Annotated in this window: 54 protein-coding genes and 1 pseudogene (1 of these 55 cut by a window edge); 34 read left to right on the top strand and 21 right to left on the bottom strand. The window is 67.7% G+C overall.

All coding sequences use genetic code 11. The annotated features are described in order from the left end of the window. Positions 1-34 carry the 5' portion of an efflux RND transporter periplasmic adaptor subunit gene (locus tag AC5JLE_RS01245; RefSeq protein WP_134966240.1) on the bottom strand. The gene continues 1,211 nt to the left of window position 1, outside the view, so 34 of the gene's 1,245 nt are visible here — the first part of the coding sequence; its start codon is at positions 32-34; its stop codon lies off the left edge, out of view. 186 nt (positions 35-220) lie between these two features. Between AC5JLE_RS01245 and AC5JLE_RS01240 the strand changes: the two genes are divergently transcribed. The 9 genes from AC5JLE_RS01240 to AC5JLE_RS01200 all read left to right on the top strand — a co-directional run bounded on the left by AC5JLE_RS01240 (position 221) and on the right by AC5JLE_RS01200 (position 9,896). Continuing rightward, a complete protein-coding gene (locus AC5JLE_RS01240) occupies positions 221-1,540 on the top strand; it encodes a M20 family metallopeptidase (RefSeq protein WP_032957881.1) in 1,320 nt (439 codons plus the stop codon). A gap of 616 nt (positions 1,541-2,156) precedes the next feature. Then, a complete protein-coding gene (queF, locus tag AC5JLE_RS01235; RefSeq protein ID WP_100450700.1) occupies positions 2,157-2,975 on the top strand; it encodes an NADPH-dependent 7-cyano-7-deazaguanine reductase QueF in 819 nt (272 codons plus the stop codon). A 285-nt stretch (positions 2,976-3,260) separates the two neighbouring features. Beyond that, positions 3,261-3,554, top strand: a complete 294-nt coding sequence (locus AC5JLE_RS01230; RefSeq protein ID WP_005419771.1) for a LysM peptidoglycan-binding domain-containing protein — start codon at positions 3,261-3,263, stop codon at positions 3,552-3,554. 45 nt (positions 3,555-3,599) lie between these two features. Then, positions 3,600-4,112, top strand: a complete 513-nt coding sequence (locus AC5JLE_RS01225) for a hypothetical protein (protein ID WP_496064936.1) — start codon at positions 3,600-3,602, stop codon at positions 4,110-4,112. A gap of 916 nt (positions 4,113-5,028) precedes the next feature. After that, positions 5,029-7,251, top strand: a complete 2,223-nt coding sequence (locus AC5JLE_RS01220; protein ID WP_496064935.1) for an NADP-dependent isocitrate dehydrogenase — start codon at positions 5,029-5,031, stop codon at positions 7,249-7,251. 316 nt (positions 7,252-7,567) lie between these two features. After that, positions 7,568-8,533 (top strand): hypothetical protein, encoded by a 966-nt coding sequence (locus AC5JLE_RS01215; protein WP_014648642.1) that lies wholly within the window; start codon positions 7,568-7,570, stop codon positions 8,531-8,533. Further along, the gene (locus tag AC5JLE_RS01210; RefSeq protein WP_014648641.1) at positions 8,526-9,074 is read left to right on the top strand and encodes a GTP-binding protein; all 549 of its coding nucleotides are present in this window, start codon (positions 8,526-8,528) and stop codon (positions 9,072-9,074) included. Before AC5JLE_RS01215 ends, AC5JLE_RS01210 begins: the two co-directional genes overlap by 8 nt. Next, complete coding sequence (locus AC5JLE_RS01205; protein ID WP_014648640.1) at positions 9,067-9,483, top strand: roadblock/LC7 domain-containing protein; 417 nt, start codon at positions 9,067-9,069, stop codon at positions 9,481-9,483. Before AC5JLE_RS01210 ends, AC5JLE_RS01205 begins: the two co-directional genes overlap by 8 nt. Before the next feature lie 53 nt (positions 9,484-9,536). After that, positions 9,537-9,896: a hypothetical protein gene (locus AC5JLE_RS01200; protein ID WP_014648639.1), complete on the top strand. Its 360-nt coding sequence runs from the start codon at positions 9,537-9,539 to the stop codon at positions 9,894-9,896. Positions 9,897-9,970: 74 nt separating this feature from the next. Here AC5JLE_RS01200 and AC5JLE_RS01195 read toward each other — a convergent pair whose 3' ends face one another. Continuing rightward, a complete protein-coding gene (locus tag AC5JLE_RS01195) occupies positions 9,971-10,708 on the bottom strand; it encodes a KilA-N domain-containing protein (protein WP_496064934.1) in 738 nt (245 codons plus the stop codon). Positions 10,709-10,872: 164 nt separating this feature from the next. Between AC5JLE_RS01195 and aceK the strand changes: the two genes are divergently transcribed. After that, complete coding sequence (gene aceK / locus AC5JLE_RS01190) at positions 10,873-12,603, top strand: bifunctional isocitrate dehydrogenase kinase/phosphatase (protein ID WP_197557403.1); 1,731 nt, start codon at positions 10,873-10,875, stop codon at positions 12,601-12,603. Between the two features lie 80 nt (positions 12,604-12,683). After that, a complete protein-coding gene (locus tag AC5JLE_RS01185; protein ID WP_496064933.1) occupies positions 12,684-13,574 on the top strand; it encodes an energy transducer TonB in 891 nt (296 codons plus the stop codon). Positions 13,575-13,613: 39 nt separating this feature from the next. Here the strand turns inward: AC5JLE_RS01185 and AC5JLE_RS01180 are convergent, their stop codons facing one another. The 3 genes from AC5JLE_RS01180 to trxA form a co-directional block, all read right to left on the bottom strand. Beyond that, positions 13,614-15,188: a sensor domain-containing diguanylate cyclase gene (locus AC5JLE_RS01180; RefSeq protein WP_495233473.1), complete on the bottom strand. Its 1,575-nt coding sequence runs from the start codon at positions 15,186-15,188 to the stop codon at positions 13,614-13,616. A gap of 208 nt (positions 15,189-15,396) precedes the next feature. Further along, positions 15,397-17,142: a transcription termination factor Rho gene (rho, locus tag AC5JLE_RS01175; RefSeq protein ID WP_046429862.1), complete on the bottom strand. Its 1,746-nt coding sequence runs from the start codon at positions 17,140-17,142 to the stop codon at positions 15,397-15,399. Positions 17,143-17,369: 227 nt separating this feature from the next. Beyond that, a complete protein-coding gene (gene trxA / locus AC5JLE_RS01170; protein ID WP_005411275.1) occupies positions 17,370-17,699 on the bottom strand; it encodes a thioredoxin in 330 nt (109 codons plus the stop codon). A gap of 508 nt (positions 17,700-18,207) precedes the next feature. On the opposite strand from trxA, the gene rhlB reads away from it, so the two are divergent. The 8 genes from rhlB (at position 18,208) to AC5JLE_RS01130 (ending at position 25,318) form a co-directional block, all read left to right on the top strand. Continuing rightward, the gene (rhlB, locus tag AC5JLE_RS01165) at positions 18,208-19,929 is read left to right on the top strand and encodes an ATP-dependent RNA helicase RhlB (RefSeq protein ID WP_049439326.1); all 1,722 of its coding nucleotides are present in this window, start codon (positions 18,208-18,210) and stop codon (positions 19,927-19,929) included. A gap of 164 nt (positions 19,930-20,093) precedes the next feature. Beyond that, a complete protein-coding gene (ftsE, locus tag AC5JLE_RS01160) occupies positions 20,094-20,780 on the top strand; it encodes a cell division ATP-binding protein FtsE (RefSeq protein ID WP_014648630.1) in 687 nt (228 codons plus the stop codon). Positions 20,781-20,783: 3 nt separating this feature from the next. After that, on the top strand, positions 20,784-21,731 hold the full coding sequence (ftsX, locus tag AC5JLE_RS01155; RefSeq protein ID WP_032961674.1) for a permease-like cell division protein FtsX: 948 nt from the start codon (positions 20,784-20,786) through the stop codon (positions 21,729-21,731). 7 nt (positions 21,732-21,738) lie between these two features. Then, positions 21,739-22,581: a response regulator gene (locus AC5JLE_RS01150; protein WP_019660837.1), complete on the top strand. Its 843-nt coding sequence runs from the start codon at positions 21,739-21,741 to the stop codon at positions 22,579-22,581. Then, entirely contained in the window at positions 22,578-23,291 is a 714-nt protein-coding gene (gene ung, locus AC5JLE_RS01145) for a uracil-DNA glycosylase (RefSeq protein ID WP_005419723.1), read from the top strand. The genes AC5JLE_RS01150 and ung overlap by 4 nt, the downstream gene beginning before the upstream one ends. A 278-nt stretch (positions 23,292-23,569) precedes the next feature. Then, positions 23,570-24,445, top strand: a complete 876-nt coding sequence (rpoH, locus tag AC5JLE_RS01140; RefSeq protein ID WP_005411269.1) for an RNA polymerase sigma factor RpoH — start codon at positions 23,570-23,572, stop codon at positions 24,443-24,445. A 169-nt stretch (positions 24,446-24,614) separates the two neighbouring features. Further along, positions 24,615-24,881: a type II toxin-antitoxin system RelE/ParE family toxin gene (locus AC5JLE_RS01135; RefSeq protein WP_496064932.1), complete on the top strand. Its 267-nt coding sequence runs from the start codon at positions 24,615-24,617 to the stop codon at positions 24,879-24,881. 104 nt (positions 24,882-24,985) lie between these two features. Further along, positions 24,986-25,318 (top strand): helix-turn-helix domain-containing protein, encoded by a 333-nt coding sequence (locus AC5JLE_RS01130; RefSeq protein WP_169411602.1) that lies wholly within the window; start codon positions 24,986-24,988, stop codon positions 25,316-25,318. A 78-nt stretch (positions 25,319-25,396) separates the two neighbouring features. On the opposite strand, the gene purD is transcribed toward AC5JLE_RS01130, so the two are convergent. Further along, on the bottom strand, positions 25,397-26,680 hold the full coding sequence (gene purD / locus AC5JLE_RS01125) for a phosphoribosylamine--glycine ligase (protein ID WP_496064931.1): 1,284 nt from the start codon (positions 26,678-26,680) through the stop codon (positions 25,397-25,399). 61 nt (positions 26,681-26,741) lie between these two features. Then, positions 26,742-28,325, bottom strand: a complete 1,584-nt coding sequence (gene purH / locus AC5JLE_RS01120) for a bifunctional phosphoribosylaminoimidazolecarboxamide formyltransferase/IMP cyclohydrolase (protein WP_005411265.1) — start codon at positions 28,323-28,325, stop codon at positions 26,742-26,744. A 223-nt stretch (positions 28,326-28,548) separates the two neighbouring features. Here purH and AC5JLE_RS01115 point away from each other — a divergent pair, with 223 nt between their 5' ends. The 6 genes from AC5JLE_RS01115 to AC5JLE_RS01090 are packed head-to-tail and all read left to right on the top strand — an operon-like array spanning position 28,549 to position 34,349. Next, positions 28,549-29,166: a CDP-alcohol phosphatidyltransferase family protein gene (locus tag AC5JLE_RS01115; protein ID WP_241884810.1), complete on the top strand. Its 618-nt coding sequence runs from the start codon at positions 28,549-28,551 to the stop codon at positions 29,164-29,166. A 34-nt stretch (positions 29,167-29,200) separates the two neighbouring features. Continuing rightward, a complete protein-coding gene (locus AC5JLE_RS01110) occupies positions 29,201-30,952 on the top strand; it encodes a bifunctional alpha/beta hydrolase/class I SAM-dependent methyltransferase (RefSeq protein ID WP_241884809.1) in 1,752 nt (583 codons plus the stop codon). Further along, on the top strand, positions 30,952-32,280 hold the full coding sequence (locus AC5JLE_RS01105; RefSeq protein ID WP_496064930.1) for a phosphatase PAP2/dual specificity phosphatase family protein: 1,329 nt from the start codon (positions 30,952-30,954) through the stop codon (positions 32,278-32,280). The genes AC5JLE_RS01110 and AC5JLE_RS01105 overlap by 1 nt, the downstream gene beginning before the upstream one ends. Next, positions 32,277-32,714: a hypothetical protein gene (locus AC5JLE_RS01100; RefSeq protein ID WP_197561445.1), complete on the top strand. Its 438-nt coding sequence runs from the start codon at positions 32,277-32,279 to the stop codon at positions 32,712-32,714. The genes AC5JLE_RS01105 and AC5JLE_RS01100 overlap by 4 nt, the downstream gene beginning before the upstream one ends. Positions 32,715-32,727: 13 nt before the next feature. Continuing rightward, a complete protein-coding gene (locus AC5JLE_RS01095; protein ID WP_014648619.1) occupies positions 32,728-33,357 on the top strand; it encodes a lysophospholipid acyltransferase family protein in 630 nt (209 codons plus the stop codon). Further along, the gene (locus tag AC5JLE_RS01090; protein WP_496064929.1) at positions 33,354-34,349 is read left to right on the top strand and encodes a phosphatidate cytidylyltransferase; all 996 of its coding nucleotides are present in this window, start codon (positions 33,354-33,356) and stop codon (positions 34,347-34,349) included. The genes AC5JLE_RS01095 and AC5JLE_RS01090 overlap by 4 nt, the downstream gene beginning before the upstream one ends. Before the next feature lie 126 nt (positions 34,350-34,475). On the opposite strand, the gene fis is transcribed toward AC5JLE_RS01090, so the two are convergent. The 3 genes from fis to prmA all read right to left on the bottom strand — a co-directional run bounded on the left by fis (position 34,476) and on the right by prmA (position 36,598). Next, positions 34,476-34,751: a DNA-binding transcriptional regulator Fis gene (gene fis / locus AC5JLE_RS01085; RefSeq protein WP_005419706.1), complete on the bottom strand. Its 276-nt coding sequence runs from the start codon at positions 34,749-34,751 to the stop codon at positions 34,476-34,478. Between the two features lie 116 nt (positions 34,752-34,867). Then, a complete protein-coding gene (locus AC5JLE_RS01080; RefSeq protein ID WP_496064928.1) occupies positions 34,868-35,635 on the bottom strand; it encodes a DUF3426 domain-containing protein in 768 nt (255 codons plus the stop codon). A 42-nt stretch (positions 35,636-35,677) separates the two neighbouring features. Next, positions 35,678-36,598, bottom strand: a complete 921-nt coding sequence (gene prmA, locus AC5JLE_RS01075; RefSeq protein ID WP_014648616.1) for a 50S ribosomal protein L11 methyltransferase — start codon at positions 36,596-36,598, stop codon at positions 35,678-35,680. Between the two features lie 164 nt (positions 36,599-36,762). On the opposite strand from prmA, the gene AC5JLE_RS01070 reads away from it, so the two are divergent. Both AC5JLE_RS01070 and AC5JLE_RS01065 read left to right on the top strand, forming a co-directional pair. Continuing rightward, the gene (locus AC5JLE_RS01070) at positions 36,763-37,734 is read left to right on the top strand and encodes a hypothetical protein (RefSeq protein WP_142235109.1); all 972 of its coding nucleotides are present in this window, start codon (positions 36,763-36,765) and stop codon (positions 37,732-37,734) included. Further along, positions 37,731-38,105 (top strand): hypothetical protein, encoded by a 375-nt coding sequence (locus AC5JLE_RS01065; protein WP_032959077.1) that lies wholly within the window; start codon positions 37,731-37,733, stop codon positions 38,103-38,105. The genes AC5JLE_RS01070 and AC5JLE_RS01065 overlap by 4 nt, the downstream gene beginning before the upstream one ends. A 129-nt stretch (positions 38,106-38,234) precedes the next feature. Here the strand turns inward: AC5JLE_RS01065 and accC are convergent, their stop codons facing one another. The 5 genes from accC to AC5JLE_RS01040 all read right to left on the bottom strand — a co-directional run bounded on the left by accC (position 38,235) and on the right by AC5JLE_RS01040 (position 42,021). Then, on the bottom strand, positions 38,235-39,602 hold the full coding sequence (accC, locus tag AC5JLE_RS01060) for an acetyl-CoA carboxylase biotin carboxylase subunit (protein WP_014648613.1): 1,368 nt from the start codon (positions 39,600-39,602) through the stop codon (positions 38,235-38,237). 10 nt (positions 39,603-39,612) lie between these two features. Next, the gene (gene accB, locus AC5JLE_RS01055; RefSeq protein ID WP_005419696.1) at positions 39,613-40,092 is read right to left on the bottom strand and encodes an acetyl-CoA carboxylase biotin carboxyl carrier protein; all 480 of its coding nucleotides are present in this window, start codon (positions 40,090-40,092) and stop codon (positions 39,613-39,615) included. 54 nt (positions 40,093-40,146) lie between these two features. Then, entirely contained in the window at positions 40,147-40,572 is a 426-nt protein-coding gene (locus AC5JLE_RS01050) for a lysozyme inhibitor LprI family protein (protein ID WP_496064927.1), read from the bottom strand. Continuing rightward, entirely contained in the window at positions 40,569-41,018 is a 450-nt protein-coding gene (gene aroQ, locus AC5JLE_RS01045) for a type II 3-dehydroquinate dehydratase (protein ID WP_032959080.1), read from the bottom strand. The genes AC5JLE_RS01050 and aroQ overlap by 4 nt, the downstream gene beginning before the upstream one ends. Before the next feature lie 274 nt (positions 41,019-41,292). After that, complete coding sequence (locus AC5JLE_RS01040; protein WP_014648610.1) at positions 41,293-42,021, bottom strand: DOPA 4,5-dioxygenase family protein; 729 nt, start codon at positions 42,019-42,021, stop codon at positions 41,293-41,295. A gap of 164 nt (positions 42,022-42,185) precedes the next feature. On the opposite strand from AC5JLE_RS01040, the gene AC5JLE_RS01035 reads away from it, so the two are divergent. Next, a complete protein-coding gene (locus AC5JLE_RS01035) occupies positions 42,186-43,013 on the top strand; it encodes an isocitrate lyase/PEP mutase family protein (RefSeq protein ID WP_134966121.1) in 828 nt (275 codons plus the stop codon). 56 nt (positions 43,014-43,069) lie between these two features. On the opposite strand, the gene AC5JLE_RS01030 is transcribed toward AC5JLE_RS01035, so the two are convergent. Then, complete coding sequence (locus AC5JLE_RS01030; RefSeq protein WP_032959082.1) at positions 43,070-43,603, bottom strand: hypothetical protein; 534 nt, start codon at positions 43,601-43,603, stop codon at positions 43,070-43,072. A gap of 126 nt (positions 43,604-43,729) precedes the next feature. Between AC5JLE_RS01030 and AC5JLE_RS01025 the strand changes: the two genes are divergently transcribed. Together AC5JLE_RS01025 and AC5JLE_RS01020 are read left to right on the top strand one after the other, a co-directional pair. Beyond that, the gene (locus AC5JLE_RS01025) at positions 43,730-44,326 is read left to right on the top strand and encodes an NAD(P)H-dependent oxidoreductase (protein ID WP_049407909.1); all 597 of its coding nucleotides are present in this window, start codon (positions 43,730-43,732) and stop codon (positions 44,324-44,326) included. A gap of 16 nt (positions 44,327-44,342) precedes the next feature. Continuing rightward, positions 44,343-44,936 (top strand): TetR/AcrR family transcriptional regulator, encoded by a 594-nt coding sequence (locus AC5JLE_RS01020; protein WP_496064926.1) that lies wholly within the window; start codon positions 44,343-44,345, stop codon positions 44,934-44,936. A gap of 5 nt (positions 44,937-44,941) precedes the next feature. Here AC5JLE_RS01020 and AC5JLE_RS01015 read toward each other — a convergent pair whose 3' ends face one another. Then, positions 44,942-45,736 carry a D-alanyl-D-alanine carboxypeptidase family protein gene (locus AC5JLE_RS01015; RefSeq protein ID WP_046432803.1) on the bottom strand — a complete coding sequence of 265 codons (795 nt, stop codon included), beginning with the start codon at positions 45,734-45,736 and terminating at the stop codon, positions 44,942-44,944. A 132-nt stretch (positions 45,737-45,868) separates the two neighbouring features. Between AC5JLE_RS01015 and AC5JLE_RS01010 the strand changes: the two genes are divergently transcribed. After that, on the top strand, positions 45,869-46,435 hold the full coding sequence (locus AC5JLE_RS01010; RefSeq protein ID WP_164110806.1) for a GIY-YIG nuclease family protein: 567 nt from the start codon (positions 45,869-45,871) through the stop codon (positions 46,433-46,435). Positions 46,436-46,442: 7 nt separating this feature from the next. On the opposite strand, the gene AC5JLE_RS01005 is transcribed toward AC5JLE_RS01010, so the two are convergent. Further along, positions 46,443-46,586: a hypothetical protein gene (locus AC5JLE_RS01005; protein WP_169411611.1), complete on the bottom strand. Its 144-nt coding sequence runs from the start codon at positions 46,584-46,586 to the stop codon at positions 46,443-46,445. A gap of 98 nt (positions 46,587-46,684) precedes the next feature. Between AC5JLE_RS01005 and AC5JLE_RS01000 the strand changes: the two genes are divergently transcribed. Further along, a complete protein-coding gene (locus AC5JLE_RS01000; protein ID WP_032959086.1) occupies positions 46,685-47,584 on the top strand; it encodes a LysR substrate-binding domain-containing protein in 900 nt (299 codons plus the stop codon). 34 nt (positions 47,585-47,618) lie between these two features. Here the strand turns inward: AC5JLE_RS01000 and AC5JLE_RS00995 are convergent, their stop codons facing one another. Continuing rightward, positions 47,619-48,335 (bottom strand): transporter substrate-binding domain-containing protein, encoded by a 717-nt coding sequence (locus tag AC5JLE_RS00995; protein ID WP_197557227.1) that lies wholly within the window; start codon positions 48,333-48,335, stop codon positions 47,619-47,621. 82 nt (positions 48,336-48,417) lie between these two features. Between AC5JLE_RS00995 and AC5JLE_RS00990 the strand changes: the two genes are divergently transcribed. After that, a complete protein-coding gene (locus AC5JLE_RS00990) occupies positions 48,418-48,645 on the top strand; it encodes a VOC family protein (protein WP_496064925.1) in 228 nt (75 codons plus the stop codon). Positions 48,646-48,858: 213 nt separating this feature from the next. On the opposite strand, the pseudogene AC5JLE_RS00985 reads toward AC5JLE_RS00990, so the two are convergent. After that, positions 48,859-49,695 (bottom strand): annotated as a pseudogene (locus tag AC5JLE_RS00985) (arylamine N-acetyltransferase family protein); the annotation flags it as partial. Positions 49,696-49,898: 203 nt separating this feature from the next. Here AC5JLE_RS00985 and AC5JLE_RS00980 point away from each other — a divergent pair. Next, positions 49,899-52,436 carry a methyl-accepting chemotaxis protein gene (locus AC5JLE_RS00980; protein WP_496064924.1) on the top strand — a complete coding sequence of 846 codons (2,538 nt, stop codon included), beginning with the start codon at positions 49,899-49,901 and terminating at the stop codon, positions 52,434-52,436. A gap of 92 nt (positions 52,437-52,528) precedes the next feature. On the opposite strand, the gene AC5JLE_RS00975 is transcribed toward AC5JLE_RS00980, so the two are convergent. Next, positions 52,529-55,051, bottom strand: a complete 2,523-nt coding sequence (locus AC5JLE_RS00975; RefSeq protein WP_496064923.1) for a PepSY domain-containing protein — start codon at positions 55,049-55,051, stop codon at positions 52,529-52,531. Positions 55,052-55,297 lie beyond the last annotated feature (246 nt).

The following is a 55,297-nucleotide window of genomic DNA, read 5'->3' as shown; positions in this document are numbered from 1 at the left end:
CGACCAGCAGCACGATCTTCCAAACACGTGACATTACGAGGACTCCGAGAGGGCTGGACCAGGCGGGACGCCGGGGCAATGCGCAAAGCATACCTGTGCCACATCACGTTTCCTGCATGACGGATGGGACGGGCGCTAAGACCGGATCGAGCGCCGGAGGTTCCCGTGGCGGCGGTGTTGCCCTACATTCAGCTGGAACCCTTCTGCTGTGGAGATTGCGATGCGCCGTTCGCTGCTGCTGTCCGCCCTGCTGCTGGCCCTGCCGGCCCTTGCCCACGCCCAGGACGGGCAGCGCCCGGAAGTGACCGCCGCCGCGCAGCGGCTGCAGGCCAAGGTGGTCGAATGGCGTCGCGATTTCCACCAGCATCCGGAGTTGTCCAACCGCGAGGCGCGCACCTCGGCCGAGGTCGCCAAGCGCCTGCGTGCGATGGGCCTGAAGCCGAAGACCGGCATCGCCCACCACGGCGTGGTGGCGATCATCGAGGGCGGCAAGCCGGGGCCGAAGATCGCCCTGCGCGCCGACATGGACGCGCTGCCGGTGACCGAGCAGACCGGCCTGCCGTTCGCCTCCAAGGCCACTGACCAGTACCGCGGGCAGACCGTGGGCGTGATGCATGCCTGTGGCCATGACGCCCACACCGCGACCCTGCTCGGCGTGGCCGAAGCACTGGTGTCGATGAAGAAGGACCTGCCGGGCCAGGTGATGCTGATCTTCCAGCCGGCCGAGGAGGGCGCACCGCCGCCGGAAGAGGGTGGTGCGGCACTCATGCTGAAGGAAGGCCTGTTCGCCGATTTCAAGCCGGAAGCGGTGTTCGGCCTGCATGTGTTCTCCAGCGTGCAGGTGGGTCAGATCGCGGTGCGCGGTGGCCCGTTGATGGCGGCCTCGGACCGGTTCGGGATCAAGGTGATCGGCCGCCAGACGCATGGCTCGGCGCCGTGGAACGGGGTTGATCCGATCGTCGCCACCGCCGACCTGGTGGGCACCGCGCAGACCATCGTCAGCCGCCGCGCCAACCTGTCCAAGCAGCCGGCAGTGCTGACCTTCGGCGCGATCAACGGCGGCATCCGCTACAACATCATTCCCGATGAAGTGGAGATGGTCGGCACCATCCGCACCTTCGACGAAGGCATGCGCCAGCAGATCTTCGCCGACCTGCGCAACGTGGCCGAGCACACCGCCGCCGCGCATGGTGCCAAGGCGGTGACCGAGATCTACGAAGCCGATGGCAACCCGGCCACGGTGAACAACCCGGCACTGACCGCGAAGATGCTGCCGAGCCTGCAGGCGGTGGTGGGCAAGGACAACGTATACGAGCCACCGCTGCAGATGGGTGCGGAAGATTTCTCGCTGTACGCCAAGGAAGTGCCGGGCATGTTCTTCTTCGTCGGCTCCACCAGCGCGGGCATCGACCCGGCAACGGCGCCGGCCAACCATTCGCCGAAGTTCCTGCTGGATGAGAAGGCGCTGGATGTCGGGTTCCGCGCGCTGCTGCAGGTGAGCCTGGATTACCTGCACGGTGCCGGCACCCCGGCGGGGTGAGGGTTTCCGCAGGGCTTGCAGCCCTGCACCCGCCGAGACCAAAGCCACGTCAACGGCAAAAGCTGGTTTCCTGAGGGATGGCGGGGTGGGTCCGGTGGCAGGGGACGCTGCAAGTACGTCCATGTAAGCTCGGTCGCCGCATCCATGCGGCTCACGCCCCTGCCACCGGACCCGCCCCGCCTTCGACGGTTTCCCGCGAGCTGTCGGAACGACATCCTGCTTTGGTGGGTGTCGACCTTGGTCGACACGGCAGGCGTCGTGAACGTCTGAAGAATCGGCTTTTGATCTTGATTTTCTGATCTTTCCCGTGGTGATGGCCGCGCGCAAGGAACTGTCAGGGGCCGGGTGGGCAGGCGGGGCGGGGGTGTCCGCGGCATGGGCCCGAGGCATGCCTCGGGCGGGTTGGGCAGGACGCCCAACCCAGGCCTTGCCGTGTGCGCAAGACAGCGCACACGAGCAAGCCGCGGCCAAGCCCCCATGGACGGGTTTACGGCGTCCCCCGGCCAACCCACCCTCCCGGCCAGCTCCTGTATCCGGCAACACAACCACCACGGAGGGGCTCCGCCGTTGGCCAGCCCGGCCGAAGGCCCGCCGTCCGCGCGATACAATGGCGCCCATGAACACCCCACAGGATTCCAGCCTCGGTCGCGAGGTCAGTTACCCGTCGCAGTACGATCCCGGCCTGCTGTTTCCCATCCCCCGCAGCGGCGCCCGCGCCGAGATCGGCCTCGATGACGCCGCGCTGCCGTTCGTTGGCCACGACCGCTGGCATGCCTTCGAGCTGAGCTGGCTCGACGCGCGTGGCAAGCCGCAGGTCGCCGTCGCCACCGTGCAGGTGCCGTGCACCTCGCCGCGGTTGATCGAATCGAAGTCGTTCAAGCTGTACCTGAACTCCCTCAACAGCACCCGTATCGACAGCGCCGAGGCACTGCGCGCGCGCATCGTGGCGGATCTGTCGGCCTGCGCCGGTGCGCCGGTGGAGGTCGAATTCGGCCTGCCGGGCCTGCGTGAGACGCCGCTCGGCGAATCCATCGATGGGCTGGACCTGGAGATCGACTGCTACGGCCCGCCGCAGGCAGACTTCCTCGCCGCTGATGCCGGCGAGGTGGTGGAGGAAAGCCTGGTCTCGGCGCTGCTGAAGTCCAACTGCCCGGTTACCGGCCAGCCGGACTGGGCCACGGTCAGCCTGCGCTACCGCGGGCCGAAGATCGACCGCGCCGGCCTGCTGCGTTACCTGGTCAGCTACCGCGAGCACGCCGAGTTCCACGAGCAGTGTGTTGAACGGATCTTCAGCGAGGTGTCTGCGCGCTGCCAGCCGCAGTGGCTGGAAGTGGAGGCCCGCTACACCCGTCGTGGCGGTCTGGACATCAACCCCTGGCGTGCCAGCCCGGGCATCGCCGCCCCGGCCGCGACCTACCGCGAACTGCGGCAGTAACCGCCACAGGCGGTTGCCCGTTGCGCCGGGCCATGCCCGGCGAGCGCCGGCCAGCGGCCGGCATTACCATGATTCGCAGGCGGTTACGGGTGGAGCCGGCCGCTGGCCGGCAATCGGCCAAGGCCGGATCCCCCTGGCACAGCCGGCCAGCGGCCGGCACTACCGGGCGTCCATTCCCCCGATTGTTCAGCCGCCCCGGGGGGCGGCTTCACATCTGCACCATCCCCATTTAACAACCTCCATGGCACCGTGCGAATCACGTAGTCATGCAGACGGGAGTTGTGGATGAGTACCGAGAAGAAAGCCGATTTCTCCGGCGTCAGTGGCAGTGTCGACAGTACCGCCGAGCAGGTGCCGAAGGCGGACTTCTCCGGCGTCAGCGCTTCGGTGGACAGCACCGCAGACGTTGTCAGCGGCGGCACCTATACCGTGCAGAAGGGTGACTCGCTGTCGAAGATCGCCAAGCAGCATCTGGGCGACGCCAATGCCTGGAAAAAGATCTTCGAAGCCAACCGCGATGTGCTTGATGACCCGGACAAGATCTTCCCGGGCCAGACCCTGAAACTGCCGCCGAAGTAAGCCGGCCATCGAACGCCGTCCGACAATCCCTGGGAGGAACCCCGAATGATCAAGACCACCCCGCTACAGACCGCCCTGATCGCCGCCCTGCTGGGCAGCGTTGCCCTGGTCGGTTGCAAGAAGAAGGAAGAGTCGACCGACAGCAGCGCCGCTCCGGCAGCGACCGCCCCGGCCGAACCCGCAGCTCCCGCGCCGATGACCGGCGCACCGCCGCCGATGGCCGAAGCCGCTGCGGTCAACGTCTCGTCGGTCACCGTCGGCAAGACCGCCGCCGCCGACAAGTCGGTTGCGACGACGGCTTTGTTCGCACCGAAGGATGACATCATCGTCTCGGTCAAGACCGACGGCGCTGCAAACAACGTCACCGTTGGCGCCAAGCTGACCTATCAGGACGGCCAGGTAGCCGGCGAACAGAACGCTACCCTGAACACCAGTGGTGCGGAAACCACCAACGTCACGTTCAAGAATGCAAAGGGCTGGCCGGCCGGCAAGTACCGCGCCGAGGTCACCGTCGATGGCAAGGCGGCCGGAACGCCGCAGGAGTTCGAGGTCAAGTAAGTCCTGCCGACTCTCTCCCGGCAGGGCTCACGATGGACGCAGCCGCGAGGCTGCGTCCTTTTTTATTGGGCGACGCCCGCTTTAGGGAGGCTAGCGGGGTACGCTGAACGGAACACGGACAGGTCGGGGGACAGCATGCTCAGCTGGATTGCGCTCACACTCGCAATGGGCCCCGCGAATCTCTGGAGCTACGGCTGCGACCACTTTCTGTACGGTGCCTGCCTGCGCGTGCCGACAGGCATGTCCGTGACCTACGAGGCTCCTGTTGACTTTGGTCTGCACCGCATCAGGCATGACGGTAGGGAAGTCGCCTTGATCTACGAGGGCGATGCCCCCGAAAAGCCTGCGTCAGGAAGCACGCCGGATCTGCGCTTCACGGACGGCGGATATGTCGTGTCGGGGTATGCAAGGGCGGAAGGAGGTTCCACCCGGTACGACGTCTACGTTCGACCCGGATCGTCTGGCGCCGGTTCGCTGCACATCCGAGGCTCTGCAGCGACGGCTGATGAACTCGCCAGCCTGGCCGCCGTCGTTGGGGGATTCCGCATCTGCAACTTCCAGCAAAGCAAGCGCTCGCAGACATTGACCTGTCCAAGGCGTGCCGAGTGGGGGCCGCGATTGTCGGAGTGGGTCACGCGTGCCTCAATGAGCGGGAAGTCGAACTAGCCATCAAGCCTCAGCTTCCAGACCGGAAGCGAGCCAACGACGAAACACAGCGGTCCAGTACCGCCGCGTATGGCGCGGCTTTGCCCCGCGCGGCTGAAAACGCGACAATGCAGGGGTTTCCCCGCCGCGCGCCCACCCTGACGGCGACGGGGGAAAGCGTGGGGCCCGGCCCCGCGCGCGACACGGTTGCACGTGGCCCGGCGCTGGCGCCGGCCTTCCCCTGAGCACTGCTACAGAGTCCAAGTCCCCCATGTCCAAGATCCTCTACACGCTGACCGACGAAGCACCGTTCCTGGCCACCCAGTCGCTGCTGCCGATCGTCGGCGCCTACACCGCCACCGCCGGCATCGTGGTGGAAACCCGTGACATCTCGCTGTCCGGCCGCATCCTGTCGCTGTTCCCTGAACTGCTCAGCGACGCGCAGAAGGTCAGCGACGACCTGGCCGAGCTGGGCCAGCTGGCGACCACCCCGGACGCCAACATCATCAAGCTGCCGAACATCTCCGCCTCGGTGCCGCAGCTGAAGGCGGCCATCAAGGAACTGCAGGACCAGGGCTATCCGCTGCCGGATTACCCGGAAACCCCGGCCGACGACCAGCAGCGCGACTACAAGGCGCGCTACGACAAGGTCAAGGGCAGTGCGGTGAACCCGGTGCTGCGCGAAGGCAACTCCGACCGCCGTGCACCGCTGTCGGTGAAGAACTACGCGCGCAAGCATCCGCACCGCATGGGCGCCTGGGCGTCGGATTCGAAGTCGCACGTCGCGCACATGGCCGCCGGTGACTTCTACGGCAGCGAGAAGTCGGCCACCCTGGCCAACGCCGGTTCGCTGAAGATCACCTTCCACGGCAAGGACGGCAGCGCCGTCGTGCTGAAGGAAAAGACCGCAGTGAAGGCGGGCGAGATCGTCGATGCCGCCGTCATGAGCCGCAAGGCACTGGCCGCGTTCATCGGCGAGCAGATTGCCGATGCCAAGGCCCAGGGCGTGCTGTTCTCGCTGCACCTGAAGGCGACCATGATGAAGGTCTCCGACCCGATCATGTTCGGCGTGGCGGTGAACGAGTTCTACAAGGACGTACTGACCAAGCACGCCGACGTGCTCAAGCAGGCCGGTTTCGATGCCAACAACGGCATTGGTGACCTGGCTGCGCGCCTGCCGTCGCTGCCTGAAGCCACCCGCGCCGCGATCGAGGCCGACCTGGCCGCCGAGTACGCGCAGCGCCCGGGCGTGGCCATGGTCAATTCGGACAAGGGCATCACCAACCTGCACGTGCCGAGCGACGTGATCGTCGACGCCTCGATGCCGGCGATGATCCGCGACTCGGGCAAGATGTGGAATGCCGAAGGCAAGCTGCAGGACACCAAGGCGGTCATTCCGGACCGCTGCTACGCCGGCGTGTACCAGGCCGTCATCGACGACTGCAAGGCGCACGGTGCCTTCGACCCGGCCACCATGGGTTCGGTGCCGAACGTCGGCCTGATGGCGCAGAAGGCCGAGGAGTACGGCTCGCACGACAAGACCTTCCAGATCGCCGCCGATGGCGTGGTCAAGGTCACCGATGATGCCGGCGCCGTGGTGTTCGAGCACGCCGTGGAAGCCGGTGACATCTGGCGCATGTGCCAGACCAAGGACGCGCCGATCCAGGACTGGGTCAAGCTGGCCGTCGAGCGCGCCCGCCTGAGCAGCACCCCGGCCGTGTTCTGGCTGGACGCCGCCCGCGCCCACGACGCGCAGGTCATCGCCAAGGTCGAGCAGTACCTGAAGGACCACGACACCACCGGCCTGGACATCCGCATCCTGCCGCCGGTGGAAGCCACCGCGTTCTCGCTGGACCGCATCCGCAAGGGCGAGGACACCATCTCGGTGACCGGCAACGTGCTGCGTGACTACCTGACCGACCTGTTCCCGATCATGGAACTGGGCACCAGCGCCAAGATGCTGTCGATCGTGCCGCTGATGGCCGGTGGCGGCCTGTTCGAGACCGGTGCCGGTGGTTCGGCCCCGAAGCACGTGCAGCAGTTCGTTGAAGAGGACTACCTGCGTTGGGATTCGCTGGGTGAGTTCCTGGCCTTGGCCGCGTCGCTGGAACACCTGGGCAACCGCTACGACAACGCCGCTGCCCGTGTGCTGGCCAATGCGCTGGACGAAGCCAACGGCCAGTTCCTGGACAACGACAAGTCGCCATCGCGCAAGCTGGGTGGCATCGACAACCGTGGCAGCCACTTCTACATCGCGCTGTACTGGGCCCAGGCCCTGGCCGCGCAGGACGAGGACGCCGCCCTGAAGGCGCGCTTCGCCCCGCTGGCCAAGACGCTGACCGACAACGAGCAGAAGATCGTCGAAGAGCTGATCGCAGTGCAGGGCAAGGCCGTGGACATCGGCGGCTACTACCGCCCGGACGTGGCCAAGGCCAGCAAGGCGATGCGCCCGAGCGCGACCTTCAACGCCGCGCTGGAACAGCTGCGCGGCTGATCCACTGCCGTTCGGCCGTGACACCGGAACCCGCGCTTCGGCGCGGGTTTCTTTTTATGGCGCTGGGGTCAGATTCCTTTTGCAAGCAAAAGGGATCTGACCCCATTCGACCCGTGTCCAGAGCCGTGACATCCGTCGGCCGTCGGAATGCCGTCAACGGGGCATGAAACTTGCCCGCGATGGCGGTCGCAGAATGGATCGGCGCCGTTTCGCAGTCGCCTTGAATCTGAGCAATCGATCACGACGGCCGCCGCTGGCGATGCCCTAGCCTTGGCGACGCGAGGCCACCGGGGAGGTGGCCGCACGGGGAACACGGATGGCACGCGTGCTGGTAGTGGGAACCGATATCCAGGGCGAGCAGGCCCTGCTGCAAAGGCTGCGCCTGGCCTCGGCGCTGCCGGATGGCCAGGTCCGCCGCAGCCAGGATCTGGACGATTGTGATCTGCTGGTCATCCGCGATACCCCGGCGCTGCGCAACGCCGCCCAGCGCATGCGACAGCAACGTCCGCGCCTGCAGTGCTGGATCGAGGACATCGGCGGCCAGCTGCGTGATGGCGACGGGCATCAGGACGTGCTTGATGACGGTGCCATCGGTCGCGCGTTGCGTCGCATGCAGTTGGCACCGGAGCCCCTGGTCATGCAGACACCCGCGCCGATCCGCCTGGCAGATGGCGCGCACGCCATCACCCGCCTGCTGCGCGAGCGGCTGCCGCTGCGACAGGGCCAGGCACTGCTGGGTGATGCGGGCGAGCCTCTGCTGCTGATGGATCTGGAGCACGATCAGGCCGTGCTGTTGCAGGAGCCGGCTGCGGCGCTGGTGGAGCGGCTGGCCGATGCCTTTGAGCGCCTGCAGCTGGACGCGCTGACACCGGCGCGCCTGCAGGCCCTGGCCGGCGAGCGGCCACGCCAGCCGCTGCGGCCACTGCTGTGGCAATGGGCGCAACGCAGCCGCCATTGGCAGGCGCTGGACGAGCGCCTGCGCGGCGCCTCGGTGAAGCTGCTGCGCTGGCCGGACTTCCGCGTACTGGGCCATGACCACGATGGCTTCCGCCTGTGCTCGCTGCTGCTCAAGCGTGCGTGCACGGTTGAGGAATGCACGATGCTGCTCGAACTGCCGGCGGCGGCCGTTCGCGATTTCATCCATGCCGCCTATCTGTGTGGCTACGCGCAGCTGCAGGCCGCCCCGGCGACGCTGATGATGGCGGCAGGTGGCACCCGCACCGACAACGGACTGCTCGCCCGCCTGTGGCGGCACCTGCGCGGGAGCGAGCGCAATGCGTGAGCACAAGGTGGTCGTGCTGGGCGGCATGGGCAGCGGCAAGTCGACACTGGTACGCAGCATCGCGGCTGGCGCGGTGGTCGACACGGACGTGGCCAACAGTGATCGCCTCGGCGCCGACAAGGCCTCCACCACCGTGGCGCTGGACTACGCAGACATCGACCTGCCCAACGGCGAACGCCTGCGTCTCTACGGTACACCCGGCCAGCAGCGTTTCGATTTCCTGTGGCCGATCCTGCTGCAGGGCGCGCGTGGCGCGGTGCTGCTGCTGGATGCGCGCCGCGCCGGCCTGGCCAGCGAGCTGGAAGGCTATCTGCAGGTGCTGCAGCCGTTCGCATCATCCTTGGCACTGGTCGTGGCGGTCACCCACCTGGACCAGGCACCGCAGGCCGCACTGGATGACTGGGCCATCCGTGCCTGCCTTGACGACCAGCCGCTGCCGCTGCTGGCCGTGGATGCCCGTGACCGAGGACAGGGACTGCTGCTGATGGATGTACTGATGAGCGAAATGGAAGCGCACGCACTGGTGGCTGCACATGGCTGACGGGCAGCTGGCGGTACTGCCCGACGCCGGTCAGCGTGAGCGCCTGCAGCCCCTGCTGCAGGACCTGCAGCAGCGGGTCGAAGGCGTGCGCACGGTCGTGCTGGCCAGCGTCGATGGCTTTGCCCTGGTCAGCGCCGGCGCCGAAGGGCGCGGCGAACGGCTGGCGGCGATGACCAGCGCGATGCTGGCGCTGGCTGCGGCGGTCGGGCGCGAACTGGTGCTGGGCGATCTGCAGACACTGATGCTGGAAGCGGCGGGCGGAAAGGTGCTGATGCTGGCGATCCAGGCTGAAGGGCGCGCACCGTTGCTGCTGATGGCGGCCTGCGACCAGCGCAGCGTGATCGGCCAGGTGCTGTGGCAGAGCAGGGAATGTGGCCAGGCGATCCTGGCCGAACTCGGCGGATCGTGAGCCCGGCCGCAGGGGAACAAGGGGCTCGGACCAACATCGACAAGGGGTGCGACGTGGCTGGATTGAATGATTCGTTGAACGCACTGATGGGCATCGACGGCGCGCAGGCAGTGGCGCTGGTCGATTACGAAAGCGGCATGCTGCTGGGCGAAGCCGGTGCCGGCATGGACATGGAAGTGGCCGCCGCCGGCAATACCGAAGTGATCCGCGCCAAGATGAAGACCGCCGCATCGCTGAACCTCAACGACAGCATCGAGGACATCCTGATCTCGCTGGGCAAGGCGTACCACATCATGCGCCCGGTGGCGAAGAAGAAGGGCCTGTTCTTCTACATCGTGCTGGACCGTACCAAGTCCAACCTGGCATTGGCCCGGCGCAAGGTGCAGGACGTGGAGGCCGAACTGGCGATCTGAGTGGCCGCCTCCGTAGCGCCGGACCATGCTCGGCTGCTTCCAGCCGAAGCAGCCGAGCACGTTCGGCGCTGCTTTCAGGCTGCTGGAAGCAGCAGTGCAGAGACCAACGAGAGAGCCTTGCTGTCGCGTGCGGCGAAGTACCTGGGCGCATGATCTGGCAGCCACACTTCGTTGAAGTGGCGGCGGAAGTCCTCGTAGAACTCGTTGGGATACAGCTTGGCCTGCACCGTGCGGCCGTCCGGGTAGGCGTGGTCATACGTGGGCAGCGCATCGGTGTCGACGCCGCGATGATCCCTCAGCCATTTGCAGAACAGTCGGCCTTCGGAGATGTCCGGCACCAGCGCCTGCGGGAGCGTATAGCCCGCCTGCTCCAGCGGTGCGATCAGGTTCAACGTCAGCTCGTTGAGCATCGAGAAATGGGTGTACGGCACCTTGGCACGGTTCTGCATGTAGCGGTCGATGTGCACGGGCAGCAACGCATTGGCGCGACCCTGCTGCCATTCCACCACCCACTGCGAGACCTTCACTGCGAACCTGCGCGACAGCCACTGGCCGAGGTGGATGGCGAGGTACGGGTGGATCCAGGTGCCCTGCATGGCCGGGTTCCCACCGGATACCACGTGGATCAGCTCATTCTCGGACAGCTTCGTCTGCGCCATGAGCTCCTGCAGGAACTCCTCCGTCGATTTCAGTGCCCGGTAGTCGGACCAGCGCTTGCCGACGGACTGGCACAGGGCGGTCGCGCTGATGTAGCCGTCGCGGGCGCGCTGCGGGATGACGTTGCCTTCCTCCACGCGCGGGATAAAGGTCATTTGCTGCATGCGTCACCTCGTGCCGTTGTTGGGCCTGAAAGGGTAGGCAGCAGGGAGGCATCAGGTCTGTAGGAATCGTTGCGTTTGTCGCGGCATGCAGTGGCCCTACACAAGCCACCCCACGCCAGCGTATGGTGAGGCAGGTCCTCCCGGGTGAGCCCTGCATGTCCGAGCCTGACACCGTTGCCGACTTGGCGTCGCGCATCGCCGGCGCCATTCACGCCGGCTTCGAGCAGTATCACGCCCGCTTTGCGGCGATCACCGCCCGTGCGCGGCAGCGTTTCGAGCAGCGCGACTGGGTGGGCGCGCGCCGGGATGCAGTCGAGCGCATCGCGTTGTACGACCTGTGCATTGCCGAACAGATGGATGCGCTGCGGCGTCTCGCCGGCGAAGCGATCGGGGAACGCGCGCTGTGGCTGCAGGTGCATGCGCGCTATAGCGCACTGCTGCGGGGGCTGATCGACGCCGAGCTGTACAAGACCTTCTACAACACGCTGTCGCGGCGCTTGTTCTCCACCCGTGGCGTGGACCCGGCGCTGGAGTTCATCGCCTTCGATGTCGAGCCGTCCGATGCGATCACCCACCCGGTCGCACGGCATACCTATGCGGTCTCGCCGACGCGGCCGGTGGAGGCTCTCCAGCGCGTGCTGGCCGATTACCGCTTCGACATTCCGTATGCGCACCAGCTGCGCTGCGCGGCGGCCATCGCTGTGCGCCTGCAGGATGATCTGGCCCACTGGGGTGATACGCCGGTGCGCAGCATCGAGCTGCTCGACACCGTGTTCTACCGGGAGCGCCGCGCCTACCTGGTGGGTCGCGTGTTCGGCGAACACCGCTTCTCACCGTGCGTGATCGCCCTGGTCAACGATGGGCAGGGCCTGCGTGCAGATGCGGTGCTGACCCGGCGTCGCGATGTCGCCCATCTGTTCGGCGTGTCGCGCAGCTATTTCCAGGCCGACCTTGCCACGGTGGGCGATGCGGTGGTGTTCCTGCGCAGCCTGTTGCCGGGCAAGCCCATCGATGAGATCTACACCGTGCTGGGTCGCGCCAAGCAGGGCAAGACCGAGCGCTACCGGACCTTCTTCCGCCACTTCAACGAACATCCGCAGGAGCGGCTGGTGCCCGCCGAAGGCACGCCGGGCATGGTCATGGCGGTGTTCACCCTGCCCAGCTATCCGCTGGTGTTCAAGCTGATCCGCGACCGCTTCGCCTGGCCCAAGGCGATGTCGCGGCAGCAGGTGGAAGAGAAATACGCGCTGGTGTTCAATCTCGACCGCGTCGGCCGCCTGCTCGATGCGCAGCCGTATCGCCACCTGCGTTTCCCGCGCGACCGCTTCGCCCCGGCCTTGCTGGAAGAGTTGCTGCAGCAATGCGCGCAGAGCGTTCGCGTCGATGGCGACCAGGTGGAAGTCGCACTGTGCTATGTGCAGCGTCGCTTCCGTCCATTGAACCTGTACCTGCGCGAGCAGGGCGGCGAGGCGGTGCGCGCGGCGGTACTCGACTACGCGCAGGCGATCACCGACATGGCGCGCAACAACATCTTCCCCGGCGACATGCTGCCGAAGAACTTCGGCGTATCGCGGCATGGCCGGGCAGTCTTCTACGACTATGACGAGCTGTGCCTGGTCAGCGACTGCGTGTTCCGCGCCTGGCCGCAGCCGCGCACGCCGGAGGAAGCCATGGCCGACGAACCCTGGTTCCATGTCGGGCCACGCGACGTGTTTCCCGAGCGCTTCGGCCCGTTCATGGGCCTGCCGGCGGGCGAGCTGGCGGCGGTGCGCGAACATTACCGGCACCTGTTTGATCCCGCGTGGTGGCAGGGCCTGCAGGCGCGCTTCGCCAGCGGTGATTATCCGGATACCCCGCCCTATGCGGCGGTCCATCGCCTGGCCTGAACGGCGTGGCGTGTACTGCCTGCCGGTCCCGCTCGGACTGCGGTACGCTCGGGGTTCACCTCATCACCATGGATCCGGCAATGATGCGTTCCCCCCTGTTCCTTGCGCTGGCCCTGGCGTTCGCCGCCGGTGCTCCCCTGCTGCCGGCCGATGCCGTGGCCCAGAACGCGCGCGCCGTGCGCGCCACTGCCGAGATGAGCATGGTGCTGTCGGGCAGTATCGACGTGGCGGCCGATGGTTCGGTCAGCACGCTGGTCCTGGACCAGCGTGCCATGCTCGCACCCGGCATCGTGTCGTTCGTGGAAGGCGCCATCCGCGGCTGGCAGTTCGAACCGACGTTGCGCGATGGCACGCCGGTGGCCGTCCACGCGCCGCTGCGCGTACGCCTGCGTGGCAAGCAGCAGGAAGACGGCAACTACCAGATCAGCATGACCAGCGTCGACTTCAGTGAATATGATCCGAAGGCTACCGATTCGATCACCCAGAAGCGCATGCCGCCGCCGCGCTACCCCGAAGAGGCCTTCCGCAATGGCGGGCAGGGTGACGTACTGCTGCTGGTCAAGGTCGCACGCGACGGCACCGTGGCCGATGTCATTGCCGAGCAGGTGAACATGACCGTGGTCGCACCGGAACGGACCATGGCCAGGATGCGCGACATCTTCGCCAAGGCCAGTATCAGTGCGGCCCGCAAGTGGACCTTCTCGCCGCCGACCACCGGCGAGGACAGCACGCGGGATTCATGGACCGTGCGCGTGCCGGTCACTTTCGCCCTGAACAACAGCGACAACGGCCAGCCGGAACGCTACGGCCGCTGGCGTGCCTTCATCCCCGGCCCGCGCCAGGCCGCACCCTGGCGCACGCCGGATGGCGCCGGACAGGCGGGAAGTGATCTGCTGCCGACCGGCGGCGTGTACATGGTCGATGGCACCCAGCGCGGCCTGCGCCTGCTGACGCCGCTGGCGCAGCGCTGAGCCCGGTGCGATGGAGCGGTCGGCCAGGCCGGCCGCTTTTCAGTCCGCGTACGGGTAGACCACCACGCGGTTGCGGCCCTGTTCCTTGGCCATGTACAGGGCCTTGTCGGCCAGCCGCAGCGCCTGCTCGGCATCGACATGGAAGCTGGGGAAGTGGGCCACGCCCATCGACACAGTGATGGTGCCGACCGGCTCGAACGGATGATCGGCGATGTGCTGGCGCAGGCGCTCGCCGGCCTGGCGCGCCGAGTCGGTACTGATGCCCGGCAGCAGCAGCAGGAATTCCTCGCCACCGGCACGGCAGAGGATGTCGCTGTCGCGCGAGTAGCGGCGCATCTGGTCGGCGATATGGACGATGGCGGCGTCACCGACGTCATGGCCGTGGCTGTCGTTGATCGATTTGAAGCGATCGATGTCCAGCGCCAGGATCGCGAACGGAATGCCCTGCACCTGCAGCGCATCCAGCGCCTGCTGCAGGCCGCGGCGATTGAGCAGGCCGGTCAGCGGATCGGTACGGTTGGCGCGGTTGAGTGTGCCAATGCGGTCCTGCAGGGCGTTGAAGCTGTGCAGGACCGCCTGCTTGAGCTGGGCAACCTCGAAGTACCATGCGCGGATGCCGCTGACGTGGTTGATCGCGCTGCCGGTGTCCTCGCCACCCTGCACGTTGCGCGCAAGCTGCCACAGCGGCATCGAGATGCGCCGGGCGAACCACCAGGTGATCAGCAGTGACAGCAGGCCGAGCGGGATCGCGTTCCAGATCACCGCGGTCATCAACCGTGACAACGGCTGCAATGTGGCCTCGGTCGGCCGCTGGGCGATGATGCCCCAGCCGGTGGCCGGTACCGGCGCGTAACCGGCCAGCATCGACACGCCCAGGTTGTTACGGACCTGCTGCGCGCCGCGCTCACCGCGCACCACCGCCTTCACCGCCGGGTTGCCGACCACGTAGTCGCCGACCCGCTTGCCGTCGGCGTGGTACAGCAGGCGGCCATGGCGGTCGACCACGTACAGGTAGGAGCCGTCGCGGTAGTAGTGCTTGCCCAGCAGCGTATGCAGCGCGCTGCGCTGGCGCAGGTACAGGGTGCCGCTGACGTAGCCGCGATAGTGGCCCTGGCGGTCGAAGATCGGGTGCGACAGCGAGACCAGCAGCTTGCCTGTGGTCGACTGGTACGGGTCGCTGATCATCGGCTGGCGTGCAGCCAATGCGGCATTGTTGCCGACGCTGTGCAGGACCTCGCCCTGCAGCTGCAGGGTCTGCGGCGAGGTGGCGATCACCAGGCCGTCGGCGTCCACCACCAGCGAGGAATTGAAGCTGTTGGTCTGCAGCTGCAGGCGGCTGGCCTCGTCCTGCGCCTGTGCCGGATCGAGGTCACTCTGGCCGAGCCGGGTGGCGGCGTAGGCCAGCTCCTGCTGCGCGGCCAACAGGAAGTTCTGGGTGGTCTCGGCCAGCTTGGTGGCATAGACGCGGTTGGCTTCCAGGGTATTGCCGACCAGCTGGTCGCGCTGCACGCGGTAGCTGGCCAGCAGGGTATTGGCCAGGGCGATGATGGCGCTGAGCAGGGCCAGGGCGAGGATCAGCTTGCCCAGGTTGAGGCGGGGAGACAGCGTTCGCATGCGTCGACGGATCCGGCAGGAGGCTGGACCCGACCGGTTCTCCGGAAGGGGCGACAGCGGAATCGGTGGCCACGCCCGCAGGGCCGGGCAGGGTATCGGGCGGATTATCGCCAAAAGTCGGCGGCGGCAAAGTGAAGTGGGTCGCCCTGCCGGCAAAAAAAAACCTGCCGCAGCGAGCGGCAGGTTCCTTTCGATGCAATGCCGTGGATCAGCGCTTCATCGAGCCGAAGAACTCGTCGTTGGACTTGGTGTTCTTCATCTTGTCCAGCAGGAACTCCATCGCGGCCATTTCATCCATCGGATGCAGCAGCTTGCGCAGGATCCAGATCTTCTGCAGCAGTTCCGGCTCGATCAGCAGGTCCTCGCGGCGGGTGCCGGAACGGTTGATGTCGATGGCCGGGAACACGCGCTTTTCAGCGATACGGCGGCTCAGGTGCACTTCGCTGTTGCCGGTGCCCTTGAACTCTTCGTAGATCACCTCGTCCATCTTCGAGCCGGTGTCGACCAGCGCGGTGGCGATGATGGTCAGGCTGCCGCCTTCCTCCACGTTGCGCGCGGCACCGAAGAAGCGCTTCGGGCGGTGCAGGGCATTGGCGTCCACGCCACCGGTCAGCACCTTGCCCGAGCTCGGCACCACGTTGTTGTAGGCGCGGGCCAGGCGGGTGATCGAGTCGAGCAGGATCACCACGTCCTTCTTGTGCTCGACCAGGCGCTTGGCGCGCTCGATGACCATTTCGGCCACCTGCACGTGGCGCGCGGCCGGCTCGTCGAAGGTCGAGCTGATGACCTCGCCGCGCACGGTGCGCTGCATTTCGGTCACTTCTTCCGGGCGTTCGTCGATCAGCAGCACGATCAGGTGCACGTCCGGATGGTTGGTGGTGATGGCAGTGGCGACCTGCTGCATCATCATCGTCTTGCCGGCCTTCGGCTGGGACACGATGAGCGAGCGCTGGCCCTTGCCCTGCGGCGCCATCAGGTCGAGGATGCGGCCGGTAATGTCTTCCGACGAACCGTTGCCACGCTCCAGGGTGAAGCGGCGGCGCGGGAACAGCGCGGTCAGGTTCTCGAACAGCACCTTGTTCTTCGACGCTTCGATCGGCTCACCGTTGATGGTGTCGACGATGTTCAGCGCGAAGTAGCGCTCGCCGTCCTTCGGGAAGCGGATGCGGCCGGAGATGTGGTCGCCGGTGCGCAGGTTGAAGCGGCGGATCTGGCTGGGCGAGATGTAGGTGTCGTCCGGGCCGGCCAGGTAGCTGGCTTCGGCCGCGCGCAGGAAGCCGAAGCCGTCCGGCAGGATTTCCAGCACGCCATCGGCGGCAACGCCGTCGCCGTGGCGGGTCAGCACCTTCAGCAGGGCGAAGATCACGTCCTGCTTGCGGGCACGGGCCACGCCTTCGGAGATCTGCAGCTGCTCGGCGATCTCCAGCAGCTTCTGTGCCGGCATGCGCTTGAGGTCGCTCAGCGAGTAGACCGGGAAGCCCTCGGGCACGTTGGCGTGCGGGCGCGGCACGAAGGGCTGCTGCTCGCCGCCGTCCTGCGGCATGCCGTCATCGCGGCCACCGCGGTTGCGGTCGCGGTCGCGACGGTTGCGGAAACGGTCGCGGCGATTGCCCTGGCCCTGCTGGCCGTTCTGGTTGTAGGGGTTGTTGTTCTGACCCTGGCCCTGGTGCTGCCCACCGCCCTGGTGGTTCTGCTGGCGCTGTCCGGATTCGCGGCCTTCGCCACCCTCACCGCCGCCGGAGGCGGGGGCTTCAGTGGCAGGCGCGCTCGGCGCGGGGGCGGCTGCAGCCGGTGCCGGCGCTTCGGGCGCGGCTGCCAGCGGCAGGGTCGGTTGCGCCGGAGCGGCGCTGGTTTCGGCGGCTGCCGGGGCGGCGGCCTTGCTCACGCGGGGCTTGCGCACGCGCTTTTCGGCGGGCGCATCGGCGCTGCCGGTTTCGGAAGTGTTATCGGACAAGAGCGTTATTCCTCGCTTGAAGGTGCGAGCGCCCGGCTGGGGCGGCGAACGTTGGGAATGGGTCTGGAAGAAACTGCGTCCAGAGGGTGCGGCACGCGAGCGCGGCCGGATATGCCGACACTATCATCGGCCTGCGGCGGCATGCAAGGGTCGCCGGGAACAGCATTCATGATGGACGCGGGGCGCCCGCCGGCAGCCGCGGGCGGCGGCTGCCGGGAACAGCAGGATCAGGCCAGGGCCTTGTCCAGCAGGCCGGCCAGCTGGGCCTTGCCCACCGCACCGATCTGCTCGCCGACCTTCTCGCCGTCCTTGAACACGACCAGGTACGGAATCGAACGCACGTGGTACTTGGCGGCCAGTGCGCGGTTGTGGTCGACGTTGACCTTGGCGATCTTGGCGCGGCCCTGGTAGGCATCGGCCAGTTCGTCCAGCGCCGGGGCGATCATCTTGCAGGGGCCACACCACTCGGCCCAGAAATCGACCAGCACCGGTTCCTTGGAATTCAGCACTGCGCTATCGAAGTCGGCGTCGCCGACATGTACAACCTTGTCGCTCATCTTGGTTTCTCGTCTTGGATTGCACCCGGCCATGCCGGAGGTGGGTGAACTGGGCCATGCCCGGTGGCGCGACCCTCGTCGTTGCCTCGCGGCGCACTGCCGCGGTGCGTTCGGCGGGATGCCTGGACGCTCACGGCCGGCAGTGTACCCCTATCGCAGGGCAGGGACAGGCGCCGGTTGGAACCCAGCGTATCGTGATCGCTTCGATGGCCGGTATGTGTCGGATTTCACTGTCTTCCTGTACATGGGGCTGGCAGTGGGCGACACCAGCGAACCCGGGCAGGCCGTTCAAGTCCGGTGTAACTGGGTGAAGGTGGCGTCTCTGGATGCCATGAGACGCTGCATTCCGGTTTGCCTGCCCGAGTGCGGTAAACTGGGGCATTGTGCGGCGCGCGGACCGGTGGTCCCAGCCTGCCAACCCGCCGCAGGGGCCGCAGTTTGCGACGGTGCCCCTAGACGATGAAGTGCCAGCCGCCCCACGGGCCGGCGGCCATACCAAGACGGACTCATGAGCGACAAACCGCTGACCGATTTGACCTTCTCCTCCTTCGAGCTGCATCCGGCCCTGCAGGCCGGCCTTGAAGGAGCCGGATTCACCCGCTGCACCCCGATCCAGGCGCTGACCCTGCCGGTCGCGCTGCCCGGCGGTGATGTTGCCGGCCAGGCCCAGACCGGCACCGGCAAGACCCTGGCCTTCCTGGTCGCTGTCGTGAACCGCCTGCTGACCCGCCCGGCGCTGGCCGACCGCAAGCCGGAGGATCCGCGTGCGCTGATCCTTGCCCCGACCCGCGAACTGGCCATCCAGATCCACAAGGATGCGGTGAAGTTCGGTTCCGACCTGGGCCTGCGTTTCGCGCTGGTCTACGGTGGCGTGGATTACGACAAGCAGCGTGAGCTGCTGCAGCAGGGCGTGGACGTGATCATCGCCACCCCGGGCCGCCTGATCGACTACGTCAAGCAGCACAAGGTGGTTTCGCTGCACGCCTGCGAGATCTGCGTGCTGGACGAAGCCGATCGCATGTTCGATCTGGGCTTCATCAAGGACATCCGCTTCCTGCTGCGCCGCATGCCGGAACGCACCATCCGCCAGACCCTGCTGTTCAGTGCCACCCTCAGCCATCGCGTGCTGGAGCTGGCCTACGAGCACATGAACGAGCCGCAGAAGCTGGTGGTCGAAGCCGAGACCATCACCGCTGCGCGCGTGCGCCAGCGCATCTATTTCCCGGCCGACGACGAGAAGATCCCGCTGCTGCTGGGCCTGCTGTCGCGCAGTGAAGGCGCGCGCACCATGGTGTTCGTCAATACCAAGGTGTTCGTCGAGCGCGTCGCCCGCTCGCTGGAAAAGGCCGGCTACCGCGTCGGCGTGCTGTCCGGCGACGTGCCGCAGAAGAAGCGTGAGAGCCTGCTCAACCGCTTCCAGAAGGGCCAGCTGGAAATCCTGGTGGCCACCGACGTGGCCGCGCGTGGCCTGCACATCGACGGCATCAAGTACGTCTACAACTACGACCTGCCGTTCGACGCCGAAGACTACGTGCACCGCATCGGTCGTACCGCGCGCCTGGGCGAAGAGGGTGATGCGATCAGCTTCGCCTGCGAACGCTACGCGATGGGCCTGCCGGACATCGAGGCCTACATCGAGCAGAAGATCCCGTCCGAGCCGGTCACCAAGGAACTGTTGACGCCGCTGCCGCGCCCGGAACGCCCGGCCCCGGCTGCTGGCGAGGAAGGTGAGGAGAACGAGAGCGTCGGCCAGATCTTCCGTGAAGCGCGCGAAGCCCGCGCCGCTGAAGAAGAGCGCCGTGGTGGTGGTCGCAGTGGGGGCCGCTCCGGCGGTGGCCGTGGCGAGCGTCGCGACGGTGAGCGCAGCGGCGAGCGCCGTTCGCGTGGCCCGCGCAAGCCGCGCGTGGAAGGCGAGCAGGTTGCAGCTGCCCCGGCCGAAGGTGCTGAAGCCGCTGTCGCCCAGGCTCCGCGTCCGCCGCGCCCGCCGCGCGCCGAGGGCGCGCCGGAAGGTGCCGTGGATGGCGAACGCAAGCCGCGCAAGCGCCGTCGTCGTCGCCACGGCCGTCCGGTCGAGGGTGGCGAGGGTGTGCAGGCCAACGCCGGCAACGGCGCCAGCCCGGTGACCCCGGTGCAGGTGGTGGCCAAGCCGGTGCGCACGGCGGCCGACAGCGGCGATTCGTTCCTGACCCGCATCGGCCGCAAGATCCGCCGGATGCTGTCGGGCAGCTGATCGGCGCTTCCGATCAGCGGGTAGCCCCCGACCGTTGGTCGGGTGGCTTTGAACGGTAGTGCTGGCCGCTGGCCGGCAACCCACATGGCTGCCGGCCAGCGGCCGGCACTACCGATCGGCGCGACCGTCTCCACGAGGTCGCGCCGCTCCTGCATAATCGGGGCATGAGTGTCCTGCGCTTCGACAATGTCAGCAAACAGTACGCCGGTGGCCACGAGGCGCTGATCGATGTCAGCTTCGAGGTCGCGCCGGGCGAGATGCTGTTCGTCACCGGCCATTCCGGTGCGGGCAAGAGCACTTTGCTCAAGTTGATCCACCTCGACGAGCGACCCAGCCGCGGCGCGGTGGTGTTCGACGAGCGCAACCTGCTGAAGGTGCGCGGCGGCGACGTGCCCCGCCACCGACGCGCGGTGGGCGCGGTCTACCAGGACCACCGGCTGCTGATGGACCGCTCGATCGCCGAGAACGTGGCGCTGCCGCTGATCCTGCGCGGCACCCGCCGTGGCGACATCAGCAAGCGCGTGCGCTCGGTGCTGGAGCGGATGGGCCTGGGCCATCGCGAGAAGGCGCTGCCCTCGCAGCTGTCGGCCGGCGAGCAGCAGCGCGTGGGCATCGCCCGCGCCATCGTCGGCGAGCCCAAGCTGCTGGTGGCCGATGAGCCGACCGGCAACCTCGACCCGACCCTGGCGGCGGAGATCATGGCCCTGTTCGCCGAGCTGCCCTCGCGCGGCACCAGCGTGCTGGTGGTCAGCCACGACCTGCCGCTGCTGCGCCGCATGCGCAAGCGCGTGCTGATCCTCGACCATGGCCGGCTGGTGGATGACATCTCGCCGCAGGACCTGGCGGAGTAACCGATGGCGAAGAACGAAAACAGCGAAGCCGCCGCCCCCTCGCGCGTGGGCGTCTGGTTCCAGCACCACGTGCACAGCGTGGTGTTCAGCCTGGGCCGCGCCTGCCGCAAGCCATGGGCGACCCTGCTGACGGTGATGGTCATGGCGCTGGCGCTGGCGCTGCCGCTGGGCCTGTCGATCGCGCTGGACAACCTCAAGCAGTTCGCCGGCAGCGTGCAGCAGTCGCGCGACATCAACGTGTTCCTGAAGGGCAACGTCGATGCACCCGGCGCGCTGCGCCTGGCCGGCCAGCTGCGCGACCGCGACGACGTGGCCGAAGTGAACGTGCGCACGCCCGAGCAGGGCCTGCAGGAACTGCGCGATGCCGGCCTGGGTGAGGCGATCGACGCACTCAACGACAATCCGCTGCCTTCGCTGCTGGTGATCACTCCCGGCCAGGGCAAGGACGACGCACGCCTGGCGCGCGCGCTGGAAAGCCTGCCCGAGGCCGATCTGGTGCAGCACGATGCGCTGTGGCGCCAGCGACTGGATGCCTGGCTTGCCTTCGGTGCGCGGCTGGTGCAGGTGCTGTCGGTCCTGCTCGGCGCAGGTGCCGCGCTGGTGGTCGGCAACACGGTGCGCCTGGACATCCAGGCCCGCCGCGAAGAGATCGGCGTGTTGCAGCTGCTCGGCGCCAGCGATGGCTTCATCCGCCGCCCGTTCCTGTACCTGGGCGCGTGGTACGGCCTGGGCGCCGGCGCGGTGGCGCTGGCCCTGATCGGCGCTGCGGGTGCCGCCCTGCGCATGCCGCTGGCCGAACTCTCGCGCAGCTACGGCAGCCCGTTCGTACTGCACGGCCTGGACCTGCTGCACGGCGGCCTGGTCCTGCTCGGCACGCTGCTGCTGGGTTGGCTGGGCGCCTGGCTGGTCACCGGCCACTTCCTCCGCCAGACCCGCCCGACCGACACCTGAGACCGGCATGCAACCGCAAGCGCTGAAACACCTTGAAGGGCCCGCGACGCGGGTGATGGTGGTCGATGGCTCGAAGCTGGTGCGCAAGCTGATCGCCGACGTCCTGCAGCGTGACCTGCCGGGCGTGGAGGTGATCGGCTGCGACAGCATCGAGGACGCACAGCAGGCGCTGGCACAGGGGCCGGTGGACCTGGTGACGACCTCGCTGACCCTGCGCGATGGCGACGGCCTGGCGCTGGCGCGGATGGTGCGCGAAGCGGCCGGCCAGGCCTATGTGCCGGTGATCGTGGTCTCCGGCGATGCCCAGCAGCACCTGGAGCAGCGCCGCTTCACCGAGTACGTCACCGACTATTTCGACAAATCGCTCGGCCATGAAGCACTGGCGACCTTCATCCGCGGCTACGTGCAGCCGCAGACCATCCCCGGCGCCACCATCCTCTATATCGAGGACAGCCGCGTGGTGGCCGAGGCCACCAAGCGCATGCTGGAACGCCAGCAGTTGAACGTGCTGCACGTGGTCAGCGCCGAAGAAGCGTTCACCCTGCTCACCGCCGAGTCGCTGGGCCGCAGTCGCCACCGCATCGACCTGGTGCTGACCGACGTCACCCTGAAGGGCGAACTGAGCGGTCGCGACGTGGTGCAGCGCGTGCGCGTGGATTTCGGCTACGGCAAGCGCCGCCTGCCGGTGCTGGTGATGACCGGCGATGGCAACCCGCACAACCAGACCGGGCTGCTGCAGTCCGGTGCCAACGACCTGGTGCTCAAGCCGATCGAAGAACGGCTGCTGGTCACCAAGGTGCTGTTCCAGCTGAGGCTGGCCCGATTGAACGATGGACCTCTGTTGCGATGATGGATGAAGTAGCCGACACCCCGACGATCCAGCTGGAACCGAGCTGGAAGCAGCATGTCGGCGATTACCTGTTGCAGCCGCAGATGCGCGAGCTGTCCAGCTTCCTGCGCCAGCGCAAGGCCAGTGGCGCGGCGGTGTTCCCGCCCGGCCCGCAGATCTTCGCCGCGTTCGACGCCACGCCGTTCGAGCAGGTGAAGGTGGTGATCCTCGGGCAGGACCCGTACCACGGTCGCGGCCAGGCACATGGCCTGAGTTTCTCGGTGCCGCCGGGCGTGCCGGTGCCGCCGTCGCTGCTGAACATCTACAAGGAGATCGAGAGCGATCTCGGTATCCCGCGTCCGGACCACGGCTGCCTGATTCCGTGGGCGCAGCGTGGCGTGCTGCTGCTCAATGCGGTGCTGACGGTGGAAGAGGGCAAGGCCGGTGCGCACCAGGGTCGTGGCTGGGAAGGCTTCACCGACCACGTGGTGGATGTGCTCAACCGCGAGCGCGAAGGGCTGGTGTTCATGCTCTGGGGCGCCTATGCGCAGCAGAAGGGCAAGGTGATCGACACCCGCCGCCATCGCGTGCTGAAGTCGCCGCATCCGTCGCCGCTTTCGGCCCATCGGGGCTTCCTCGGCTGTCGTCATTTCTCGATGGCCAACGAGTACCTGCAGCGCCGCGGCCAGGCCCCGATCGACTGGTCGCTGCCGCCGCGCTCGGCACTCTGAGGGCCGGCGGGCCGCTGGGCCTGAACAGCGGGCAACGTTCCCGGGCCTGAATGGGCCTTCAGAACGGCCCGTTCAGCTCCGCTTGACCGGAATCGGCCGCTTTACGGCAGGTAATTGCTTGAATTCCAAGGGATTGTGAATCCCGAAAAGCGTGCTCGCCACTGTCATCAAATCGCGCTACGGTAGGGCTCTGTTTGGGACCAGTGTTGCATCAATGGGACGCTGGAACTTTTTCCTCCTTTAGCAGTCCAATTGCCGGACTGCTAAGATGGGTGCCTATGAGCCAGAACACCTCTACTGCCCTTGTGGCAAACAATCTCCCGATTCCGAGTGCGCTCGGTTCGCTGGACGCCTACATCGGTGCCGTGCACCAGATCCCGGTGCTGTCGGTCGATGACGAACAGGACCTGGCCCGTCGCTTCCGCGACGGCAACGATCTGGACGCTGCCCGCGAGCTGGTGCATTCGCACCTGCGCTTTGTGGTGCACGTGGCCCGCGGCTACAACGGCTACGGCCTTGCCCTGGGCGACCTGATCCAGGAAGGCAACATCGGCCTGATGAAGGCGGTCAAGCGCTTCGACCCGGACATGGGCGTGCGCCTGGTCTCCTTCGCGGTGCACTGGATCCGTGCCGAGATGCACGAGTTCATCCTGAAGAACTGGCGCATCGTGAAGGTCGCTACCACCAAGGCGCAGCGCAAGCTGTTCTTCAACCTGCGCAAGTCGAAGACGCGCCTGGGCTGGATGAACGCGGCTGAGGTGAGCGCGGTGGCCAAGGACCTGAACGTTTCCGAGCGCGAGGTCATGGAAATGGAGTCGCGCCTGTCGGGTCGCGATATCGGGTTCGATGCGCCGACCGACGAGGACAACGAGCACGCGCCGCCGTCGCCGGCTGCGTTCCTGGTTGCCGATGACGAAGACCCGTCGATGGCCTACGAGCGCGAGGACAGCGAAGACAACCAGATGCAGCTGCTGCGCGAAGGCCTGGCGGAACTGGATGCTCGCTCGCGCGACATCATCCGCCGCCGCTGGCTGGACGCGGACAGCAAGGTGACGCTGCAGGAACTGGCCGACGAGTACGGCGTGTCGGCCGAGCGCATCCGCCAGGTTGAGGCGAACGCGCTGAAGAAGATGAAGGCGCTGTTCACCGCGTAAGCGGGAAGGCGTTGGAATGAAGAAAGGCCCGGCGGAGATGCCGGGCCTTTTTGTTTCTGGAGCGCATCCACGCATGGCGTGGATCAATCCTGGCGCCAGGGCGGCAGCTGCGCCGACCGGAGCATGCGCTGGACGCTGATTTTCACGCCGTACCACTCGGTGGCACGGTATGATCATGTCACGTGTCTTCCGCACTCGAAGCTTCAACCGCAGTACACGACGTTCTTCACTGACCGATAGAGCCTTGTGCCGCGCGGCGGTGGAAATGCGTCAAGGACGGATTGATGCAGATATAGGGGGCGGCCTTCTCAAAAAGCGGGTTGCGCTGCCGGGCCGCGGAAAGCGCGGTAGCGCCCGCGTTATTGTCGCAACTAAGGTGGGGCGCTACTGGTTCTTTCTCTTCTGCTACGAGAAGAACGCGCGCGACCATCAGTAGTGCGGAACGGGACGCCCTTCAGCTGTATGTGTCTGAGTTCTCGAGAATGAGCCCTGAACAGTTGGACAGGGCAGTTATCTGCGGAGAACTGCAGGAGATTTGCCATGACAAAGACGGTTGAACATGGACGTGCAAAGAGTGCGATCCTCGATGCGGTGCATGAAGGCGCGGCGGGCCTTTACGCCAGCGGCTTCATCGACAAGCGGCGCATGAGCATGTACGAGGCGCTTTGTCTGGGGCCTGTGCCCGAATACAGCAGCGCCCAGATCCGTGCACTTCGCACGTCGTTGGAACTTAGCCAGCCGGTGTTCGCAGGTGTGCTCAACACCAGCGTTTCGACGGTCCGTAGCTGGGAACAGGGCGGGAAGAAGCCGAGCGGGCCGTCGCTGAAGCTTTTGAACCTGATTGATCGGAAGGGTCTCGAAGCAGTCCTGTAAAGCAAAGGCCCGGCAATGCCGGGCCTTTGCTTTACCGTGGTATTCAATCCGCGCCATGCATGGAAGCGGGGGTGTGCCTCACCCCTCGCGTGCGATCGCGCGCCAACCAATGTCGTTGCGGTGGAACGCGTTGGCCCAGCTCACCTTGGCCACGCCGGCATAGGCATTGGCCTGCGCGTCGCGCACGCTGTCGCCCAGTGCGGCCACGCACAGCACGCGACCGCCGGCACTGACCACCTGGCCCTGCGCATCCAATGCCGTACCGGCATGGAACACCTTGGCACTGGCCGGCACGTCGTCCAGGCCGGAAATCACGTCACCGGTGATCGGCGCTTCCGGGTACGGCCTGGCCGCCAGCACCACGCCCAGCGACGGGCGCGCGTCCCACTGCGCTTCGACCTCATCCAGGCGGCCATCGATAGCCGCTTCCACCAGCTCGACCAGGTCCGACTGCAGGCGCAGCATCACTGGCTGGGTTTCCGGGTCGCCAAAGCGCACGTTGAATTCGATCACCTTCGGTGCGCCGCTGGCATCGATCATCAGGCCGGCGTAGAGGAAACCGGTGAACGGGATGCCGTCGGCGATCATGCCCTGCACGGTGGGGTTCACCACCTCGCGCATCACCCGTGCATGCACCTCCGGCGTCACCACCGGGGCCGGCGAATAGGCGCCCATGCCGCCGGTGTTCGGGCCGGTATCGCCGTCGCCGACGCGCTTGTGGTCCTGCGAGGTGGCCATCGGCAGCGCATGCACGCCGTCCACCATCGAAATGAAGCTGGCTTCCTCGCCGTCAAGGAATTCCTCGATGACCACGCGCGCACCGGCATCGCCGAACGCGTTGCCCGAGAGCATGTCACGCACCGCGTCCTCGGCTTCGGCCAGGGTCATCGCCACGATCACGCCCTTGCCGGCGGCCAGGCCATCGGCCTTGACCACGATCGGCGCGCCCTTCTCGCGGATGTAGGCCAGCGCGGCGTCCACGTCGGTGTGCACGGCGTAGAACGCGGTGGGGATGTTGTGGCGGGCCAGGAAGTCCTTGGCGTAGGCCTTGCTGCCTTCCAGCTGCGCAGCGGCGGCGGTCGGCCCGAAGATGCGCAGGCCGGCGGCGCGGAAGTGGTCTACCACGCCAGCCACCAGCGGTACTTCAGGGCCGACCACGGTCAGTGCCACGCCTTCAGCCTGGGCCAGCGCCAGCAGACCGTCGATATCGGTGACTTTCACCGCCACGTTGCGGCACGTGTCTTCGCTGGCGGTGCCGGCGTTGCCGGGTGCCACGATCACTTCGGTGACACGGGAGGACTGGGCCAGCTTCCATGCCAGGGCGTGTTCGCGGCCGCCAGAGCCGATGACGAGGATCTTCATGGGACAGGGTTCTCGGGTACGGAAGAGAAAAGCCGGGCAGGGCCCGGCTTCGTGATGCGGATCAGTGGCGGAAGTGGCGCACGCCGGTGAACACCATCGCCAGGCCATGTTCGTCGGCGGCGGCGATCACTTCGGCATCGCGCATCGAACCGCCCGGCTGGATGACCGCCTTGATGCCGGCAGCAGCAGCGGCGTCGATGCCATCGCGGAACGGGAAGAACGCATCGGAAGCCATCACCGAACCCTCGACCACCAGGTTCGCATCGGCGGCCTTGATGCCGGCGATGCGGGCCGAGTACACGCGGCTCATCTGGCCGGCGCCCACGCCAATCGTGCGGTTGTCCTTGGCGTACACAATCGCGTTGGACTTCACGAACTTGGCCACCTTCCAGGCGAACAGCAGGTCGGTGAACTGCTTGTCGGTCGGCGCCAGCTTGCTGACCACCTTCAGTTCGTCGCGGGTCATGCCGCGGTTGTCCGAGGACTGCAGCAGCAGGCCCGAGCCGACGCGCTTGCTGTCGAAGTTGTTCAGGCCATCACCGTGCGGGATGCGCAGCACGCGCACGTTGGCCTTCTTCTGTGCGTATTCCAGCGCGGCCGGCTCGTAATCCGGGGCAATCAGCACCTCAACGAACTGGCGGTCGAGGATGACCTTTGCAGTGGCCGCATCCAGCGGCTTGTTGAAGGCAATGATGCCGCCGAAGGCGCTGGTCGGGTCGGTGGCGTAGGCCAGCTCGTAGGCATCGCCGTTGCCGGCGCCAACCGCCACGCCGCACGGATTGGCGTGCTTGACGATGACGCAGGCCGGCGCATCGAACTGGCGCACGCATTCCCACGCCGCATCGGCGTCGGCCAGGTTGTTGTAGCTCAGCTCCTTGCCCTGCAGCTGCTGGAAGGTCGCCAGCGTGCCCGGCACCGGGTACAGGTCGCGGTAGAACGCGCCGCTCTGGTGCGGGTTCTCGCCGTAGCGCAGGTCCATCACCTTCACGAAGGTGGAGTTCATCTGCGCCGGGTACTCGGCACGTGCCGGTACGGCGGCGTCGGTGGCGGTGACCGCCGACAGGTAGTTGCTGATCGCCGCGTCGTACTGGGCGACGCGGTTGAACGCGGCCACCGAGAACGCGAAGCGGGTGGCGGCCGACAGCTGGCCGTCGTTGGCCGCCAGCGAGGCCAGCAGTTCGGCGTACTGCGACGGGTCGGTGGCCACCGCCACGCGGGCGAAGTTCTTGGCCGCCGAACGCAGCATGGCCGGGCCGCCGATGTCGATGTTCTCCACCGCGTCGGCCAGGGTGCAGTCGGCCTTGGCGGTGACCGATTCGAACGGGTACAGGTTCAGCACCAGCAGGTCGATGGCACCGATGCCGTGCTCAGCCATCACCGCATCATCCAGGCCGGAACGGCCCAGCAGGCCGCCGTGCACCATCGGGTGCAGGGTCTTGACCCGGCCGTCCATCATTTCCGGGAAACCGGTGACGTCGGCCACGTCCTTCACGGCCAGGCCCGCATCGCGGATCGCCTTGGCGGTGCCGCCGGTGGACAGCAGCTCCACGCCGCGTGCCGCCAGCGCAGTGGCCAGCTCGACCAGACCGGTCTTGTCGGAAACGGAGAGGAGGGCCCGGCGGACGGGCAACAGATCAGCAGTCATGGGACAGAATCGGCAGCGGAGCGGGGCCGATATTGTAGGCGGTGGGGGCCGGTGGCGGGCGCTGGAAGGGGGAATTTGCCGTGGCGATCGACGCAAGGCCGGGTCGGGCACACCGATCCGGCCCGATCCGGGGGCTGGCCTGCGGACCAGAGCAGGGTTGTCGGAATCTGCCAACGATGGGGTAGGCTGTGCCCGCACTGCCAAGGATCAGCGGGTACGGATCATGTCGATCTATGCATTGAAAGGACGTTTCCAGGACCTGTTGCGTCCAGCCGTACGCGGTCTGTACCGCATGGGGATCACTGCCAATACGGTGACCGTGGCCGCTGCCGTGTTCTCGCTGCTGGTGGCCGCCGCCGTCTGGTGCTGCGCGCCGGCCCAGCCCCTGCTGTACCTGCTGCTGCCACTGTGGATGCTGCTGCGCATGGCGCTCAACGCCGTGGACGGCATGCTGGCCCGCGAGTTCGGCCAGCAGTCGCGGCTGGGCGCCTATCTGAATGAGCTGTGCGATGTGATCGCCGATGCGGCGCTGTACCTGAGCCTGCTCAGCGTGCCGGGCGTGCGCCCCGAGATGCTGTGGCTGCTGGCCTGGACCGCGGCCCTGAGCGAGTACGCCGGGGTGCTGGGGCTGATGGTCGGTGCCAGCCGCCGCTATGACGGCCCGATGGGCAAGAGCGATCGCGCGTTCGTGATCGGTGCGCTGGGCCTGCTGCTGGCGTTCGAGTGGGTTGGCGCGATGACGGTCACTGGCGTGGCCGCGGTCATGGCGGTGCTGTGCGTGCTGACGATGGTCAACCGCGTCCGTCGGGGACTGCGGGAAGCAGCGGTTTCGCCGAATTAATCAAGCAGATACAAGAAGACAATCAGGAGATTGCATGCGTCAGGCGCAGGAACGGGAATTCCACAGCTTCGACCAGGTACCGCTGTTCTACCGGTACTGGGCGGGCACCACCGCAACGCCGGCCACCAAGGCCATCGTGCTGCTGCACCGCGGCCATGAGCACTCCGGCCGGGTCACCCACCTGGTCGATGAGCTGGACCTGCCCGACACCGCCTTCTTCGCCTGGGACGCGCGCGGCAATGGCCGTTCGCCGGGCGCACGGGGCGATGCACCGGGCTTCCCGGCGCTGGTGCGTGATCTGGACAGTTTCATCGCCCACATCGGCGCCGAGCACGGCATTGCGGTGGAAGACATCGTGGTGATCGCGCAGAGCGTAGGGGCGGTGGTCGCCGCGACCTGGGTGCACGATTACGCGCCACGCCTGCGCGCGCTGGTCATGGCCTCGCCGGCGTTCAAGGTGAAGCTGTACGTGCCGTTCGCGCGGCCGGGCCTGGCCTTGATGCAGAAGCTGCGTGGCAACTTCTTCGTCAACAGCTACGTCAAGCCGCAGTGGCTGACCCACGATCCGGCGCGGGTGGAAAGCTATCGCACCGACCCGCTGATCACCCGGCCGATTTCGGTGCGCGTGCTGCTGGGCCTGTACGAGGCGGCCGACCGCATCGTGGCCGATGCGCAGGCAATCAGCGTACCGGTGCAGCTGCTGGTGTCCGGCTCGGATTTCGTCGTGCACCGTGGCCCGCAGGACCGCTTCTACGAGCGTCTGTCCAGCCCGATCAAGGAGCGTGTGCATCTGCCGGGCTTCTTCCACGACACGCTGGGCGAGCGCGATCGTGCACCAGCACTGGCGCGCATCCGCAGCTTCATCCAGGCGCGTTTTGCCGAACCGTTGCGCGAGCTGTCACGGCGCGACGCGCACCGCCATGGGCCGACCTTCGAGGAATCGGAGATCCTGGCTTGGCCACCGGAACGCAACAGCCTGGCCGACCTGCGCTGGCGCATGGTACGTGGCGGCCTGCGCTTCGGCGGCACGCTGTCCGAAGGCATCGCGCTGGGCCTGCAGACCGGTTTCGATTCCGGTAGCACGCTGGACTACATCTACCGGAATGAGGCGCGCGGCAAGGGCCCATTGGGGCGGATGGTCGACCGCAACTACCTGGATGCAATCGGCTGGCGTGGCATCCGCGTGCGCGGCCAGCACCTGCAGGAACTGCTGCGCGACGCTGCCCAGCGCCTGCGCGGGCAGGGCACGCCGGTGCGTGTGCTGGACGTGGCCGCCGGCCATGGCCGGTATGTGCTGGAAGCGCTGGGCCAGGGCGAACAGCGCGCCGACCGTATCGTGCTGCGTGATTTCAGCGATCTGAACGTGACCCAGGGCCAAGCGTTGATCGAGCGCCTCGGTGCGGCCGACATCGCCCGCTTCGAGCAGGGCGATGCGTTCGATCCGGCGCAACTGGCCAAGGTCGATCCAGCACCGACACTGGCGGTGGTCTCGGGCCTGTACGAACTGTTCCCCGACAACGACGCCGTGCTGCGCTCGCTGCAGGGCATTGCCGCAGCGGTGCCGGTGGGTGGCTACCTGGCCTATACCGGCCAGCCCTGGCACCCGCAGCTGGAATTCATTGCCCGTGCCTTGACCAGCCACCGCGGTGGCGCAGCGTGGGTGATGCGCCGCCGTACCCAGCAGGAGATGGACGAACTGGTGCGCCTGGCCGGGTTCGAGAAGGTGGCGCAGCGTATCGACGACTTCGGCATCTTCACCGTATCGCTGGCGCGCCGGACCGCGTGATGGCGACGCTCGCCGCATCCCCACTGGCCGCAGAGGGGCGCCCCTGGCGGCGCGCCCTGTTGTGGCTGGCCCTGCTGGGTCCGTTCTTCTTCGCCAGTTATGGCTTCGCCAACTGGATGGCCGGCCGCCACGCCACTCTGCCGGTGATGGCGTTCGGCTGGGAGACCCGCATCCCGTTCGTGCCATGGACGATCGTGCCGTACTGGTCGATCGACCTGTTCTACGCGGTCTCGTTCTTCCTGTGCCGGCAACGGCTGGAGCTGGACCGGCACGCATTGCGGCTGTTCAGCGCACAGCTGATCGCCGTGAGCTGCTTCCTGCTGTGGCCGCTGCGCTTCAGCTTCGAGCGTCCGCAGATCGGCGGTGTGTTCGGCTGGCTGTTCGATGTGCTGCTGGGCTTCGACAAGCCGTTCAACCAGGCACCGTCGCTGCACATCGTGTTGCTGATCGTGCTGTGGGTGAAGTTCGCACAGTACCTGCACGGGGTGTGGCGCTGGGTGCTGCACGCGTGGGCGCTGTTGATCGGCGTCTCGGTGCTGACCACGTTCCAGCATCACTTCATCGATATCCCGACCGGCCTGCTGGCCGGCTGGTTGTGCGTGTGGCTGTGGCCGGAGCAGGGCACGCCACCGCTGCGTGCATGGCGCACGGCACGTGATGCCAAGCGCTGGCGCCTGGCGGGGGTGTACCTGCTGGGGGCCGCTGTGCTGCTGGTGCCGGTGGTGCTTCTGCGTGGCGCCGCGTTGTGGCTGCTGTGGCCGGTGGTGTCGTTGCTGCTGGTGGCGCTGGCCTATGCCGGGCTGGGTACCGCGGTGTTCCAGAAGCGCGCCGATGGTCGCCTGACCATGGCGGCACGCTGGCTGCTGGCGCCGTACCTGGGCGCAGCCTGGGTCAATTCGCGGCTGTGGACGCGGCGTGCGCCGCATCCGGTGCCGGTGATGGATGACGTGTGGCTGGCACGCATTCCCTGTGCTGCGTTGCCAACACCGCTGGTCGGCGTGGTCGATACCTGTGCTGAACTGTCCTGCCGCGCGCCGGGCGCGGCGTATGCCAGCGTGCCGATGCTGGACCTGGTGGTGCCCACGCCGGAACAGCTGCGCGAGGCGGCCGATGCCATCGAGCGGCTGCATGCGCACGGACCATTGCTGGTGTGCTGCGCGCTGGGCTATTCGCGCAGCGCCGCCAGCGTCGCCACCTGGCTGCTGCGCAGTGGTCGTGCCGCCGATGCGAACGCGGCAGTGGCGATCGTGCGGGCTGCACGCCCCGGCATCGTGCTGCACGCGGCGCATCTGCATGCCATCACTGCTGCGGCAGGAGCGCGCGCATGAGCACGGTTCCCGATCTGGTGACCATGCAGCTGCTGCTGCGCCAGGGGCGTTGGCCGGCGCTGCTGTCGCTGGGCCTGTTGCTGGTAGCACTGCTGCTGCTCGGCACCGAGCCGGGGCTGGCGATGATCGCTGCCGGCCTGTTGCTGCTCAGTGTTGCCGCGGGCACCGCACAGGCCTACCACGCGTGGCGGGTGGGGCTGGATGCCAGCCTGCTGCAGCTGCTGCGCGATGAAGGACTGGAGGGCGAAGCCGCCGCGCGCCGCATCGATCAGCTGCTGCACGACAGTGGCCTGCGCCGCGCGTCGCCCGATGCGCCACTGCGTGGCTGGGATGCGCGCTGGTCCGGCATGCGCCGCCTGCTGCTGCGCCAGTACCTGCTGACCGCAGTGCAGTTCGCACTGCTGGTGCTGGCCGTGGTGTGGCCGCAGACGTGAATGGGAGTGACCGATGTTTGCCGAACTGATTGCCCGCGCCTGCAGTGGCGCGATCCATGTGGTGACCGGCGCACGCGCGCTGTGGATCGGTTGCGCGCCGTCCAGCGAGCGCCGCGTGTACTACGGCAACCACGCCAGCCATGGTGACTTCGTGCTGATCTGGTCATCGATGCCACCGGCACTGCGGCGCCAGGTGCGCCCGGTGGCCGCGGCCGAGTACTGGCAGCGTGATGGCCTGCGTCGCTACCTGATCGATGCGGTGTTCAACGGTGTTCTGGTCGAGCGCGAGGCCGGCCATCGCCAGCAGGACCCGTTGCAGGTACTGCGCGATGCGGTGGACGAAGACTGCTCGCTGATCCTGTTCCCGGAAGGCACGCGCAATATCGGCGATGAACCGCTGTTGCCGTTCAAGAGCGGCATCTACCACCTGGCGCGGCAACGGCCGGAGCTGGAGTTCGTGCCGGTATGGATCGACAACCTGAAGCGGGTGATGCCGAAGGGGCGGTTCCTGCCGTTGCCGCTGCTGTGCACGGCCACCTTCGGCACGCCGCTGCGGCTGCAGGCCGACGAGGACAAGGCCGCATTCCTGGCCCGCAGCCGGCAGGCGCTGCTGGACCTGGCGCCGAATGGAGGTCGTGCATGAGTTTCGTGCTGGATGTATCTGGCGATCTGGCAACGCAGAGTGTCGGCCAGCAGACCGGCCTGCTGTTTGCCGGCGTCGGCGCGGTGCTGGTGCTGGCCACGCTGGTGGCCGAGACCCTGCGCTGGCGCCAGCGCGGTCAGCCCAGCGTGGTGATCGCCAACCTGGTGTCGCGTATCCGTGCATGGTGGGTGATGGCGATCGTGGTCGGGCTGGCGCTGTTCTTCGGCCGCGCCGGGGTGATCGTGCTGTTCGCGATCATTTCGTTGTTCGCGCTGCGCGAGTTCATCACCCTGGCGCCGACCCGTTCAGGCGACTACTACGCGCTGCTGGCTGCGTTCTACATCGTGCTGCCGTGGCAGTACTACCTGGTGTGGATCGACTGGTACGGCATGTACACGCTGCTGATCCCGGTCTATGCGTTCCTGTTCCTGCCGATCCTGTCGACCATCGGTGGCGATACCACGCACTACCTGGAGCGCACCGCGAAGGTGCAGTGGGGGTTGATGATCTGCGTGTTCTGCATCTCGCACGTGCCGCTGCTGCTGAACCTGCACGTGCCCGGTCACGACCCCTCGCGCAACGTGCTGCTGTTCGCCTTCCTGGTGATCGTGGTGCAGTCCTCGGACGTGTTGCAGTACATCTGGGGCAAGCTGCTGGGCCGGCACCTGATCGCGCCGAAGCTGTCGCCATCGAAGACGGTGGAGGGCTTCGTGGGTGGCGTGCTGAGTGCCAGCGCGCTTGGGGCCGCGCTGTGGTGGATCACCCCGTTCACGCCGCTGCAGGCGTTCGGCCTGTCGCTGCTGATCAACCTGATGGGATTCTGGGGCGGCCTGGTGATGTCGGCGATCAAGCGCGACCGTGGCATCAAGGACTGGGGCCACATGATCGAGGGCCATGGCGGCATGCTCGACCGGCTCGATTCGGTGTGCTTCGCCGCGCCGGTGTTCTTCCATGTGGTGCGGTACTACTGGAAGGCGGGCGGCGGCGGGTGATCCTGCCGGGGCTGCATCCACGCATGGCGTGGATCTACCGGTAGTGCCGGCCGCTGGCCGGCAACTGCGACATCCTGCCATCGTTCATGGGGTTGCCGGCGAGCGGCCGGCACTACCCGCGCGCGCTCAGGCGCTGATGCCGTATTCCTTCAGTTTCTTGCGCAGGGTGGCGCGGTGGATGCCCAGCATCGCGGCGGCGCGGCTCTGGTTGCCTTCGCAGTGGTTGAGCACTTCCACGAACAGCGGGATTTCCATCTCGCGCAGCACGATCTCGTAGACATCGTCCGCGTCGCAGCCATCAAGATCACGCAGGTAGCGGCGCACGGACTGGGCGACGTGTTCACGCAGCGGTGGCCGGGGAGCGCCACGACTGTTGTCAGGACGAGAGAGGACAGCGTTCAAGGGGGTTCCCGATTCGGTTGGCCCGTGCGCGCGGAGCGCGCGGCCGGACGAGGTGGTGGCGGCCAGTCTAGCGCGAGCGTGCCCGACCTGCCACGGCTGGTCGCCTCTAACCCTGGTCAGAGGAAGTCGAAGGTGAATGCGACGGTGGACGCGGCGGGCTCCTGCACGCGGAACGCGATGCGCGCACTCTGGCCCGGTTCCAGCACGGTCGTGGCCGGGCTTTCGCCGAGGTATTGCGCGGGCGTGAACACGCCGCTGCCGATCACCCGGCCATCGGCATCGGACAGTGACAGGCGCAGGTCCGGCCAGGCCTGTGCCCAGCGCGCATCGTTGCGGATGCTGGCCTGCACCTGCAGCACACCGGCCTGGCCGGACAGGGGGCGGATCTCGCGGCTGGTCATGGTGAACGCGGTCGGCTCGTGCCAGGCCGGCAGGCTGCAGCGCAGCACGCCGCACAGTGCGCCCAGCCAGGTGCGGTTGCCGGCGTCGGCGGCCAGTCGCGCACGATCGGCCAGCACGCTCTGCAGTACCAGCAGCAGTACCAGCCCGGCGACCAGTACCCAGTGCCAGCGCGGCGTCGGCAGCGCGCGCGGCCGCGAAGTGCCCAGGAAGCTCGGCGCATCGCCGGCCACCGCCTGCGCGGCCGGGACGGCAAGGACGGGTTCGATCACGGTCGCTTCGTCGAGGATGACGGTGTCATCGAGCTGTCGCGTCTCCGCCATCGGCGGCAGCGCCGCGTCGACCGGGTCGCCGGACTTCGCGGCAGGGATGTCATGCGCCGACGGGTCGGGCGTGCGCGCGTCGGTCGCAGGTGCGGCCTCGCCTTCCGACGCGGGGCGCAGGAAGGTGGCCAAAGGGCGGCGCGGCGGGTTCGGCTCGGACATGCTCAGGGCGCGGGCTCGGATCCAGCGGTCATTCAATCACGATCAGGCGCGGCGCGTGCCGGTGATGCGCATCCAGTCGCCATCCTGGGTGGCCTGCAGATCGTCGAACCACGCGGCATAACGCTGCAGCAGTTCGCCTTCCTGGCCCTGCAGGATGCCCGACAGGGCGATGCGACCGCCGGCGGCGACGCGTGCGGCCAGCAGCTCGGCCAGCGCATCCAGCGCCGAGGCAAGGATGTTGGCGACCACGATCGGGTAGGTGGCGACCGGTTCGTCCTGCGGCAGGTACACCTGCATGCGGGCCTGCTCGCCATTGCGCTCGGCATTGTCGGCGGTGGCGACCAGCGCCTGCGGGTCGTTGTCCACGCCGATCGCTTCGGCGGCGCCCAGCTTCAGCGCGGCCAGCGCGAGGATGCCCGAGCCGCAGCCGAAGTCGAGCACGCGCTGGCCCTGCAGCTGGCCGTCCACGGCCAGCTGGTCCAGCCAGCGCAGGCACAGGGCGGTGGTCGGGTGGGTGCCCGAGCCGAAGGCCAGGCCCGGGTCCAGCCGCACCACGGCGGCATCGGCGGCCTGTGCAGCGTCCGGCAGTTCATGGTTCCACGGCACGATCCAGGTGCGGCTGCCGAAATCCATCGGCTGGAACTGGTCCAGCCATGCGCGCTCCCAGTCTTCGTCTTCGACCGCGCGGAAGCTGCCATTGCTCCAGTCCAGTTCCGGGTCGAAGGATTCCAGGGCGGCCAGCAGCAGCAGCGCATTGCTGTCGGCGGGGAACAGCGCGCTCAGCACCAGGGTGTCCCAGAGCGGCGTTTCACCCACGCCGGGTTCGAGGATGGCCTGTTCGTTGCTGGTGTCGGCTTCGGCATCAAGCAGGGTCACGGCCAGTGCGCCGACGTCCTCCAGCGCATTTTCATAGCGGGGCTGGGTGGCTTCGGTGCAGCGCAGGGTCAGTTCCAGGAACGGCATGGCGGTGGGGACAGTCGCGGGAAAGGGGGCAATGCTAGACCATCGGGGCGTCTCCGTATTGCCTGAGATGCCGCTTTGAGATGAATGGGGGCAGTTCAGACAGGCCTGCCGGGCCTTGCTAAACTCGGCGCTTTCCTGTGTGCCGTGAACGCTCACCACCGCCGATGGCCTTCGCTCCGACCCTGAAAACCTGGTTGCTCGTGCTGCCGGCGGTGGCCGTGCTGGGCGTGGCCGGGTATCGGGCCAGCGGCCATGCTGCTGGCGTGGCGTCGACGTCGGCGCCGCCGGACCTGCCGCTGGCCATGGCCAGCCGTGACGGCGGAGCGCCGCTGCCGGTGGTGCCGGAAGCCCTGGCGCGGCGGCTGGCGGCTTTCGAGCGCGGCAACACGCTGCCGTCGGGCCTGCCGCTGGACCTGCGCGCCGACATCGAAGACGCCAGCGACCTGTATGCCTACGCCCAGCGCCTGCGCGCACAGGCCGACAACGGCAATCACGAGGCGCGCTGGATGCTCAGCCGCGTCTATGACTATTGCGCGCAGTACGCACTCGATCCGGGTGGCTACCGCCTGGACAACAACGTACTGAGCGGGTTGGGCCTGACTGCGGCGCCGGCGATGATCGAGGCACGCGAGCGCGTGGCACAGCGGTGTGGCGGTTTCGTGCCGGGCGACAAGCTGGGCGCGGCGCTGGTGCTGGCCGAACGCCGCAAGGCGGCCGCGCAGGGCAACCTGGCCGCGGAAGCGTCGCTGTTCGCCGAGGGCGAGCCCTTGCATGACAGTGCCGAGTACCGCCGCGACCTGGTCGAGCGCGTGCGCACCTCGCGCGACCCCGAGGCCTACATGGCCATCGCGCCAGGCATGGGCGTGCGTGCGGCCGGTGACCGCGCGCTTGACGGGCTGGTGGCGGGCGAGCAGCTCAGTGAACTTGCATGGCGGCTTGCGGCCTGTGAACTCGGCCTGGCCTGTGGAGCGGACAGCGTGCTGGTCAACAATTTTTGTGCGAACGGAGGGATCTGTTCGCAGGATGGAGCGCAGGATTTCCGGGATTTCGTGTATGACGCTGCGGTATCGCGGCAAGGTGCTGGGAAAATGAAGGAATGGATCAAGCGATTGGTTGGAAAGAGGGACGGGCGATGAATTACCGTCGATTCCTGCATGGGGCCAAGTTCTGGTTCTGGGTGGCGCTGTTCGTGGCCTACTCGGCTGGGGCGGTTGGCCTGCTGATGATCGATACCTACGAGGACCGCTACCGGCATCTGTCGAAGGTGGAGCTGACCACGGTGAAGGCGCAGGAAGACGTGCGCCGCGCCGGTGCCAGCCAGGTCGCTGCGGTCTACCGCGCGCAGAGTGGCATGCCATTCGCTTCACTGCCGGCCGGCAGCACCTTCCAGGTGGTGTGGCCCGATGGTTCGACCGAAACCATGGTGATCGTCGATCCGACCTCGCCCAATGGCGTGCGGCCGCTGGCCCATTCGCAGATTCCGGCCGACGTGGCCGACAAGCGCTGACGTGCTCGCTGTGGAGCCGAGCCCATGCTCGGCTGTGCTTGGCGGCAAGCCGAGCATGGGCCCGGCTCTACAGGAACAGAAAAGGGCGGGGATATCCCCGCCCTTTTCATGTCCAGCACCTGGCGCCGATCAGGTCAATGCGATCGGCTTGTTCTTGCGCTCGGCCAGGCGCTTTTCCAGGTAGTGGATGTTCTGGCCACCGGCCTGGAAGCCCTTGTCACGCATGATCCGCTGCTGCAGGGCGATGTTGGTCTTGATGCCATCGACCACCATTTCGCTCAGTGCCACCCGCATGCGGGCAATGGCGGTTTCGCGGTCCGGGCCGTGCACGATCAGCTTGCCGATCATCGAGTCGTAGTTCGACGGCACGCGGTAGCCACTGTAGATGTGGGTGTCCACGCGCACGCCGGGGCCACCCGGCGGATGGAAGCCGGTGATGGTGCCCGGGCTCGGCACGAAGGTTTCGGCATCTTCAGCGTTGATGCGGCACTCGATGGCATGGCCGGTCAGCACCACGTCGCTCTGCTTGATCGACAGCTTCTGGCCGGCGGCGATCTTCAGCTGCTCGGCCACCAGGTCGATGCCGGTGACCATTTCGGTGACCGGATGCTCCACCTGGATGCGGGTGTTCATCTCGATGAAGTAGAAGCGGCCGTCCTCGTACAGGAACTCGAACGTGCCCGCGCCGCGGTAGCCGATGCGGATGCAGGCTTCCACGCAGACCTTGCCGATCTGCTCGCGCTGCTCGGCGGTGATGCCCGGCGCCGGTGCCTCTTCCACCACCTTCTGGTGGCGGCGCTGCATCGAGCAGTCGCGCTCACCGAGGTGGATGGCATTGCCCTGTCCATCGGCCAGCACCTGGATTTCCACGTGGCGCGGATTCTCCAGGAACTTCTCCATGTAGACCTCGCCATTGCCGAACGCGGCCTTGGCCTCGCTCTTGGTGGTTTCGATCGAGGTCTTCAGCGACGCTTCGGCGTGCACCACGCGCATGCCGCGACCACCGCCACCGCCGGCCGCCTTGATGATGACCGGGTAACCGATCTCGCGGGCGATCTTGGTGTTGGCGACGATGTCCTCGCCGAGCGGGCCGCCCGAGCCGGGCACGCACGGTACGCCCGCGGCCTTCATCGCGCGGATGGCTTCGACCTTGTCACCCATCATGCGGATGGTGTCGGCCTTGGGGCCGATGAAGATGAAGCCGGATTCTTCCACGCGTTCGGCGAAGTCGGCGTTCTCCGACAGGAAGCCGTAGCCCGGGTGGATGGCCTGGGCATCGGTGACTTCCGCCGCCGCGATCAGGGCCGGGATGTTGAGGTAGCTCTGCGGCGACGGCGCCGGACCGATGCAGACCGACTCGTCGGCCATGGCCACGTGCTTGAGGTTGCGGTCGACCGTGGAGTGCACGGCCACCGTGCGGATGCCGAGGGTATGGCACGCGCGCAGGATGCGCAGCGCGATCTCCCCTCGGTTGGCGATGACGACTTTGTCGAGCATGGCGCGCCCCTCAGCCGATCACGAACAGCGGCTGGTCGAATTCCACCGGCTGGCCGTTCTCGCCGAGGATGGCAACGATGGTGCCGGAGGTGTCGGCTTCGATCGGGTTGAACATCTTCATCGCTTCGATGATGGCCAGGGTTTCGCCTTCCTTGACCTGCTGGCCCACGGTGACGAAGGCCGGCTTGTCCGGGGCGGACGAGGCGTAGAAGGTGCCGACCATCGGCGAGCGCAGCACGTGGCCTTCCGGCAGTGCCGGGCCCGGCTTGGCGCTGCCGCCGGTGGAGGCTTCGGTCGGCGACTGCATCGGCATCGCCTGCGGCGCCGGGGCGGCCGGAGCGGCATACACCGGCGCGGCGACCGGGGCGGCATAGCCGGCTACCGGGGCGCGCGACAGGCGCACCGACTCTTCGCCTTCCTTGATTTCGATTTCAGCCAGGTTCGACTCTTCCAGCAGGTCGATCAGCTTCTTGATTTTGCGGAGATCCATGGTGGCCTCTTTGCTCGTGATGTCAGTGTGGTGGAGAGTGCGGTTGCACTCGGTTCAAAGCAGTTCGTAGAACTCGCGCAGCTGCCGCGTACGGTCGCGCGTCTGGGTGATCAGGCATTGCATCTTCGCGGGGTTGCGCGAGGTGCCGTCTGCATTGAAGGCATACACCGCCTCGCAATCTGCATCGCGCAAGGTGATCCAGATGCGCTGGGCCTTCACCAGCTGCTGTTCGGCCGCCGCGCAGCGGCTGCAGCTGCCATCGGTTGCCTGCGCCTTCAGTTCGCCACGCACCTGCGCGTAGACGGCGTTCAATGCGCTGTCGGCATCATCCAGGCGATCGGAATCGCACATGTCGCGCTCGTAGCCGCCGCTTGCCTGTGCGCAGTCGATGCCCGCGGCCGCGCGCTCGGCAGCGACACTGGCGCCGCACAGACCGGCCCACAGCAGGATGCCGGCAAGCACGCGCGGCGGCATCTTCACGCGCTGGCCGCCTGCACGCGCAGCAGCGCCGCGTCCATCGCGTAGCGGTAGCTGTCGGCACCGAAACCGCATACCACGCCCACTGCCTTGTCACTGAAGTAGCTGTGCTGGCGGAACGGCTCACGGGTATGCGGGTTGGACAGGTGGATCTCGATGAACGGCACCGCCACCGCCGCCAGCGCATCGCGCAGGGCGACCGAGGTGTGGGTGAAGGCGGCGGGGTTGATCAGGATGAAAGCGGTTCCGTCGCTGCGCGCAGCCTGCACGCGGTCCACCAGCACATGCTCGGCGTTGGACTGCAGCCGTTCCACGGTGTGTCCGGCGGCCGATGCCTGGGCAGCCAGGGCCTGGTCGATGTCGGCCAGCGTGGTGTGGCCGTAGACCTCCGGCTCGCGGGTGCCGAGCAGGTTGAGGTTGGGGCCGTGCAGGACCAGCAGCTTCGCCATGGGATCCGGAAGACGGGAAAGGGCGGCAGTCTGGCGGAACCGGCGGATGCTGTCCAGTTCGGCGAAGTTTGCAGCGTTTCAATCGTATGTTTGAAATCTGCCGGAGCGCTTGCGGCCGTATGGCGGGCGCTGGATCAAGGCGCGCTGAACGTGGTGCTGGACGGGGATGCGTGCACGTAGGCCGACGATGCCGGCATCCACGCCATGCGGGGAGGACGGGGTTCGGTGGGCAGCACACTGCGCCTCCACATGGAGCTGTCCGGCACCCGGCCGCTCAGATCTCCAGCGGCACCGTCGGCACCACGTTCGGGAACACCTCTTCCAGCGGTTCCGGCTGCCCGGGCTTCGGCGCCGGCCAGTTGTAGGCATTGACCGGCTGCGCGCGGTTCACCCACAACGCGTAATGCAGATGGTCAGCGCGGCCATCGCCGGTATTGGGGTGGATCAGGATGGTCAGGCCCAGGCTGTTGAGCTGCAGCCAGGGCACCAGCACCGGCAGCAGGTCGTTGGTGAAGCCGAAATAGAACGACGGGGTGACGTGCGGCCCGCGTGGCTCAAGGTTCCAGTTGCCCAACTCCACAGGGAAGCGCTCGGCGGCCCAGCGCCGCAGCAGCGCGGCCTTCTCGAAGCTGTCCTCGTCGAAGTAGATGTGGGCGTGGTAGCTCTTGATGGCGGTGTAGGCACGTGGCCGGGTGGGCAGCGTGGCCTCGCCGGGGCGCACGCTGGCCGGCCGCGGGGTAGGCTCGCTGGCCGTGGCCTGGCCCCAAGGGCTGCGGCCCTCGGGCGCCGGCGGAACGATGGCGCGGAAGCCGGGTCGCCCGGGTTCGGTGGTGTTCACGGCGTTGTCGCTGCGCGCGGCTGCGGTGGCAGCCGACGCGCTGGCCAAGCCGCCAGCGGCCAGCCCGGCCGACGCGATCAGGCGACGGCGCGCGGGTGAAAGCAGGTCGGCCCAATGGGCGTCATCGTCGCCGGCATCGATCAGGGTCTGCGGGTCCGGGTGCATCTGGGGCTCCGTGGGGCACTGTGTGGCAGGCAAGCACGCTCGGGCAGCGTGCACGGTGGTGTCCAATAAGCAGCCGGCATCACCTCATGCACGCTGGCCCACGCCGTGATTGAGTGCCGCCGCAGCGTGGGCTAGGGTGCAGGTCCGCCGCCCGGGAACCCGCCATGACCCCGCTTGATGCCGACACCCAGCGCAAGCGCGCGCGTTTCCGCCAGCTGCATGCGCGCGGTTGTTTCGTGCTGCCCAATCCGTGGGACGTGGGCAGCGCCCGCTACCTGCAGCGGCAGGGCTTCCAGGCACTGGCCACGACCAGTGCCGGCTGCGCCTGGAGTGAAGGGCGGCCGGATGGGGCGGTTTCGCTGCAGGCCACACTGGAACATCTGCGGCTGATGGCGGCCGCGACACCGCTGCCGTTGAACGCCGATTTCGGTGATGGCTTCGGCGCCACGCCACAGGCAGTGGGCGAGGCGGTGGCGGCGGCCATCGACACCGGTATCGCGGCGCTGTCGATCGAGGACGCCAGCGGCGTGGCCGATGCGCCGCTGCGGCCGATCGGGCAGGCGGTCGAGCGACTGTGTGCGGCACGTGCGGCCATCGACCGCGCGGGGGGCGATGTGCTGCTGGTCGCGCGGGCCGAGAATTTCTTCGTTGGCGTGCCGGATCTGCAGGACACCCTGCAGCGCCTGCGCGCCTATGCCGAGGCCGGCGCCGATGTGCTGTATGCACCGGGCATCAGCACGCCCGAACAGATCAGCGCGGTGGTTGCCGCTGCAGGGGCGAAGCCGGTGAACCTGCTGGTCGGTGGACCGACACCGCTGAGCCTGCAGGACATCGCCGCACTCGGCGTGCGACGGGTCAGCCTGGGCGGTGCGCTGGCGCGAGCTGCGTGGGGTGGGCTGATGCAGGCCATCGAGCCGATCATGCAGGACGGTCGCTTCGATGGCCTGCAGCAGGCGGCTTCGGGCGCGGCGTTGAACGCGCTGTTCCGCTGACACATGCCCAGGCCTGCAATGGACCACCCCGGGCGTGGATGGACGCGCGCCTGCGACTACAGCGCTTCCATCCCACCCCTGGGCAGCGTCACGCCCGGCTCCAGCGCCGGCAGCAGTTGCTGCAGCAGTGCCGGGTTGTCCAGCATCGCCGCGCCGTCCAGATAGCGCCATTGCGTTGTACCGACGCGTCGCACAGCAACCATGAATGACGTGCTGCGCATCGGCGCTTCGCGCACGCGCAGCAGTGACTGGCGCGGTACGAAGCAGACTTCCTCGTCACCGGCCGCATAGGTGCGGCCCGGCACGCCTGCCTCGTCGCTGATGATGCTGACGCCGGCCCTGCGCAGCGCCTTCACGGTGTCGCGGGTCGCCCGCGCATAGGCCTCGTCGCCACCGGCCAGCTGCTTCAGGCTGGGATGGGTACGCGCGATGATCAGCTCGGTATCGCCACGGGCGAAGGCGCCCATCATCGCCTGCACCTCCTTGCGCAATGCGGCCGAGTCTTCCGGACTGAGTTCACCGGCCAGCGCGGGCGTAACGTCCATTGCCATCGGCAGGGCCAGCAGAAGGGCAAGCAGATACCGGTGCATCGTCGGGCAGCTCAGTGGGAACCGCCGCACTATACGGTGGATGCGGAAACAGCGTCCCACGCATGGCGCTGGTATCCCGGGCGACACTACTTACTATTGGTAGTTAGTGAACTCCGGACATGCCCCATGCACACCCTCATCGTTACCGCCCACCCTGAACCCGGCGCGTTGACCCATGCCATCGCCAGGCGCATCGGCGAAGCCATCACCGCGTCGGATGCCGCCAACAGCGTGACCCACGCCGATCTGATGGCTGAAGGCTTCGATCCGCGCTTCAACATGCAGGACCAGGCGCTGTTCCGTGGCACCGGCGCAACTCCGGCTGACGTCGCCGCCGAGCAGGCGCGGCTGCAGGCTGCCGACACGCTGGTACTGGTCTATCCCCTGTACTGGTGGTCCTTCCCCGCGCTGCTGAAGGGCTGGATCGATCGTGTGTTCACCCAGGGCTGGGCCTACCAGGACGGCGCCGATGGCAAGGTGCAGAAAAAGCTGCAGCGGTTGGGCGTGCATCTGGTCGGCATCGGCGGGGCTGGCGCGGACATGATCGAACGGCGCGGCTACGGTGCGGCGATGAAGACCCAGATCGACATGGGCATCTTCGACTACTGCGGCGCGCGCGTGCTGTCGTCCGACCTGCTGCTGGACGCCGATTCCGGTGCAGCCGAAGCGCATCTGCAGACCGCGCTGGCGATCGGCCGTAAAATCGGTGCTCCGATGCGCTGACCGCCGTGCTCCACCGATGCCTGCCAACGCCGCTCCCACGCGCCGCCGATTGACCCGCGAGCAACGCGCCCGCCAGTTGCTGGACGTGGCCTGGGCGCTGGTCGGCGACGAAGGCACCGACGCATTGACGCTGGGGCGACTGGCCGAGGCGGCCGGTGTGACCAAACCGGTGGCCTATGATCACTTCGTGACCCGCAACGGGCTGCTGGCCGCGCTCTACGATGACTATGACGGGCGGCAGACGGTGGCCTTCCACGAGCGTATCGGCCGTGCCAGGGCGCACCTGGCCGATCGTGCGGCGGCCATCGCCTCCGGCTACATCGACTGCGTCCTCAGCCAGGGCAGTGAAGTGCAGGGCATCCTCGCTGCGCTGGTGGGCGCGCCGGAACTCCATGAAGTGCGTCGGCGCTACCAGCAGGACTTCATCGACAACTGCGACACCTGGCTGGGCCCGTTTGCGGCCGATGGCACGGTCCCCCTGGCCGGACGCTGGGCGATTCTCGGTGCGGCCGAAGCCCTGTCCGAAGCCGTGGCGGCAGGCGCGCTGGACAAGGTCGGCGCCGAGGCCGAGCTGCAGCGCTTGATCGTGGCGACGGTCAAGCGACGCTGATCCGCTCAGGCGTCGGCGGTGGTGTCGGCCAGCGCCGCAAACCCGGCGGCCAGCCGCTCGCGCACAAGGGCATCGCGTGCGTCGCGGCTTTCAGCGCCCAGCACCACGGTGATCAGGCGTACCGGCAGGTTCCGCCCGGGCACAGCCCGGCAGGCAGTGGCGGCCAGGCAGAAGCCTGCGGCCTGGGTGTAACCGGTCTTCAATCCGTCCACGCCGTCTTCGCCAAGCAGTGCGTTCTGGTTGCTGCGGCTGAAGCGGCCATGCGCGAACGTGCGCTGCGCGGTGATTGCCAGGATCTGCGGATGGTCATTCAGCAGGCAGGCGGCGAGTACCGCCATGTCGCGCGCGCTGGAGGCATGGTGCGGGGTGGTGATGCCGGACACGCTGGCGAACCGCGTGCTGCGCAGGCCAAGCTGGCGCGCGTGCCAGTTCATGCGGCCCAGGAACGCAGGCTGTGATCCGTCCAGATGGCGTGCGATGGCCAGCGCCGCATCATTGCCGGAGACGATCATCAACCCTTCCAGCAGGCGCGCCAGCGTGACCGTTTCGCCGGGCACCAGGCCCATGCGTGTTTCATCATCGGCTACGGCATGCACATCCTCGGCGGCGATGGTGACCGCCTGGTCCCACGTGCCACCGTTCTCTTCGACGCATCCGTAAGCGGCGTAGGCGGTCATCAGCTTGGTCAGCGAGGCCGGTTGCCGCGCGATGTCCGCGTTGTGCTGGTGGACCACCGCGAAGGTTGCCGCTTCCAGGGTGATGGACGAGACCGGCAGGTGGGCAGGCGCAGGAGCAGGCATGGTGGCGGTGATGACAGCGACAGCCAGCGAGGATAGTCCGAAGCGGCTGCATGAAGCCGTACTGCCAAAGCCCTGCGGCGCCCACCGCAACGCCCGGTTGCGCCCGGGCTGCAGTGGAGGCAGCCTGCGCACATGCAGCCGCATATCCGCATCGACGGTCGTGTCTTCGCCTACGTCTTCCCCTGTGCGTGGGAGGACTACGCGAAGATCGGCTTCTCACGCGATCCGCTCGGGCGCATCAGCGCATTGCACCGGCGCTGGTTCGAGTTCTTCGACCTTGATGCCGGTACGCTGGTGGAAGCGGAGAGCGAGCGCGATGCGCGTGGTCTGGAGCTGCAGCTGCGTTCGCCGTTCAAGGCGCACCGCGCGCCGGCGCCGATGACGGTCCAGGACAAGGCCGGAGGTCGCACCGAATGGGTGCGTGGTGCCAACCAGGCGTTGTCGCTCGCGGTTGATGCGTTGGGCGCACAGGGCTATCGCTGTTTCCAGCTCAAGGCTTGGCTGCAGGCCGCCCAGCGCCTGCGCATGGACCGGCTGCACGACTGGGCGGCGGTGCAGCTTCCGGAAGAGGATGGCCTGCGCATGCCCGGTGGCCCCGGCGAGCGCGTGCTGCGTGACACCCTCGACGGTTGCCGGGCGCTGGATATCGACCCAATGCCATGGCTGCCTGAACACGTCCAGCGTTGGTATGCAGGTTGAGCCGTGTTCAACGGCCACGCGGTTGCTGAACCGGCGCGGCCGGTTGCGGCGCACCCGTGGGGGAGCCGGTGGACGGGCAGGCCAGCTGCCGGGCCAGTTCGGCGTTGGCCACGTGGCCCTGCAGGAACAACAGGCTGCCGTAGATGTTCATGAGCGTCCCTCCACTTGAGTGGATTGCACGATACGGGCAGCATTGACCGGGAAAAAGCGACATTTCCGCAAGCATGCCTTGAGAGGAATTCAAGCCTGATGTCCCGTCCGCCCCTTCACGCCCTGCAGGGCTTCGTGGCCGCCGCGCGGCTGGGCAACCTGTCACGCGCAGCGGCGTCGATGAGCCTGACCGTCAGTGCGCTCAGCCATCAGATGCGCCAGCTGGAAGAGCGGCTGGGGCAGCCACTGCTGGTCCGCCAGCCACGCGGCGTCACCCTCACCCTGGAAGGGCAGCGCCTGCTCGACCAGGTCGGCCCGCATCTGGATGCGATCAACGAGGCCTTCCAGCCCTATGCCGCACGCGCCGAGCACGTGCTGACGATCAGCGCGGTACCGTCGATGGCGTCGGCGTGGCTGGTGCCGCGCTTGGGGCACTTCGTTGCCGAGCATCCACAGATCGAGATCAACCTGCAGTCGAGTGAACGCCTGATTGACTTCGAGCGACAGCGCCAGTTCGACGCCGCGCTGCGGCTGGGCAGCGGGCAGTGGCCGGGCCTGGTGGTGGAGCCGCTGTTCGACGAGTGGCTGCTGCCGATGGCCAGCCCGGCGCTGATCGAACGCATGGGAGGGATCGACCGCGTGCCGCTGAACCAGTGGCCGCTGCTGGGGGATCCCGATGGCGCGTGGGGCGCCTGGTTCGCGCTGAGTGGGCAGAACCCGCCGCCGCGCTTCGTGGCGGTGCTGGATGATTCGGAGGCGCATCACCGTGCGGCGCTGGACGGGGTGGGCGTAGCGCTGGGACGGGTGACGCGGGCGCGCCTGCTGCTGGATTCGGGCCAACTGGTGGCGCTGTCCAGCCTGCGACTGAAAACCGCCTGGCCGCATTGGCTGGTCTACCCGCAGCGCTCGGCCCGCCATCGCGGCTTCCTGGCCTTCCGCGACTGGCTGCACGCTCAGGCGGCCGAGCACGTCCGGCACATGGCAGACGCGCATTTATAGCGTCGAGCCATGCTCGACTGCGTGTGTCCCGCGGTCACCGTACCAACGTAACCGCCTGCCCGGCACGGGCGAAGGCTTCGCCCAGCAACGAGCCTGCCTTGATCGCCTCCACTTCCTCGAACAGCGCCTGCAATGCATCGGCCGGGCGCGAGGCCGGCGCCGCGACCGCCTGCTGGATCACGGTGAAACGGTCGGCCAGCACGCGGTGGCCGGGATGCGCCAGCGCCCAGGCGGCCAGCGGCTGGCGCACGCCGGCGGCGGCATCCAGGCGCTGCAGATCGAACAGGGTGATGGCAGCGGCCGACGTCTCGGCCCGCTCGATCATGGCGTGGCGCAGTTCGCGGCTGAGGAACAGGTCGTAGGCGGCGCCACGACCGACCGCGATGCGCAGACCATCGCGGTCCAGGTCGGCCACCTGCTGCGCAGGGCTGTCCTCGCGCACCAGGTAGGTGCCTTCGATCTCCACATAGGGGGCGCTGAAGGCGATGCGGTCGGCGCGCGCCGTATCGATGGCCAGGAAGGCCAGGTCCCAGGCCTCCTTGCTGGCTGCAGCGACCACCGCGGCCGCGGCGTCGTGGCAGGTGAAGCGTGCCTGCACGCCCATGCGCTGCGCCAATGCCGTGGCCAGTTCCAGTGACGGCCCGCGCGGTGAGCGCGCGTCCCCCTGCGCCAGTACTGGATTGCCCAGGTTGATGGCCACGCGCAGGAAGCCCAGCGGTGCCAGCGCACCACGATGATCGGCCAGGGACATGCAGGACTCCGCGGGGAAAGGGCGGTCCAGCATGCCAGTACGGACCTGCAAGGCAGTGTCAGCATCCGGTTATCCTGCGGACATGAACCCCATCCTGCACGTCGAGATACCGGTCACTGACCTGGGCCGGGCCATCACGTTCTACCAGCACTGGCTGCAGGTGGCGGTGGACGAACCGATCCTGCTGCACGACTGCAGGATGGCCTACCTGCCGTTTGCCGATGAGGCCACCGGTGCCAGCATGGCGCTGGTGCGGGGGGGCCGACTATCTGCCCTCCGTCCACGGTGCGCGCATCTACATCGGGGTTGACGACCTGGATGCCAGCCTCGAGCGTGCGCTGCAGGCCGGGGCCGAGCTGCGCTTCGGCCCGGCCGACGCGGGTGACTGGCGTGTGGCCGAGATCGCCGACAGCGAAGGCAATCGCATTGCGCTGCAGGCGCGCGTGGTTCTGTAGGGCCGAGCCCATGCTCGGCTGCTGTTGACCCAGCCGCCAACGCTCATCCGAGCATCGGCCCGGCTGTACACCGTGGCCGAGCGTGAGCGCTGCAGCCAGTCGTTGATCGCCGGGTCCAGCCGTGGGTCGTCCGGCAGCTGCATGCCGAAGCGCTGCTGCAACACTTCGCGCACGTCGCCCACATCGCGCAGCGGACGCTTGTCCGGTGCCTGGCCGGGACGGTACTCGGTGTAGTTGCCACTGCCGATGGTGCGTCGCCAGTCCGGCCCGGTCAGGGATGCGCGCAGCTGGCCGGGGAAACTGGAATCGGGATGGGTGCACACGTACCAGTTGCCCACGACGTTGTCGATCGGTGCCGGCGCGTGCAGGTCGAAGCGATACATCGCCCGCCAGCCATCGCCGGACTCGGCGGACAGCACGAAATCCCCCTCGCCGGGCAGGCGCTGCAACAGGAAGCGCTCGTGGGGCGTGGCCTGCGGCTGCGGATCATGCAGCCGCAGCGGCACGGTCGGGGTCAGGCTGCCGAAACCGGCATCCACCAGCCAGTCATCGCCGTCCACCTGCACGCGCAGCAGCAGGTGGGTGCGTGCGGTCAGTTCGCCGTCCTGGGCGGCCAGCAGCACGCGCGCGCTCAACGGCTGTGCATCGAAGCCCAGCGCCTGCAGCAGTGCCAGCAGGCCGCCATTGAGTTCGAAGCAGTAGCCGCCACGACGGTCGTCGAGCAGCTTGCGCTGCACGCTGTCCAGGTCGATCGGTACTGCATCGCGCAGCAGGCAGCTGAGGGTTTCGAACGGAAGCAGTGCGTTGTGGCGCTGCTGCAGCAGGGTCAGGCCCGCCAGCGTCAGCGGTGGCGGTGCATCCAGCTGCAGGCGTTGCAGGTAGCGGGGGACATCGAGCGTCGTCATGCGCGCGCCGGGCGGGGGAGGGAGATCTACTGTGCTCTCCCAACCGGGGTTGAGGGCAAGCATTGCGCGGGTGTCATCCCCCCGTCGCCTGTGCCGGGTACAAAGGCCGCGTCCGCCAGCAATCGGTGGGAGTGAACCAGGAGCGCCCTAAAGTTGCGCCATTTCCCGCCGATACAGGTGCGTCCTTCCGCCTGGAGCCTGTCATGTCGGCCGTCGTCCCCCACCTCCGGTCCCTGCGCATGCGGCTTGCCGCACTGCGCTCGGCGTCCCCCGGCCTGCTGCTGTGGCTGCAGCCGCATCGGCTCAGTGTGGCCAGCAAGCTCAAGGCGACCCTGTGGGTCTGTGGGCTGGGCCTGATCGCGATCGCCGCCGTCTACGCCTGGACCGGCCATGCCAGCACGCAGGCGGCGCGCAGCCAGGCCAGCTACCAGCACGGCAGCGATCTGGCCGCGAGCGTGGCCACGCAGGTGGCCGAGGCGCGTCGTCTGCAGACCCAGTATGCACGTAGTTTCGACGATGCCGACCGCGCGCAGCTGCTGGCGACGCAGAAGGCGCTCCAGGCCGATCTTCAGGCGCTGCGCGCGATGCCGATGGATCCCGGCCGGCGCGAGGCGCTGCAGGCACTGACCGAAGCCGCCGGCGCGTTCTCGCAGGGTGTGGCCGCCCTGTTCGAACGCGTCGATGAGATGGGTCGTGGCGATGCCGGCCTCGCCGCGCAATTGCAGCAGGCCGCCGACGCCCTGCAGGCGCAGGTGGATGCGTTGCAGCGGCCTTCGTTGGCGTTGTCCCTGCAGAAGATGCGCCGCCAGGAGGCACTGCTGCTGCTCGATGGCGACTCCACCCATGCCGACCGTGCGAGCGAAGAAAAGCTGCCGTTCGATCTCGCACTGGTGGGCCTGCCGACCGATGCGCAGGATGCCCTTCGCAACGGCATGGAGGCCTATCAGGCCGCATTGCTGGGCTATACCGCCGCCCGCGTGGGCCTGGATGTAGAGGCGCAATCGCTGCTGGATACCGCCGCCGGCGTGGCGCCGGCGCTGGCCGCCTTCCAGCAGGCCCAGGTGGCGGCGCTGGCCAAGGCACAGGCGCGCCAGCAGGCCGGCGCACACACCATGAGCGTGCTGTTCGCGGTGACCCTGCTGCTGGTCGCCGGTGTGTTGATCACCAGCCTGGTGCTGGTGCGGCGTGCGGTGCGCCAGCCGATCCAGGACACCCTGCGCTTCGCCAGCGACATCGCCGACGACCGACTCGACACCACCCTGCGCGTCTACAACGCCAACGATGAAATCGGCCAGCTGGCGCAGCGCCTGGTCGACATGCAGCAGCGCCTGCGCGCGCGCATCGAGACCGAGCGTGCCGTGGCGCGCGGCAACACCCGTGTGCGGCAGGCATTGGACAGTGCGCAGACCGGGCTGATGGTGATCGATGCCGAGGGCCAGGTGGCCTACGTCAATCCGGCACTGCTGCAGCCACTCGAGCGCGAGGCCGAAGATCTGGTGGGCAGCGATGCCGTGCGCCTGCATCCGGCGCTGGCCAGCCTGGCCGGCGCGCGCCAGCGCGAGGAGCGCGAGATCGGCCATGCCGGCGTGCGCTACCAGCTGATTGCCAACCCCATCATCGACGAAGGGCAGTTCCTCGGCGTAGCGGTGGAATGGCGCAGTCGTGCGCTGGAGACGCTGCTGGAAACCGAGGTCGCTGCCCTGGTCGATGCTGCAGCACGCGGCGACCTGCATGGCCGTATCGTGCTGGAGGGCAAGCAGGGCTTCGTGCGCACCTTGTCGACCAGCATCAATCGCCTGCTGGCCACCTTTGAAACCAACCTTGGTGACCTGCAGGCACTGCTGGCTGCGCTGGCCCGCGGCGACCTCAGCGTGCGCATGGAGGGGGACCTGCAGGGCGTGTTCGCGCGCATGCGCGACGATGCCAATGCCACCGTCGCGCAGCTGGGCCGCATCGTCACCCGCATCCAGCAGGCCACCTCCAGCCTGGATACCGGCGTTGGCGAGATCGTCGCCGGCCATCACGATCTGTCGCGGCGCACCGAGCAGCAGGCCGCCAACCTGGAAGAGACCGCGGCGTCGATGCAGGAGCTGACCGATACCGTCGGCCGCAACGCCGATGCCGCAGGCCGCGCCGATGCACTGGTGCAGGGCGCGGCGGCGGTGGCCCAGCGGGGTGGCGAGGCGGTCGGCCAGGTGGTCGCGACCATGCATGGCATCAGCGAAGCCTCGCGACGGATCGGCGACATCACCCAGTTGATCGACGGCATCGCCTTCCAGACCAACATCCTTGCCCTCAATGCGGCGGTGGAAGCGGCGCGTGCCGGCGAGCAGGGCCGCAGCTTCGCCGTGGTGGCCGCCGAAGTGCGCCTGCTGGCGCAGCGCAGTGCCGAGGCGGCCAAGCAGATCAAGGGGCTGATCGAGGATTCGGTGGCGCGTGTCGGCCAGGGCAACCAGCAGGCCGCGCAGGCCGGCACCACGATGGGCGAGATCGTCGGCAGCGTGCAGCAGCTGGCCGAGCTGCTGGCAGGTATCCGCAGTGCGTCGCAGGACCAGCATGCGGGCATCGCTCAGGTGAACCAGACCATCGTGCAGATGGAAGCCAGCACCCAGCGCAACGCCAGTCTGGTGGAAGAGGCCGGTGCCTCCACGGCGCAGATGCAGGCGCAGGTGCGTGCCTTGGCAGAAGCCGTGGGCGCGTTCCGCTTGCAGTCGATGCCGCAGGCGCGCGCGGCGGCCTAGTCAGTCGAGCGTGGGCTCGGCGCTACATCGGCTGCACGAACACTGTAGAGCCGAGCCCATGCTCGGCTCACACCAGCGTTCGGCGGCAGGAATCAATACACGTCGCGGCGGTAGCGCCCGTTTTCCAGCAGCGTTTCCACCGCTTCATCACCCAGCGCAGTACGCAGCACCTGGTCCACGCCTTCGGCCATGCCCTGCAACGACCCACAGACATGGATCACCGCACCGCGCTGCATCCAGTCGCGCAGCGCATCGACGGCCGCACGCAGGCGATCCTGCACGTAACCACCCTCGCCATCGCGCGAGAACGCCAGGTCCACCCGCGTGAGATGGCCATTGGCCTGCCAGGCTTCGATCTCGTCGGCGAACAGGAAGTCGTGTGCGCGCTGGCGTTCACCGAACAGCAGCCAGTGCCCGCGCTCGCCTGCGTGGGCAGCTTCGCGCAACAGGCTGCGCAGCCCGGCGATGCCGGTGCCGTTGCCGATCAGCACCATCGGCGCGCCGCTGACGCGATGGAAACCGGGGTTGCGATGCACGCGGGCGACGATGCCGGCACCGATCGGTGCATGCAACGACAGCCAGCCCGAGCCCAACCCGGCGCGACCGGAGGCGTCATGCACCAGCCGCACCACCAGCTCCACCACGCCGTCATCCGTGCAGGAGGCGATCGAATACTCGCGGCTGGGCAGCAGCGGCAGCCCGGCCAGCCACAGGCAGGCATCCTGCACCGCCAGCGCGGCATCGGCCTCGGGCAGCTCGCGTTCACTGGCCAGTGCCAGCAGCGTGCGCGGATGGCCATCGACCAGCAGGGGCTGCAGCGGATCCAGACCGTGTCCCTTCAGCACGGCACCGGCATGCCGCGCGTTGTGGCGGGGTGCGATGTGCAGGATGTCACCCGCCTGCCACTGCACGTCGGCCGGTGCGGCAAGACGGATACGCCAGATGGCTCCGCCGACGCTGCCCGGGTTGAGGTGGTCGCGGCCGAGCAGGCGCCACTCATGCATCTGCGTAGCCGCAGGCAGCACGCTGTCATCGGTGACGATGCCGGTGAGCGTACCCAGCTGCTGCTGCCATTGGCGCAATGCCGGCACCGAAGTGGCATCGACATCGATGCGCTCGAGCAGCGGGCGCGCGCCGTTGCCGATCAGCCAGCCATCGAACTGGCGGCCGAAGCCGCAGTAATGCGGGTACTGGCGGTCGCCCAGCGCGAGCAGGCCGAACTGCAGGCGCGACAGGTCCAGGCGTTGTGCGAGCAGCAGCCGCGCCGCGCGGCGCGTGGCATCCGGTGGCTCGCCGTCGCCGAACGTGCTCAGCACGAGCAGCGCCTGGGACGTGGCCTGCAGCGTCGCGGCATCGACGCGGGCCAGCGATAGCACCTGCACCGCATGACCGGACGCCTGCAGCTGCGCGGCCGCACGCCACGCCAGTTGTTCGCCCAGTCCGCTCTGGCTGGCATGCACCACCAGCCACGGCGGACCACGGCCATCGGTGGTCGTGGCCGGCAGCGCGCGGCGCAGCCCTCGCGCTGCACGCTGGCTGCGGCGCCGGTCCAGGTACAGCATCCAGCCGGTGATGAAGAACAGGCTCATGCCCAGGCTGCTGAGCATCACCACCACGCGCCCGGGCACACCGAAGTAGCTGCCCGAATGCAGCGCGAACACGCTGGTGGCCAGCTGTCCGCCCGCGCCTTGGCGCGCGTACGGGCGGGCATCGAGAACCGCGCCGCTGGCCGGATCGAGCTGCAGCAGGTCATGCGCACGGTCGTGGTGGCCGCCGCGCTGCGACGGATCACCGGCCATCACCCGCACGTTCAGCGCCTGCCCCGGCTTCTCCGGCAGGCGCAGGTCGATGAAGCCGGTGCGCACGCCGGGTAGCGCGTACAGCGTGGCCTCGATGCGATGGACGTCCAGTGCCGCGTCGGCGGCAACCGTGTGCTTTGCCGCCGGCGCCACACCGAGCAGCGTGTTGGCCGCGTTGCGGTACCAGTCGAACGACCACCACAGGCCGGTCAGCGCACTCATCAGGTAGATCAGCAGCACCCAGGTGCCGACCACCGAGTGCAGGCTCCACAGGAAGCCTCGGCCGCTGCGCGTCCACTCCACCGCCAGCCAGCTGCGCCAGTGCCACCAGCGTCGTGGCCAGCGCAGGTAGAGACCGGACAGGGTGAAGAACAGCAGCGCGATTGCACAGCTGCCGGTGATCCACTTGCCGCGCTCACCAGCAGCGAGGTGGCGATGCAGGTCCTCGACGACGTCGAAGAATGCCTGCCCGCGCAGGGCGCTGAAGCGCTCGCCGCTGTACGGATCGAAGTACACCCAGTGTTCCTTGCCGCCGGCAAAGCGCGCGACCGACGGCCGCTGTCCGGTGGCATCCACGCGCAGGCGTTGCAGGGGCCGCTCGCTGCCAGCCTGCAGCAACGGCACCAGTTCGCTGAGTGCAAGGGGATGCTGGCCGTCCGCATGGTGCTCGGCGATTTCAGCGAAGCCAGGATTGGCCGCGCGCAGCAGCTCGTCCTCGAAGGACAGCATGGCGCCGCTGAGGCCCATCAGGGCCAGGACGGCACCGGCGGTAATGCCCAGCAGCCAATGCAGTTGGAACAGGACGTTCTTGAACATCGAAGGAGAGGGGCCCGGGAGGCTGCCGCCCGCATCCTGCGCAACAGCAAATGAGAATTAGTCGCGGAATTCTCCGTGGCGGACGGCCTACGGTCAAGGAGGGTTTTGTTGCAGGGCTTTGCAGCCCTGCACCCGCTACAAGCCGGAGCAACGTCAACGTCAAAAGCTGGTTTTCCGTGGGTTGGCGGGGCGGGTCCGGTTGAGGGGGACGCTGCAAGTACGTCCATGTAAGCTCGGTCGCCGCAT

This window comes from Stenotrophomonas sp. (assembly GCF_059505245.1).
The sequence above is the reverse complement of the archived record's forward strand: the minus strand, read 5'-3'. Positions and strand labels throughout refer to the sequence as shown.

Bases quoted from the DNA above. Each gene is read 5' to 3' on its own strand.
- AC5JLE_RS01240 (WP_032957881.1), top strand. From the start codon at position 221: ATGCGCCGTTCGCTGCTGCTGTCCGCCCTGCTGCTGGCCCTGCCGGCC.
- ftsE (WP_014648630.1), top strand. From the start codon at position 20,094: ATGAGTGTCCTGCGCTTCGACAATGTCAGCAAACAGTACGCCGGTGGC.
- queF (WP_100450700.1), top strand. From the start codon at position 2,157: ATGAACACCCCACAGGATTCCAGCCTCGGTCGCGAGGTCAGTTACCCG.
- AC5JLE_RS01105 (WP_496064930.1), top strand. From the start codon at position 30,952: ATGGCGACGCTCGCCGCATCCCCACTGGCCGCAGAGGGGCGCCCCTGG.
- AC5JLE_RS01230 (WP_005419771.1), top strand. From the start codon at position 3,261: ATGAGTACCGAGAAGAAAGCCGATTTCTCCGGCGTCAGTGGCAGTGTC.
- AC5JLE_RS01065 (WP_032959077.1), top strand. From the start codon at position 37,731: ATGAATTACCGTCGATTCCTGCATGGGGCCAAGTTCTGGTTCTGGGTG.
- AC5JLE_RS00980 (WP_496064924.1), top strand. From the start codon at position 49,899: ATGTCGGCCGTCGTCCCCCACCTCCGGTCCCTGCGCATGCGGCTTGCC.
- AC5JLE_RS01180 (WP_495233473.1), bottom strand. From the start codon at position 15,188: ATGCGAACGCTGTCTCCCCGCCTCAACCTGGGCAAGCTGATCCTCGCC.
- AC5JLE_RS01010 (WP_164110806.1), top strand. From the start codon at position 45,869: ATGCAGCCGCATATCCGCATCGACGGTCGTGTCTTCGCCTACGTCTTC.
- AC5JLE_RS01030 (WP_032959082.1), bottom strand. From the start codon at position 43,603: ATGCACCGGTATCTGCTTGCCCTTCTGCTGGCCCTGCCGATGGCAATG.
- AC5JLE_RS01035 (WP_134966121.1), top strand. From the start codon at position 42,186: ATGACCCCGCTTGATGCCGACACCCAGCGCAAGCGCGCGCGTTTCCGC.
- rhlB (WP_049439326.1), top strand. From the start codon at position 18,208: ATGAGCGACAAACCGCTGACCGATTTGACCTTCTCCTCCTTCGAGCTG.
- AC5JLE_RS01005 (WP_169411611.1), bottom strand. From the start codon at position 46,586: ATGAACATCTACGGCAGCCTGTTGTTCCTGCAGGGCCACGTGGCCAAC.
- AC5JLE_RS01195 (WP_496064934.1), bottom strand. From the start codon at position 10,708: ATGACCTTTATCCCGCGCGTGGAGGAAGGCAACGTCATCCCGCAGCGC.
- AC5JLE_RS00975 (WP_496064923.1), bottom strand. From the start codon at position 55,051: ATGTTCAAGAACGTCCTGTTCCAACTGCATTGGCTGCTGGGCATTACC.
- AC5JLE_RS01225 (WP_496064936.1), top strand. From the start codon at position 3,600: ATGATCAAGACCACCCCGCTACAGACCGCCCTGATCGCCGCCCTGCTG.
- AC5JLE_RS01220 (WP_496064935.1), top strand. From the start codon at position 5,029: ATGTCCAAGATCCTCTACACGCTGACCGACGAAGCACCGTTCCTGGCC.
- AC5JLE_RS01020 (WP_496064926.1), top strand. From the start codon at position 44,343: ATGCCTGCCAACGCCGCTCCCACGCGCCGCCGATTGACCCGCGAGCAA.
- accB (WP_005419696.1), bottom strand. From the start codon at position 40,092: ATGGATCTCCGCAAAATCAAGAAGCTGATCGACCTGCTGGAAGAGTCG.
- AC5JLE_RS01015 (WP_046432803.1), bottom strand. From the start codon at position 45,736: ATGCCTGCTCCTGCGCCTGCCCACCTGCCGGTCTCGTCCATCACCCTG.
- rpoH (WP_005411269.1), top strand. From the start codon at position 23,570: ATGAGCCAGAACACCTCTACTGCCCTTGTGGCAAACAATCTCCCGATT.
- ung (WP_005419723.1), top strand. From the start codon at position 22,578: ATGATGGATGAAGTAGCCGACACCCCGACGATCCAGCTGGAACCGAGC.
- AC5JLE_RS01130 (WP_169411602.1), top strand. From the start codon at position 24,986: ATGACAAAGACGGTTGAACATGGACGTGCAAAGAGTGCGATCCTCGAT.
- accC (WP_014648613.1), bottom strand. From the start codon at position 39,602: ATGCTCGACAAAGTCGTCATCGCCAACCGAGGGGAGATCGCGCTGCGC.
- aroQ (WP_032959080.1), bottom strand. From the start codon at position 41,018: ATGGCGAAGCTGCTGGTCCTGCACGGCCCCAACCTCAACCTGCTCGGC.
- AC5JLE_RS01040 (WP_014648610.1), bottom strand. From the start codon at position 42,021: ATGCACCCGGACCCGCAGACCCTGATCGATGCCGGCGACGATGACGCC.
- AC5JLE_RS00990 (WP_496064925.1), top strand. From the start codon at position 48,418: ATGAACCCCATCCTGCACGTCGAGATACCGGTCACTGACCTGGGCCGG.
- AC5JLE_RS01090 (WP_496064929.1), top strand. From the start codon at position 33,354: ATGAGTTTCGTGCTGGATGTATCTGGCGATCTGGCAACGCAGAGTGTC.
- AC5JLE_RS01215 (WP_014648642.1), top strand. From the start codon at position 7,568: ATGGCACGCGTGCTGGTAGTGGGAACCGATATCCAGGGCGAGCAGGCC.
- AC5JLE_RS00995 (WP_197557227.1), bottom strand. From the start codon at position 48,335: ATGTCCCTGGCCGATCATCGTGGTGCGCTGGCACCGCTGGGCTTCCTG.
- AC5JLE_RS01135 (WP_496064932.1), top strand. From the start codon at position 24,615: ATGATCATGTCACGTGTCTTCCGCACTCGAAGCTTCAACCGCAGTACA.
- AC5JLE_RS01205 (WP_014648640.1), top strand. From the start codon at position 9,067: ATGGCTGACGGGCAGCTGGCGGTACTGCCCGACGCCGGTCAGCGTGAG.
- AC5JLE_RS01115 (WP_241884810.1), top strand. From the start codon at position 28,549: ATGTCGATCTATGCATTGAAAGGACGTTTCCAGGACCTGTTGCGTCCA.
- AC5JLE_RS01150 (WP_019660837.1), top strand. From the start codon at position 21,739: ATGCAACCGCAAGCGCTGAAACACCTTGAAGGGCCCGCGACGCGGGTG.
- trxA (WP_005411275.1), bottom strand. From the start codon at position 17,699: ATGAGCGACAAGGTTGTACATGTCGGCGACGCCGACTTCGATAGCGCA.
- AC5JLE_RS01025 (WP_049407909.1), top strand. From the start codon at position 43,730: ATGCACACCCTCATCGTTACCGCCCACCCTGAACCCGGCGCGTTGACC.
- AC5JLE_RS01070 (WP_142235109.1), top strand. From the start codon at position 36,763: ATGGCCTTCGCTCCGACCCTGAAAACCTGGTTGCTCGTGCTGCCGGCG.
- AC5JLE_RS01110 (WP_241884809.1), top strand. From the start codon at position 29,201: ATGCGTCAGGCGCAGGAACGGGAATTCCACAGCTTCGACCAGGTACCG.
- aceK (WP_197557403.1), top strand. From the start codon at position 10,873: ATGTCCGAGCCTGACACCGTTGCCGACTTGGCGTCGCGCATCGCCGGC.
- AC5JLE_RS01080 (WP_496064928.1), bottom strand. From the start codon at position 35,635: ATGTCCGAGCCGAACCCGCCGCGCCGCCCTTTGGCCACCTTCCTGCGC.
- purH (WP_005411265.1), bottom strand. From the start codon at position 28,325: ATGACTGCTGATCTGTTGCCCGTCCGCCGGGCCCTCCTCTCCGTTTCC.
- AC5JLE_RS01210 (WP_014648641.1), top strand. From the start codon at position 8,526: ATGCGTGAGCACAAGGTGGTCGTGCTGGGCGGCATGGGCAGCGGCAAG.
- purD (WP_496064931.1), bottom strand. From the start codon at position 26,680: ATGAAGATCCTCGTCATCGGCTCTGGCGGCCGCGAACACGCCCTGGCA.
- AC5JLE_RS01000 (WP_032959086.1), top strand. From the start codon at position 46,685: ATGTCCCGTCCGCCCCTTCACGCCCTGCAGGGCTTCGTGGCCGCCGCG.
- prmA (WP_014648616.1), bottom strand. From the start codon at position 36,598: ATGCCGTTCCTGGAACTGACCCTGCGCTGCACCGAAGCCACCCAGCCC.
- ftsX (WP_032961674.1), top strand. From the start codon at position 20,784: ATGGCGAAGAACGAAAACAGCGAAGCCGCCGCCCCCTCGCGCGTGGGC.
- AC5JLE_RS01100 (WP_197561445.1), top strand. From the start codon at position 32,277: ATGAGCACGGTTCCCGATCTGGTGACCATGCAGCTGCTGCTGCGCCAG.
- AC5JLE_RS01185 (WP_496064933.1), top strand. From the start codon at position 12,684: ATGATGCGTTCCCCCCTGTTCCTTGCGCTGGCCCTGGCGTTCGCCGCC.
- AC5JLE_RS01095 (WP_014648619.1), top strand. From the start codon at position 32,728: ATGTTTGCCGAACTGATTGCCCGCGCCTGCAGTGGCGCGATCCATGTG.